Genomic DNA, 48,506 nt, shown 5'->3' on the forward strand with positions numbered 1-48,506 from the left:
CCCGTTCCCATACCGAACACGGAAGTTAAGCTCTCTAGCGCCGATGGTAGTTGGGACCTTGTCCCTGTGAGAGTAGGACGTCGCCAAGCAAGATAAAAACACAAGTCTTTTGACTTGTGTTTTTTTGTGTTGTTAAACAGTATGTGAAAGAAGTAAAGGTAATACAAACACGTTGCCCAAGAGTAAATCATATTATATAAGAGATTGATGTATATTTTTATGTAAATTGTTAAGGAATAGTAGTACAAAATATGTCCATTTAAATAAGGGAGGAGAAAGGATATGAAATTACAAAGTGAAATTTGCATTGTTTGTGAGACAAAAAGAAGAGAAGGTATATATGTTTATAATAATTTGATATGTCATGAATGTGAAAAGGATATGGTGAATACTGAGACAGATGATCCGAAATATATACATTACTTAAAACAACTTCGAAAATTAGAAGTATCATATTTTTAAATAGGCATATGCCTATTATTTTTTTTGTCTTAATATCTGTATAATAGATACAGAATGAATAATAAGGAAGAGATATATATGAATCAAAATCGTATGCCTTTATATGAGGCGTTAATAGAGTTTAAAGAAAGAGGACCACTATCCTTTCATGTTCCAGGTCATAAGAATGGCGTAAACTTCCCTCAGGAAGCCGCTAGGGAGTTTAAAGATATACTATCCATTGATGTAACCGAACTAACAGGATTAGACGATTTACATAGCCCGTTTGAATGTATAGATGAAGCACAAAAATTACTAGCTGATGTATATGGTGCAAAAAAAAGTTGGTTTTTAATTAATGGTTCAACAGTAGGGAATTTAGCGATGATATTGTCTTGCTGCGGGGAACATGATATTGTCCTTGTGCAAAGAAACTGTCATAAATCAATTATTAATGGTTTAAAACTAGCAGGAGCGAATCCAATCTTTTTAGACACATGGATTGATGAGGTGTATAACATACCAGTGGGGATTCGTGATGAAGTTATTAAGGAAGCAATTGAAAGATATCCCAATGCTAAAGCACTCATTTTAACGCATCCCAATTATTATGGTATGGGAATGGATTTGGAGGCAAGCATCGCTTATGCACATGCACATAAAATACCGGTTCTAGTAGATGAAGCACATGGGGCACACTTTTGTATAGGAGAGCCATTTCCAAAGTCAGCATTAGCATATGGTGCAGATATCGTAGTTCATTCTGCGCATAAAACATTGCCCGCGATGACAATGGGATCCTATTTACATATAAATAGTCGTTTAGTGAAAGAAGAAAAAGTTTCTATTTATTTGAGTATGCTACAATCTAGTAGTCCTTCATATCCAATTATGGCTTCTCTTGATATAGCTCGCTTTACACTAGCGAGTATAAAAGAAAAAGGTCATGATGAGATTGTCGAGTTTTTCCGGAGATTTAAAGAGGAGTTGTACTCTATTCCACAAATAGCTATTTTGCAATATCCATTGCAAGATGAGTTAAAGGTTACTGTACAAACTCGTTGTCAGTTATCGGGATATGAATTACAGTCTTTATTTGAAAAGGCCGGGATATATACAGAAATGGCAGATCCATATAATGTCCTATTTATTTTACCCATGCAAGCAAATGAGCAGTACATGAAAGCTATAGATATAATGCGAGTAGTGTTGCAACATTATGCGGTGAAAGACAAGAGTGAATCTATTCGTTATACTTATAAAGGGGGATTTTCTCCTTTACCGTATACGTATAAGCAACTAGAGGGATGCAAAACGAAGGTAGTACCTATAGAAGAAGCAGTTGGGATGATAGCGGCGGAAATGGTAATTCCATATCCACCTGGAATTCCATTAATTATATATGGGGAAAGAATTACTTCAGAACATAAAGAGCAAATTATGTATTTAGAGAAAATGGGAGCCCGTTTTCAAGGTAGCACGAAAGATATGAAAGTGTATGATATAGAAAGTAGGTTTTAGGATGAAGGGATTATTTGTAACAATTGAGGGGCCAGAAGGTTCGGGTAAAACAACGTTAATTAAAAAATTATTACCATACTTTGAGCAGAAAGAACAAAAGGTAATGGCGACGAGAGAACCAGGCGGTATTGCAATTTCTGAGGATATTAGAACGATTTTACATAAACAAGAATATACGATGATGGAAGCACGTACAGAGGCGCTTCTGTATGCTGCTGCACGTAGACAACATTTAGTGGAAAAAGTTATGCCGGCACTTGAGGAAAACTGTCTTGTACTATGTGATCGTTTTATAGATAGTTCTTTAGCGTATCAAGGATATGCAAGAGGCTTAGGTATGGATAAAGTATTTGAAATTAATCGTTTCGCAACGGAAGATTGTATGCCTAGTTTAACAATTTATTTAGACATTGAGCCAGAGGTTGGATTAGCGCGAATTGAAAAGGATGCAGGACGCGAAGTAAATCGACTAGATATGGAAGACATCTCTTTCCATAAACGCGTGCGTGAAGGGTATTTACAAGTTGTAGAGCGCTTCCCTAATCGCATTGTAGTAGTAAATGCTGATCAGCCAATGGAACAACTTATAGAAGAAGTTGTTCAGATTATAGAAGAGAAATTGTTATAATAGAAGGAAAGAATGAAATAAGTGAGGTATGCATTATGATAAAGACGTGGGAGCAGCTTTCTGCTATACAGCCCATCGGTGTCAAAATGTTGATGAATAGCATTGCAAAAGAGCGTATATCCCACGCTTACTTGTTAGAGGGAGGGAAAGGAACGGGGAAGTTTGCGACAGCAATTCAAATGGCAAAGAGCTTTCTCTGTTCTCAAAGGGATGGGGTAGAGCCTTGTCATGTATGTACAAATTGTAAGCGAATTGATTCAGGTAACCATCCTAACCTACATATTGTAAAACCAGACGGATTATCTATTAAGAAGCAGCAAATTCATGATTTACAAGAAGAGTTTTCAAAAACAGGATTAGAGGCAAATAAAAAAGTATATATTATTGAGCATGCAAATCGTATGACAGTAAATGCAGCGAATACACTTTTGAAATTTTTAGAAGAACCAAGTAGTGATACAACAGCCATTTTACTTACTGAACAAAGTCATCAAATTTTAAATACGATTTTATCTCGCTGTCAAGTTGTTACATTTAGATCGTTATCTACGGAATCTTTAATTAGAAGATTACAGGATGAAGGGATTACAACGTCTTTATCGACTCTTGCTGCGCAACTTACGAATAGTTTTGAAGAAGCTTTAGCTTTGTGTAATGATGAATGGTTTGCACAAGCACGAGCTTTAGTGATAAAATTATGTGAAGCGCTCGAAAAAGATAAAGCCTCTATTTTTTTTGTACAAGAAAAATGGGGAAAACACTTTGGAGAGAAAGAACAATTACAGCAAGGTTTAGATATGTTACTCCTTATTTATAAGGATTTATTATATGTTCAACTTGGAGAAGAAGATCGTCTTGTTTTTCATGAGCAGAAAGAGATGTTTGAATCTTTCTCATATGCTCAGAAGCGCATTGTATCAGCTCTCTTTAATATATTAGAGGCAAAAAATAGAATCAACGCTAATGTAAATGCGCAGCTTGTGTTCGAACAGTTAGTGTTGCGGTTGCAGGAGGGATGACCGTTTTGTATGATGTAGTAGGTGTTCGCTTTAAGAAGGCCGGAAAGGTATATTACTTTGATCCGAATCAGTTCGATATCTCTGAAAATGAGTTTGTAATTGTAGAAACGGTAAGAGGTATTGAATACGGAAAAGTAGTTATTACCAAAAAGCAAGTTGATGAAAACGACGTTGTATTACCGCTAAAAAAGGTTATTCGTATTGCAAATGAAAATGATCGTACCATTGTTGAAGAGAACAAACATGCTGCGAAAGAAGCATATCAAGTTTGTCAACAAAAGGTAGTAGAGCATAATCTTGATATGAAACTTGTAGATGTAGAGTATACGTTCGATCGTAATAAGATTATTTTCTATTTTACTGCGGATGGTCGGATTGATTTCCGCGAACTCGTGAAGGATTTAGCGGCAATTTTTAGGACAAGAATTGAACTAAGACAGATTGGTGTTCGTGATGAAGCAAAGATGCTTGGTGGTATTGGTCCATGTGGTCGTATGCTTTGTTGTTCTACTTTTTTAGGAGATTTTGAACCTGTGTCCATTAAAATGGCTAAGGATCAAAATTTATCATTAAATCCTGCAAAAATCTCTGGTTTATGTGGTCGCTTAATGTGTTGCTTAAAATATGAGAATGATGAATATGAGGCAGCAAAGGAACAACTCCCTGATTTAGATCAACGTATACAAACCCCGCATGGTACTGGCCGTGTTATCGGATTAAATATTTTAGAAAGATTAATTCAAGTGGAACTAGTAGACAAGGAACGGATAGTAGAATATACGTTAGATGAATTAGTGAATAAAGGGGTCGTTTCGAGTCAAACCACAGATTAATGAGGTGGGTGCTTGTGGAGAAAAAAGATATTTTTGCATCGGTTTCTAGTATGGAAGAGCAAATTGGACATTTATACAAACAGTTGGGAGAATTAAAACAACATCTTGCAGAGTTGTTAGAGGAAAACCAACATATAAAAATGGAAAATGAAAATTTGCGACACCGTTTTGAAGAAGTGAAGATTAAAGAAAAACAAAAAACTCAAAAGCGTAAAGAAGTGAAGCCGAAGACCGATATTGGTGAAGGCTACGATAATTTAGCAAGATTGTATCAAGAAGGGTTTCATATTTGTAATCTACATTATGGAAGTTTGCGTAAAGAGGGAGATTGTTTATTCTGTCTGTCATTTTTAAATAAAAAGTGAAATTACCTTTCCAATTATAATTGGAAAGGTAATTTTTTATACATGAGAGTAGAATGACATGGTTTTTATATTAGTAGAAGATCAAATAGGGTAGGTTAAGTGTAAGAAAAGGAGTAATATATGAATTTATATGAAGATGAACGTTTAGATTACTTATTAGCGCAAGAGATGAAGATTATACAAAGTCCATCAGTGTTTAATTTTTCTTTGGATGCTGTTTTACTTGCGGATTTTGCTTGGGTGCCAATTCAAAAAGGTAATTTACTTGATTTGTGTACGGGTAACGCAGTTGTACCCCTTCTATTAAGTACAAGAACAAAAGGGAATATTACAGGCGTGGAGATTCAAGAACGTTTATACGATATGGGAATAAGAAGTGTCCAGTACAATAAGTTAGAAGAAAGAATTCACTTAATACATGGAGATTTGAAAGATATGCCAGAGAAACTTGGACGCCATCAATATGATGTCGTCACGTGTAATCCTCCTTATTTTCAAACACCACAAACTTCTGAGAAAAATATGAATGAACATTTAGCAATAGCTCGTCATGAAATTATGTGTACACTAGAAGATGTTGTATATGCAAGTAGCCAGCTAGTGAAGCAGGGTGGGAAAGTAGCATTTGTGCATCGTCCAGGTCGGTTACTCGACATCGTTACATTAATGCGTAAATACAAAATCGAACCGAAACGTGTGCGATTTGTTTATCCTAAGGCTGGTAAAGAAGCAAACACATTATTAATTGAAGGAATTAAGGATGGAAATGCAGATTTAAAAATCTTGCCACCTCTTTTTGTGTATGAAGAAAATAACGAGTATACGAAGGAGATTCGTTCAATTTTATATGGAGAAGAATAAGCATTGTTTTTATGTGGTAGAGTGTTCTGATGGGAGTTATTATGCTGGCTATACGAATCATCTAGAAAAGAGGATTCAGACGCATAATAGCGGGAAAGGGGCTAGGTATACACGAGCTAGACTTCCTGTCGTTTTAAAATATGTAGAGTATCATGATGATAAACGAACGGCTATGCAAGCTGAGTATCACTTTAAGCAATTAATCAGGAAACAAAAAGAAGAATATATGCAAAAAGGAGAACGCTATGTGGCAGCAAAAAAGCTTTCAGCAAACTGAAAAAGGAATGTTATATCTAGTACCGACCCCAATTGGGAATTTAGAGGATATGACATTCCGTGCGATCCGAATTTTAAAAGAGGCAGATGTTATTGCAGCGGAAGATACAAGGCAAACGAAGAAGCTTTGTAATTATTTTGAAATTGAAACACCAGTTATGAGTTATCATGAGCATAATAAAGCAGTAAGTGGACGTAAAATTTTAGATAAGTTAGAAGAGGGTCAGACTGTAGCTATTGTAAGCGATGCTGGTATGCCGTGTATTTCCGATCCAGGCTATGATATTGTTGTCGAGGCAGTAGCTGAGCAATATCACGTAATTCCGCTTCCTGGGGCAAATGCAGCTCTTACAGCATTAATTGCCTCAGGCCTTGAAACAAAACAGTTTTATTTCTATGGGTTTTTACAAAGAAATAAAAAGGAAAGAAAACTGGAATTAGAAAAGCTTCGATATGTACAAACTACAATGATGTTTTATGAAGCACCTCACCGTCTAGATGATACTTTAATCTCGATGAAAGAAGTATTGGGCGATAGAGAAATTGTATTATGTCGAGAGTTAACGAAGAAGTTTGAAGAATTTATTAGAGGCACAATTGAGGAAGCAATTGAGTGGACAAAGCAAAATGAAGTCCGTGGCGAGTTTTGTATTTTAGTAGCTGGTTCAACGGAAGAACCTGCTCCAGAAGAACAATGGTGGGAATCTGTTTCAGTATATGATCATATTGAACATTATATAAATGAAAAAGGCATGAATTCAAAAGAAGCGATTAAAATAGTCGCTAAAGATCGAGATTTGTCGAAAAGAGATGTATATCAAATCTATCATGTCGATAAAAAATAAGCTTCTCATAATTGAGAAGCTTATTTTACTGTTTCGATATAATCTTGAAGCTCGTTTAAGATTTGCTCAGCGCCTTCTTTGCTTAAGATAATTTTACCTTCAGCTAAAGATAGGTTACCATCAGATACTTCACCAGTTACTTGGCAAGTCATGTTTGGTTTATATTTCTTTAAGATGATCTTTTCGTCATCAACGTAGATTTCAAGAGCATCCTTTTCTGCAATACCTAAAGTACGGCGTAATTCGATTGGAATTACCACACGACCTAATTCATCAACTTTACGAACGATACCAGTAGATTTCATAATTCTTTTCCTCCTAAATAAATAGTTTATAAGTTACGAGTCTATTTTTTGATTCGTCATTTTTCGACAAAATACCCTATGGACATATGATACCAATCATTTACATTTCCGTCAATTCTTAAATTCTATATTTTTTAAAAAGATTTATAGATTTCTTACTTCTTATATATAATAGAATGTAAGTAAATTCTACAATTATTTCACTTTAATTTCTGAAAAGTCTATGAATTATGGGTGAGGATTGTATATTTTTTTGAAATATGAGTAATAGATGGTAAAGATATATCGAGAATTAGCTCGTTTTTATCCAGCTATTTGCGAGTAGTAAGACTCGCACCTTAAAATTAGGCTGGAGCAAAGAAGTTAAGTGGGAGTCGGGTTATTAGTAAAAGCCTGTTTGGTGAAGGGAAATAATCAGCGGGAGATGAACAAAATCCTTGCTGATTAAAGTTTCACTTTATATATGAGTTTTTGATATACTGTTTATAAATACATATGAGGTTATTCGGGAGGTCCAAAACAATGACAGAGGAAAATAAGTCCTTTTATATCACTACCCCAATTTATTATCCAAGTGGAAAATTACACATTGGACATGCTTATACGACAGTAGCAGGAGATGCGATGGCGCGATATAAGCGTATGCAAGGATACAATGTTCATTATTTAACAGGAACTGATGAGCATGGACAGAAGATCCAAAAGAAAGCAGAAGAATTAAATGTTACGCCACAAGCGTATGTGGATAACATTGTTTCAGGAATTAAAGAACTTTGGGGGAAAATGGATATCTCTTATGATGATTTTATTCGCACAACTGAAGATCGTCATAAAGATGTTGTTGAAAAGATCTTCAAGCAACTAGTAGACCAAGGTGATATTTATCTTGATGAATATGAAGGTTGGTATTCTGTACAAGATGAAACATTCTATACGGCACATCAATTAGTAGATCCAATTATGGAAGGTGACAAAGTAGTTGGAGGAAAAAGCCCAGATAGTGGTCATGATGTAGAACTTGTTCGTGAAGAATCATATTTCTTTAGAATGGGTAAATATGTCGACAGACTATTAAAGTTCTATGAAGAGAATCCTCATTTCATTCAGCCAGAGTCTCGTAAAAATGAAATGATTAATAACTTCATTAAACCGGGATTAGAAGATTTAGCAGTTTCTCGTACTTCATTTGACTGGGGAGTTCGTGTTCCAGGCAACCCAAAACACGTTATTTACGTATGGGTTGATGCATTATCTAACTATATTACGGCATTAGGATACGGAACAGCAAATGAAGAAAAGTATAAGAAATTCTGGCCGGCAGATGTGCATTTAGTTGGAAAAGAAATTGTTCGTTTCCATACAATTTATTGGCCAATCATTTTAATGGCATTAGATTTACCTCTTCCGAAAAAAGTCTTTGCTCATGGTTGGATTTTAATGAAGGATGGAAAAATGAGTAAGTCAAAAGGGAACGTAGTAGATCCAGTTACATTAATTGATCGTTACGGATTAGATGCATTACGTTATTACTTACTTCGCGAAGTTCCATTCGGATCTGATGGCGTGTTCACACCAGAAGGATTTGTTGAACGTATTAACTTTGATTTAGCAAATGACTTAGGTAATTTATTAAATCGTACAGTAGCTATGATTGATAAGTACTTTAACGGAGAAATCCCTGCATATAAAGCAAATGTAACGGAGTTTGATGAAACGTTAGTAACGTTTGCAAAAGATACATTGAAAAAAGTAGAAGAAGCAATGGAGAATATGGAATTCTCTGTAGCGCTAAGCTCAATTTGGCAATTGGTTAGCCGTACGAATAAATATATTGATGAGACACAACCATGGGTACTAGCGAAAGATGAGAATGATCGTGAGAAATTAGCCTCTGTAATGGCTCATTTAGCAGAAGTTCTTCGTCAAACGGGTATTATGCTTATGCCGTTCTTAACAGTAGCACCAAGCAAAATGTTTGCTCAACTAGGCCTTACTGATGAAGCGCATAAATCTTGGGAAAGTCTATCTGCAATTGGCTGTATTCCAGCTGGAACAAAAGTAGAAAAAGGACAACCAATTTTCCCACGTTTAGAAATGGAAGTAGAAGTAGAGTATATTAAAGAACAAATGAAAGGTTCTGCTCCGAAAGTCGAGGAGAAAAAAGAAGAAGAACCGAAAGCAGAAGAAATTACAATTGATGATTTCTTCAAAGTAGAATTACGAGTAGCGGAAGTAATATCGGCTGAACCTGTGAAAAAAGCAGATAAGTTATTGAAAATTCAGCTTGATTTAGGTACAGAAAAGCGTCAAGTTGTTTCGGGGATTGCAAAATTCTATTCTCCAGAAGAACTAAAAGGTAAGAAGGTTATTTGTGTAACGAACCTAAAGCCTGTAAAGTTACGCGGTGAATTATCACAAGGTATGATTTTAGCGGGTGAAGAGAATGGCGTATTGTCATTAGCATCAATCGATCAAAATCTACCAAATGGTACGAAAATCAAGTAATTAAGACAAGAAAAGAGATGTTTCACGTGTAACATGTGTGAAGCGTCTTTTTTCTTTTTACACTCTCTATTTTTGCATTAAAATTGTAGTATTGTTATCGTTAAGTTATTAAAGGGCTTATTGTTGTAGAATAAATTTGATTTCAATATAAAAGGAGTTATTTATTATGTTGTTTGATACACATTCACATTTGAACGCAGAGCAATTTGAAGAAGATTTACAAGAAGTTATTGCACGAATGAAAGAAGTGGGAGTTACATATACAGTTGTTGTTGGATTTGATGAAGTGACGATAAAAAAAGCGATTGAATTAGCGGAAACTTATGATTTTATTTACGCTGCGGTTGGATGGCATCCTGTGGATGCCATCGACATGAAAGAAGAACATTTAGCTTGGTTAGAAGAATTAGCTTCCCATCCTAAAGTAGTTGCAATTGGAGAAATGGGACTAGATTATCACTGGGATAAGTCACCAAAAGAAATACAGAAGGAAGTATTCCGTAAACAAATTGCATTAGCTAAAAAGGTGAAATTACCGATTATTATACATAACCGCGATGCAACTCAAGATATTGTTGATATTCTAGAAGAAGAGAATGCAGCTGAAGTAGGAGGCATTATGCATTGCTTTAGCGGTAGTGTAGAAGTAGCACAGCGATGTGTCGATATGAACTTTTTAATTTCATTAGGCGGTCCAGTTACATTTAAAAATGCTAAGAAACCGAAAGAAGTTGCTGTGGAGATTCCGTTAGAGAAATTGTTAATAGAGACAGATTGTCCATATTTAACGCCACATCCATTTCGCGGGAAACGAAATGAACCGAGTTATGTAAAACTCGTAGCAGAAGAAATTGCGAATTTAAAAGGAATTTCTTATGAGGAAGTAGCAGAAATAACAACAAAAAATGCAAAAGCTTTATTTGGTGTTGAATAAAAGGAATGGGGAATCCCATTCTTTTTTGTTTTTTTGAGAAATGAAATAGTAGAAGTGACAGGAAAGTAATGGCGAATCAGGGAGGTGTTACAATAAGGAGGGTGAACAAAGATTTTATCCATCTACTTTTTAAAATGTAAGGATGGGGAAAATAATAATGGAAAAGTCGCCGTTTTTTTGTTTTACTAAGTAGAGACGAAACGAGTGTGGAGGCAAGCATGAAAATTAAAGAGATTATCGTTGTAGAAGGTAAAGATGATACAGTTGCAATTAAGCGTGCTGTTGATGCGGATACAATTGAAACGAACGGTTCAGCAATCGGTGATCATGTTATTGAACAAGTTAAATTAGCGCTGCAAAAACGAGGCGTTATTATTTTCACGGATCCGGATTATCCTGGAGAGCGTATTCGAAAAATTATTTCCGATAAAGTGCCTGGATGTAAACATGCTTTTTTACCGAAGGAAGAAGCACTTGCTAAAAGAAAAAAAGGTGTTGGAATTGAACACGCTTCTAATGAATCGATTCGCCGTGCTTTAGAGAATATACATGAAGAAATGGAAGCTTATACAAGTGAAATTAGTTGGAGCGATTTAGTCGATGCAGGCTTAGTGGGCGGAGAAATGGCAAAGAGTCGCAGAGAAAGAATGGGTAAGCTATTAAAGATTGGTTATACAAATGCAAAACAGTTACATAAACGTTTACAGATGTTTCAAGTTTCAAAAGAGACGTTTGCAGAAGCTTATAAACAAGTAATACAGGAGGAAAAGAAATGAAAGATATCGCAACGCCGAATCGTACGAAAGACATCGTTGAAAAGTATGGATTCTCATTCAAAAAAAGTTTAGGACAAAATTTCTTAATTGATACAAATGTATTGAATCGTATTGTTGATCACGCAGAAATCGGTTCAGAAAGTGGTGCAATTGAAATTGGACCAGGTATCGGTGCGTTAACAGAACAATTAGCTAAGCGTGCTAAAAAAGTGGTGGCTTTTGAAATTGATCAGAGATTATTACCAATTTTAGACGAGACGTTAGCTCCATATAGTAATGTTACCGTTATAAATAAAGATGTACTAAAGGCAGATGTACATGAAGTGTTTAGTGAGCAATTTGAAGAAGGGCAAGATGTAATGGTAGTAGCTAACTTACCATACTATATTACAACGCCAATTCTATTTAAATTGCTGGAAGAGAAATTACCGGTTCGTGGATTTGTTGTTATGATGCAAAAAGAAGTTGGAGATCGTTTAGCAGCTAAACCTGGAACGAAAGAGTATGGTTCTTTATCAATTGCTATTCAGTATTATACAGAAGTAGAAACAGTTATGACTGTACCGCGTACAGTGTTTGTACCACAACCAAATGTTGATTCTGCGATTATTCGTCTTCTAAAGCGCCCGAAACCAGTTGTAGAAGTGACAGATGAGACGTTCTTCTTTGAAGTAGTACGAGCAAGTTTCGCACAGCGTCGTAAAACTTTAATGAATAATTTATCAAATAATTTAAATGGTTTCCCAAAAGATAAAGAGCTGTTAGATCGAATTTTAACAGATGTAGGAATTGATCCAAAGCGCAGAGGCGAAACGCTATCTATCGAAGAGTTTGCAACATTAAGTAATGCATTAGTTCTTCATAAATTATCATAAGAATATAAAAGGGACAGCTCAAGTTGAGCTGTCCCTTTTGTCACCTTTATGCTCCTAAATTCATACTTTAAAAACAGGTAAGATGGCCTAATGAGTTTGGGGGTAGGAGAATGGCTTTACATGTTGGAGAATTAGTGGAACGATATTCTCATAATAGAGATATCCTTTTTCGTATTATAGAAATAAAAGGTGAAACAGCGATATTGTTTGGAGAAGAAATTAGACTTGTGGCGGATGCGCCACTTGAAGATTTGGTTAGTATAGATCAACGAGAACATAAAAATAGAGTGAAGCGTGAAAAAGAAACAATGGAGCGTACGTACCGTTTATTTCAGCAAGATTATGTATTGATGAAACAAAGGCATGAACACACTTCAACTGGTGGGTACACAAGTGAAGTGAATTATTTTCAAATGCCAGGGCGTGTATTGCATATAGATGGAGATCCGTTATACTTGCGCAAGTGCTTAGATTTATATAATAAAATTGGTGTTCCTGTACAAGGTATTCATTGTAAGGAAACAGAGATGCATGAAAAGGTAGTAGATTTAATAGATCATTTTCGTCCAGACATTTTAGTTATTACAGGACATGATGCATATACAAAATCCAAAGGGGTAAAAGGAGATTTAGCGGCATATAGGCATTCAAGACATTTTGTACAGGCTGTTCGAGAAGTACGAAAAAAATATCCATCATTGGATCAACTCGTTATTTTTGCTGGGGCATGCCAATCGCACTTTGAGGCATTAATTCGAGCAGGCGCTAATTTTGCTAGTTCACCTTCTAGAATTAACATTCACGCACTAGATCCTGTATATGTGGTTGGGAAAATTAGTTTTACCTCATTTATGGAGAGAGTCAATGTATGGGATGTTGTACGTAATACGATTACGGGCGAGAAGGGACTAGGCGGGATTGAAACGAGAGGGATTTTACGAACTGGATTACCCTTTCAACATTATGAAGAATAAGCAGGATACATACGTATCTTGCTTTTTTATATGGAAAGGATTTGAATGAACTGGGATAAAAAGAGACAAGAACGTACAGACTACGTAATGATACTTTTACAATATAGTATTTCTTCTATCTATTCAAACGCAGAATGCTTTTATAATGATATTAGCTGTGAATTGCGGTTAATCATTGGGATAGATATATCGTGTTTTAAGTGTTCAATCTAAATTACAGCGAGGTGTAGCAAGGGATATGTCAAAACGTTTAGATGATATTAAAAGCGAATTAGATCACCATCTTGGACAGCGACTTATGTTAAAGGCGAATAGTGGAAGAAGAAAAACTGTGGAGCAATCGGGTGTACTTGCAGAAACGTATCGTTCTGTTTTTGTTGTACAATTAGATCAGCAAGAAGACGCATTGCAACGTGTATCGTATAGTTATGCAGATGTTTTAACAGAGACAGTAGAGTTAACATTTTACGATGAACCCCAGAATGAAGCATTTTATAATTAATGTGTTATTTGTTACATATATTCCCATAAATGAAAAGATATATTATTTTGCATACTAATTATACCGTAGCAAAATAAGGAGGGACTCTGCATTGAGTAGACGAAGAGGAGTCATGTCAAATCAATTTAAAGAAGAGCTTGCAAAAGAGCTTGGCTTTTATGATGTTGTTCAGAAAGAAGGATGGGGCGGAATTCGTGCGAAAGATGCTGGTAATATGGTGAAACGTGCTATAGAAATTGCTGAACAGCAATTAATGAAACAAAACCAGTAGTTGTAAGATACTTTCTATGCTACGGTAGCCGAGGAGAGATTCCTCGGCTTTTTGCACGCTAAAAGGTGCCATCATTTGACATAAGTAGTTTCATTCTGAATGCTTTTCGTTATAATTAGGGAAGTGTCATCGTCTTACTATAAATTTATGGTAAAATAAACGATAAAAGATTGAGTACATAGAGTGGGTGAATAGATTGAAGCTACTAGTGAAAGCACCAGCAAAGATTAATCTGTCGTTAGATGTACTGGGAAAAAGACAAGACGGATATCATGAAGTGAAAATGATTATGACAACAATTGACTTAGCGGATCGTTTAGAGTTAATGGAATTAGCAGAAGACCGTATTGAAATTTTGTCCCATAATCGGTATGTCCCAGACGACCAACGCAATTTAGCTTATCAAGCGGCGAAATTATTAAAAGAGAAGTTTAATGTAAAAAAAGGTGTATCTATTACGATTGAAAAAACGATTCCAGTAGCAGCTGGATTAGCAGGTGGAAGTAGTGATGCAGCGGCGACATTACGTGGCCTTAATAAATTATGGGATTTAGGGCTTACAATTGACGAGTTAGCAGAGCTTGGTACAGAAATTGGATCAGATGTATCGTTCTGTGTATATGGCGGGACAGCACTTGCCACTGGAAGAGGAGAAAAAATTGAGCATATAAAGACTCCACCTTCTTGTTGGGTTATTTTAGCGAAGCCCCATATTGGTGTATCTACTGCTGATGTGTATGGAAACTTAAAATTAAATCGGGTTACACATCCAAATGTAGATAAAATGGTTGAAGTCATTAATGACGGGGACTATAGAGGGATTTGTGATACTGTTGGTAACGTTTTAGAAGATGTGACATTTGCGATGCATCCTGAAGTTGCACGTATTAAGGCGCAGATGAAACGATTCGGTGCGGATGCGGTATTAATGAGTGGGAGTGGCCCAACTGTATTTGGTCTTGTACACCATGATTCGCGAATGCATCGTATATATAACGGATTAAAGGGATTTTGCGAACAAGTATATGCAGTACGTTTATTAGGAGAGCGAGAAACGCTTGAATAAAGACGTATAATACGTTATGATTTGTTTAGAATATTCGTGATTTGAGGTGAGAGTATGAAAATTAGACGAAGTACAAGATTGGTCGATATGACTTATTACTTGCTACAAAATCCTCGTCAGCTAGTTTCTCTCACTTTTTTTGCTGAAAGGTATCAATCGGCTAAATCCTCCATTAGTGAAGATCTAGTTATTATTAAGCAAACGTTTGAACAACAAGGGGTCGGCACATTGCAAACGATACCAGGAGCAGCAGGAGGAGTGAAATATATTCCCTATATAAGTGAAGAAGAGGCAAATCTGATTATTAATGAGCTTTGTAGCTTATTTGAAAATCCAGATCGTATTTTGCCCGGCGGTTACTTATATATGACGGATCTTTTAAGTAATCCTCGCCAGATTAATGGTGCGGGTCGTTTATTTGCTTCTGTTTTTGCTAGGCAACCAATTGATGCGGTTATGACGGTGGCAACGAAGGGGATTCCGCTTGCTTATGCAGTGGCAAATTACTTAGATGTACCGGTAGTAATTGCGAGGAAAGATAATAAGGTAACAGAAGGCCCAACTGTTAGTATTAACTATGTATCAGGTTCCTCTAAGCGAATCCAAACGATGACTTTAGCAAAGCGTAGCCTTCCAGAAGGATCCAATGTTTTAATTATTGATGATTTTATGAAAGCTGGCGGAACCATTCAAGGTATGATGAGCATGCTAGAAGAGTTTAAAGCTAATGTTGTTGGAATTGGCGTATTAGTAGAATCTACGGATATCGAAGAAAGACTTATTAATAATTTTGTATCATTAATTCGTCTGTCAGAAGTTGATGTGAAAGAAAAAGCAATTCAAGTGGAAAAGGGAAATTATTCACTTGCACCATTTGATGAAGGGCTTGTAGAAGCTGAATAAAAAGGTAAAGCAGATAGCTTTATCTTTTTTTTATTCTATTTATAAATAATAAAATAGATGGACAAACTGCCTTTCGTACACTATTTTTAAAGAGTAAAAATAAATAATAAAAGGGTGAAAAGTATGAAAGTTGTTCAAACAAGTAATGCACCACAAGCAATTGGACCGTATTCACAAGGGATTATTGTAAATAACATGTTTTATAGTTCAGGACAAATTCCGTTAACTGCAAGTGGAGAGCTTGTAGCAGGAGACGTAACAGTACAAACAGAGCAAGTGTTTCAAAATTTACAAGCAGTATTAGAAGAAGCTGGTGCTTCATTTGATACAGTAGTAAAAACAACAGTATTCTTAAAAGATATGGATGATTTTAACGCTGTTAATGAAGTGTACGGCTCTTATTTTGCTACTCATAAACCAGCTCGTTCTTGTGTACAAGTGGCAAAATTACCGAAAGATGTTTCAGTTGAAATTGAAGTAATTGCCCTAGTTAAGTAACCTTTTGTAAGCGATAACCTCTACTAATCCTTATATTCAATTACTTTAAAAATTTTTATCTTAAAAATTTTTAAAAAATTAAAGGGAAAATAGAAATTTTGTGGAATTTATACAAATATATCGCTTATTTAGAAAAGGGTGGTGAACACAAGATGGAAGTGACTGACGTAAGATTACGCCGCGTAAACACAGAAGGCCGCATGAGAGCAATTGCCTCTATTACTCTAGACCATGAATTTGTTGTTCATGATATTCGTGTGATTGATGGTAATAATGGATTATTTGTAGCAATGCCAAGTAAACGTACTCCAGATGGAGAATTCCGTGACATTGCACATCCAATTAATTCTAATACACGCTCTAAAATCCAAGATGCGGTTTTAACAGAGTATCATCGTTTAGGCGAGTTAGAAGAGGTTGAGTTTGAAGAAGCGGGCGCTTCGTAAAATTCGAATGAAAAGGGCTTTTGAAAGAAAGCCTTATAATTTTGTAGCAAACTCCTGTAAATATTTACAGGGGTTTGTTTTTTTTGATTTTATATAATTTGTATCTGAAAAATTCAAAATGTATTAAAATAAAAGAGGAGAAACTTCTAATATTTTCAAAATTATTTTAAGTAGTATAGCTTATTTCTTAAAAAAGATACTAAAGAGTAAAACATCTTATAAGAATTATGGTAAAATTTAATAGTTAAAATGTGTTTCTTGAAATATATGATGATTTAGGATAATATCGTTAATGGATAAATAGGTTGCGATGGAGGGTCTATATGTCAAACAGATTTGCAGTGATTCTAGCTGCAGGTAAGGGCACACGTATGAAGTCTAAGCTCTACAAAGTGCTTCATCCTGTATGTGGAAAACCTATGGTAAAACATGTTGTCGACCAAGTATCTCAATTAGGATTGCAGAAACTTGTAACAGTCGTGGGACATGGTGCTGAAATGGTACAAGAACAGCTAGGAAACGTAAGTGAGTTTGCATTACAAGCAGAACAACTTGGTACAGCACATGCTGTAGATCAAGCTGCAAGTGTACTTGCAAATGAAGAAGGAACAACTTTAGTTATTTGTGGTGATACGCCGCTAATAACTGCTGAAACAATGGAAGCATTGCTTCAGCAACATAAAGAAGCAGGGGCAATGGCAACGGTGCTAACAGCTTACATAGAAGAACCTGCTGGATATGGTCGTATCGTTCGTAATGAGAATGGTCATGTTGAGAAGATTGTTGAGCATAAGGATGCAAATGAGAAAGAATTAGCTATTAAAGAAATCAATACAGGTACGTATTGTTTTGATAATAAAGCTTTATTCGCGTCACTTTCTAAAGTTTCAAATGATAACGTACAAGGTGAATATTACCTTCCAGATGTTATTGAAATTTTAAAAAATGAAGGTCATATCGTATCAGCTTATCAAACAGAGCACTTCGATGAAACGTTAGGTGTTAACGACAGAGTCGCTCTATCGCAAGCGGAAATTATTATGAAAAACCGTATCAACCGAAAGAACATGGTAAATGGGGTTACAATTATTGATCCAAGTAACACATACATTTCTGCCGACGCAATTATTGGTAGTGATACAGTTCTTCATCCAGGAACAATTATTGAGGGTAATACTGTAATTGGTTCTGATTGTGAAATTGGACCTCATACAGTAATTCGCGATAGTGAAATTGGAGATCGTACGGTAATTCGTCAATCTACTGTACATGACAGCAAACTTGGTACAGAAGTAGCGGTTGGTCCATTTGCACATATTCGCCCAGATTCAGTTATTGGAGATGAAGTACGCGTTGGAAACTTCGTAGAAATCAAAAAAACTGTTTTTGGTAATAGAAGTAAAGCTTCACACTTGAGTTATATCGGAGATGCACAAGTTGGAGAAGACGTGAATCTTGGTTGTGGTTCAATTACGGTGAATTACGACGGCAAGAATAAATTCAAAACTGTGATTGGTAACGGGGTATTCATTGGATGTAATTCAAATCTTGTTGCGCCAGTAACAGTTGAAGATGGTGCTTATGTGGCAGCAGGCTCTACAATTACAGAGAATGTTCCATCGAAAGCATTATCGGTAGCACGTGCACGTCAAATTAATAAAGAAGACTATGTTGATCAATTGCTGAATAAGAAAAAATCATAATGTGGAGGGTTAATCTAGATGTCGACTCAATATCTAAATTCTAATTTGAAAGTATTCTCTTTAAACTCTAATAAGGAACTTGCTGAGCAAATCGCAAAGCATATTGGAGTAGGACTAGGAAAATGTTCTGTTGATCGTTTTAGTGATGGAGAAGTTCAAATTAACATTGAAGAAAGTATCCGTGGTTGCGATGTATTCATTATTCAATCTACAAGCTTCCCAGTAAACGAACATATCATGGAATTACTTATTATGATTGATGCATTAAAGCGTGCATCTGCGAAAACAATTAATATTGTTATTCCTTACTATGGTTATGCGCGTCAAGACCGTAAAGCGCGTTCTCGTGAACCAATTACATCGAAACTTGTAGCAAACTTGCTTGAAACAGCAGGTGCAACTCGTGTAATCACTCTAGATTTACATGCTCCACAAATTCAAGGGTTCTTTGATATCCCAATCGACCACTTAATGGGTGTACCAATTCTTTCAGATTACTTTGAAACAAAAGGTCTTAAAGATATCGTAATCGTGTCTCCTGACCACGGTGGTGTAACTCGTGCTAGAAAAATGGCAGACCGTCTAAAAGCACCAATCGCTATTATTGATAAGCGTCGCCCTCGTCCGAACGTATCAGAGGTTATGAACATTATCGGTAATATCGAAGGTAAAACAGCAATTTTAATTGATGACATCATTGATACAGCTGGTACAATTACATTAGCAGCAAACGCTCTTGTAGAGAACGGTGCTTCTGAAGTATATGCTTGCTGTACACACCCAGTATTATCTGGTCCAGCAATTGAACGTATTCAAAATTCAAATATTAAAGAGTTAGTTGTAACAAACTCTATCGTATTACCAGAAGAGAAGAAAATCGACAAAGTACATGAGCTTTCAGTTGCTCCATTAATCGGAGAAGCAATCATTCGTGTATACGAAGAAGAATCTGTAAGTGTATTATTCAATTAATTGGATAGAATGAGACGTAACCAAGCTTGGTTACGTCTTTTCGTATCGAAAAAAGAAAGTAGTGGTACAAGAATGAAATTGATAGTAGGACTTGGGAACCCGGGTAGAGAATATGAATTAACAAGGCATAATATTGGATTTATGGCGATTGATGAACTTGCAAAGCGTTGGAACATTTCTTTAAATGAACAAAAATTTAAAGGAGCATTTGGTGCAGGATTTGTTAATGGAGAAAAAGTAATCTTATTAAAGCCACTTACATATATGAATTTATCTGGGGAAAGTATTCGACCACTCATGGATTACTATAAAATTGACGTTGAGGACTTCGTTGTTTTGTACGATGATTTAGACATCCCTGTAGGTAAATTACGCCTTCGTATGAAAGGTAGTGCTGGTGGACATAATGGTGTGAAATCGACAATTTCGCATTTAGGAACACAAGAATTTCAACGTATCCGTATGGGAATTGATCGTCCGAAAAATGGAATGAAGGTAGTAGATTACGTATTAGGACGCTTTACATCTGAAGAGATTCCGGATGTTAATCATTCTATCGAAAAAGCAGCGGATGCATGTGAAGAATGGTTAAATAAGCCTTTTCTCCAAATTATGAATACTTTCAATAGTTAAGTGTATAATCTGGAATATTTTGTTTTAGTTTAAGCCATACTAGTAGTAATTGTATATTTAGGAGGCTAGTATGGAAGGGTATTATTATTGCAGACATTGCGGGAGTAATGTAGGATCAGTTGCTGCAGAAAAAGTATATAGCGACGTTTTATTTCAACTAACAGAGCAAGAAGTAGTAGAGATGATTCATTTTCATGAAAATGGAAATATATACATAAAAACGATTTGTGAATCGTGTCAAGAAACGCTCACATCTTATCCTGAGTATTATGAATATGAAAAATTTCTGCAATAAAATGTTGTCGCTTTGGCATGTCCAAAGCATTTTTCTGTTTTCTTTTTCCAAAATATTTGCATAAAATATAGTAACTTGCTCTTTATGTTGAGAGGGGTTTTGATAATGATAGGTTTATTAGAGCAATTTTATAAAAATGAAGAGATACAATCGGTTATTAATGGGTTAGAAGATGGCCTAAAAGAACAACTTATATCAGGTATGGCAACATCTTCTCGTTCATTATTAATGGCAGCTTTATATAAAAAAACGAAAAAATCGCAACTTATTGTAACGCATAATCTATATCAAGCGCAAAAAGTACATGAAGATTTAGTGGCGTTACTTGGTGAAAAAGATGTATGGCTATATCCAGTAAACGAATTGATTGCATCAGAGATCGGTGTTGCAAGTCCGGAATTAAAAGCACAGCGCATTGAGGTGTTAAATCGTTTAGCGGCAGGAGAGAATGGGGTTATTGTAGCACCGGTCGCAGGTTTGCGTAGATTTTTACCGATAAAAGAATTATGGAAGCAAAAGCAAATTGAAATTAATCTAGGGCAAGAGATTGATTTAGAGGCGCTCTTGCATACGTTACATCATATTGGCTATGAACGTAAGTCGATGGTAGAAGCTCCAGGGGAGTTCAGTTTACGCGGGGGAATATTAGATATCTATCCATTAACTGAAGAATTACCATTTCGTATTGAATTCTTCGATACAGAAGTCGATTCTATTCGATTATTTGATGTGGATGAACAGCGCTCTCAAGATAAAAAGGAAAGTGTTAGGTTCGGTCCGGCAACAGAATTTTTATTTTCACAGGAAGAATTGAAATCGGGAATTAAGCATCTTGAAGAAGGTTTGACTAAGACGATGCAAAAGCTTTCCGATGATAAATTAAAGACTACAGTGCTTGAGACAGTAAGTCATGAAATTGAAATGTTGAAAAACGGGCAAAGTATAGAACAAATGTTTAAATATTTATCTATTTTCTATAAAGAACCTGCTAGTCTAATAGATTATTTACCAGATGATGGCGTTGTAATTTTAGATGAAATCTCTCGTATTCAAGAAACAGCATCACATCTTGAAACAGAAGAGGCCGAATGGTATATATCACTTCTTGGAGAAGGAACAATTATTCAGGATTTATCTTTCTCTCACTCATTTGAGGGATTTCTTCATCATAAGAAAAGAAGTTTTGTATATTTGACACTATTCTTACGTCATATTGCACACACACATCCGCAAAATATTGTGAATGTAACATGTAAAACAATGCAAGATTTTCATGGACAGATGAACTTGTTAAAAACAGAAATTGATAGATGGAATGAAGGACATTTTACGACTGTTGTACTCGGAACAGATGATGAGCGTGTCAAAAAACTACAACATATTTTAAGTGATTATGATATTGAAGCAGATATTGTAGAGGGCACAGATATTTTATTGCCTGGAAGGTTACAAATTGCTGTAGGTGATTTACATGCAGGGTTTGAAATGCCAATGCAAAAGTTCGTTGTTATTACTGAAAAGGAGCTTTTCCATAAGAAAGTTAAAAAATCACAACGCAAGCAAAAGTTATCTAACGCTGAACGTATTAAAAGTTATTCGGAATTAAAAGTCGGAGACTATGTAGTTCATGTAAATCATGGTATAGGTAAATTTTTAGGCATTGAGACATTAGAGATTAATGGTGTTCATAAAGATTATTTGAATATTAAATATCAAGGTAATGATAAGTTATACGTTCCGATTGAACAAATTGACCAAGTGCAGAAATATGTAGGATCTGAAGGCAAGGATCCGAAAGTTTATAAATTAGGCGGAAATGATTGGAAGAAAGTTAAGTCGAAAGTTGAAAAATCTGTACAAGACATAGCGGATGACCTAATTAAATTATATGCCGAGCGCGAGGCCTCAAAAGGTTATGCGTATACACCAGATACGGCAGAACAACAAGAATTTGAATCTTCTTTCCCGTATCAAGAGACAGAGGATCAATTACGTTCTATTGAAGAGATTAAGAAAGATATGGAACGAGGACGTCCTATGGATAGGCTTCTTTGTGGTGATGTAGGATATGGAAAGACAGAAGTAGCTATTCGTGCGGCATTTAAAGCAATTATGGACGAAAAACAAGTTGCAATTTTAGTGCCGACAACGATTCTTGCACAACAACACTATGAAACAATTCGAGAGCGTTTTCAAGATTATCCAATTAATATAGGGTTATTAAGTAGATTCCGTACGAGAAAACAGCAAAATGAAACAATTAAAGGTTTAAAAGATGGCACGGTAGATATTGTAATCGGAACGCATCGTATTTTATCTAAAGATGTTACTTATAAAGATTTAGGGCTTCTTATTATTGATGAAGAACAAAGATTTGGTGTGACGCATAAAGAAAAAATTAAACAATTGAAAGCAAATGTTGACGTATTAACATTAACGGCAACTCCGATTCCGCGTACACTCCATATGTCTATGCTTGGTGTGCGTGACTTATCTGTTATTGAGACACCGCCAGAAAATCGTTTCCCAGTTCAAACATACGTAGTAGAGTATAATCCGGCATTAATGCGAGAAGCAATAGAGCGAGAGCTTGCAAGAGGTGGTCAAATTTACTTCCTATATAACCGTGTGGAGGATATCGAAAGAAAAGCAGAAGAAATTTCGATGTTAGTTCCAGACGCTCGTGTAACATACGCACATGGGAAAATGAACGAAAGTGAATTAGAATCTGTTATGCTATCGTTTTTAGAGGGACAGCATGATGTTCTTGTAAGTACAACTATTATTGAGACAGGTGTAGATATTCCGAATGTAAATACATTAATTGTATTTGATGCAGATCGCATGGGGTTATCGCAGTTGTATCAGCTTCGTGGGCGCGTTGGACGTTCTAATCGCGTTGCATATGCATATTTTGCATACAAACGTGATAAGGTGTTATCAGAAGTTGCAGAGAGACGTCTACAAGCAATTAAGGAGTTCACAGAGCTTGGATCTGGTTTCAAAATTGCAATGAGAGATTTATCAATTCGTGGTGCAGGTAATTTGCTAGGGGCAGAACAACATGGATTTATTGATTCTGTAGGATTCGACTTATATTCTCAAATGTTAAAAGATGCAATTGAACAACGTAGAGGAACAGACGGAGTTGAAAATACAGTTAATGTTGAAATTGATTTAGAAGTAGATGCATATTTACCAGATGCTTATATCTCAGATAGTAAACAAAAAATTATGATGTATAAACAATTTAGAGGTGTTTCTACAATTGAGGATATTGAAGAGTTGCAGGAAGAAATGATCGATAGATTTGGGGATTATCCGCAAGAGGTTGGATATTTATTACAAATTGCAAATATTAAAGTGTTGGCAATGAAAGAACAAATTGAGTTAATTAAGCAAAATAAATTTGAAGTAACGTTCCTGTTTTCTGAACAAGCGAGCCAAAATATCGATGGTGGAAAATTATTCATGCTTGGAAATAGTTTTGGTCGTATGATTGGTCTTGGAATGGAAGGGTCACAATTGAAAATCGTCATGAAAACGAATGGTTTAGAGACATCGAAGTGGTTAACAATTGCTGAAAATTTATTAAAAGGCTTACCAAATGTAAAAAAAGAAGTAATAAATGCCTAATATAAGATAAAAAATACAATTCGACGTGCATAGAAGAACTAATGTGTAAAATACTATGTCTAACAGTTGGTGATTTTTACATGAACAGGTAAATTCACCACTTTGATCATCAGTAGAAAGTGAGGCAGCATTAGAATGAAAGCAACTGGAATCGTACGTCGAATTGATGATTTAGGCAGGGTAGTAATCCCGAAGGAAATTCGTAGAACTTTACGTATTCGAGAAGGAGACCCACTAGAAATATTTGTTGATCGCGATGGAGAAGTGATTTTGAAAAAATATTCACCGATTAGTGAACTAGGTGATTTTGCAAAAGAATATACGGAAGCTTTATACGATAGCTTAGGACATAATGTGCTTGTATGCGATCGTGATTCTATTATTGCAGTAGCAGGCATATCTAAAAAAGAATACTTAAATAAAAGTGTTGGCGATTTAATTGAAAAGACAATGGAAGAGCGCAAATCTGTAATTATGACAGATGAAAGCGAAATTTCAATTATTGATGGAGTAACAGAAAAAGTTAGTTCCTATACAATTGGCCCGATTGTTGCGAATGGGGATCCAATTGGAGCTGTTATTATCTTCTCTAAAGAGGCTATTATAAGTGAAGTAGAGCATAAGTCAGTAAATACAGCTGCAAGCTTTTTAGCGAAACAAATGGAGCAGTAAGATCATATCGAATTTTAGAAGTAGCAATCTTTCCTAATTATGATATTTCTTTTTTGAGAAATCAATTATTTGGAGATATATGTATATTGAATGAAGGTAGCACTTTGCTACCTTTTTTCGTTGAACATTTTTAATGTTGCACGAACTCATTATTACTCGTGGAGGTAAGGAAGTCTGTTCTTTTCTTTATGATATAATACGAGGGGTGAGAATAGAAAAAGGAGTTTTCTTGTATGGAAGCGAAGAAGTATCAAGCCTTTTGGCGTGGGGCTATTATATTAACAATCGCAAGTTTTGTTACGAAAGTATTAAGCGCTTTTTACCGTATTCCATATCAAAATATAGCGGGTGATATTGGTTTTTATATTTACCAACAAATTTATCCGTTTTATGGATTTTGTTTAATTTTAGCCACTTATGGATTCCCTGTTATAATTTCAAAAATTGTCGCAGAAAGATTAGAACGAGGAAAACAAGAGGAAGCAGAAGAAATAATCTGTGTATCTTTTTGGTTCTTATTAGGAATTGGTTTTATAGGCTTTTTCACATTATTTTTTGGCTCCGAAACAATTGCAATAGCTATGGGCGATATACACTTAGATAAGTTACTACGAGTTATTTCGTTTTCATTCATATTGATGCCGTTTTTATCTGTAGCAAGAGGATATTTTCAAGGATTTAATAATATGATGCCAACAGCTGTTTCGCAAGTAATGGAGCAAACGATTCGTGTTTCTATTATTGTATTTTTATCCCTATTCCTAATTGCTCACGGATTTGATTTATATACAGTTGGTGCAGGTGCTATGTTAGGTTCAATTGCAGGTGGACTTATTGGGATTATCGTACTTGTATTTTATATGCGTCGTGATTTTCGTTCTATATTCTTCAAAAGTTTGAAGAATATTAGGGGAAAAGGAAGGATAATTAAAATCCTTTTTTGGCAGGGATTAGCAATTTGTATTAGTAACTTAGTGCTTATTTTTATACAAATGGCTGATTCTATTTCCTTCTATTCTTTACTTATTGGTGCAGGAGAACAAGCTGAAAGTGCAAAGGTATTAAAAGGTGTTTATGATAGAAGTATCCCGCTTATGCAATTAGGTACTGTCGTGACAACTTCTTTCTCGTTGTCACTTATTCCAATTATTACAGCGGCGAAAGAAAGAGGAGATCTTTCCTTTATTCGAGAAAAGGTAAGGTTAGCAATGAAAATAACATTCGTTATTGGATTCGCGGCGGCTATTGGATTAACTTGTATTATTCAACCTACGAATATTATGTTGTTCGAAAATAGTGATGGATCAGATGTTTTATCTATTTTATCCTTATCTATTTTATTTAGTTCATTGTCAATTACAACCGCTTCTATCTTACAAGGGTTGGGACAAACGTTAAAACCAGCCATATTCGTTGTATTTGGAGGTTGTTTAAAGTTAGCTTTAAACTATATGCTAATGCCTTATTTTGGTGTAAAGGGAGCTGCAATTGCAACATTAGTTGCGCTAATTGTAATTTCGATGCTAAATAGTGTGTTGCTTATGCGAGCTGTATCGAAATCGCTTATTGATAAGCGGAATATGTTACGTATAGTTATTAGTGGCGTTGGTATGGGATTTGTATTAATAATGTTTATACGTGTGTTGCAAATGTCTGGATTAGTAATTGATACGGGGCATAGAGGAATCGCAACACTTGAAGCGTTGTTAGGCGTAGCTATCGGCGGATTAACATATGCGTTTTTCATTTTAAAATTACGTGTATTTACAAAAGAAGAACTGGGAACCGTTATGAAACAAGAGACAAAAGAAGGTTCATTGAAGAAGAGTGGATAGAGGTGACAGGTTGTGAGTGGAATCATTACTATTTTAGGATTGGGAGCTGGAGAATTAGATCAGTTAACAATGGGTGTGTATCGAAAAATAAAAGAAGCGGATCATATGTTTGTTAGAACGAAGGAACATCCCGTTATAGAAGAGTTGGAGAAAGAAGGTATACAGTATACAGCTTTTGACAATGTATATGAAGCACATGATACATTTGAAATTGTATATGAAACAATTTCAAATACATTGTTAGCACAAGCTGAAGGTACAGAAATCATCTACGCTGTTCCAGGGCATCCGCTTGTAGCAGAAAGAACAGTTCAGCTACTGTTGGAAAAAGGAGAAGCGGCAAATGTTGAAGTGCGAATTGAAGGTGGACAAAGTTTCCTTGATCCGATGTTCGCAAGTCTAAAAATTGATCCGATTGAAGGATTCCAATTAATTGACGCTACATCATTTGAAAGAGGGCAATTGGAATTACGTCAACATTTAATCTTTTGTCAAGTGTATGATGCGTTCGTTGCTTCAGATGTGAAATTAACATTAATGGAAATGTTGCCAGATGATTATGAAGTGTATATCGTAACGGCTGCAGGAACTTCGTTTGAACAAGTCAAAAAGGTGCCGTTGTACATGCTAGATCATGAAACAGAATTGAATAATTTAACGAGTGTATATGTACCGCCAGTTCAGGAACGTGCATCCTTGTATCAGCAGTTTGATGTACTTAGAGAAATTATTGCAGACCTTCGTGGACCGAATGGTTGTCCGTGGGATAAAAAGCAAACACATCAATCGTTAAAGAAATATTTAATTGAAGAAGCATATGAAGTGTTAGAAGCAATTGATGAAGAGGACGATGATCACTTAGTAGAAGAACTAGGCGATATATTATTACAAGTTATGCTTCATGCTCAAATTGGGGAGGATGAAGGTTGGTTCTCTATAGATGATATCATTCGAACTTTATCTGAGAAAATGGTTCGTCGCCATCCACATGTATTTGGGAATACGGATGTAAATAGTGCTGATGAAGTGATTGCCAATTGGGAAGAAATTAAAAAACAAGAAAAAGGATCCGTGAAAGAATCTGTTTTAACGGGTGTTCCAAAAAGTTTGCCGCAGTTACTACGCGCTTATGAAGTTCAGAAGAAAGCTGGCAAGGTTGGATTCGATTGGGCTGATGTGCAGCCGATGATAGAGAAAGCCGTAGAAGAATGGCAAGAATTTCAGCAAGAAGTTGCAAACATGGATGAGGAAAAGATGTTAGGTGAATTTGGCGATTTACTATTTGCGTTTGTTAATATAGCCCGTCATTATAAAATAGACCCAGAAGAGGCGTTGCGTTCAACTAATGAGAAGTTTATTAGTCGTTTTTTATACATGGAAGCAAAAGTAGCTGAAATGAATAAAGAGATGCAAGATTTATCATTAGAACAGTTAGATGTTTTATGGGAAGAGGCAAAACAAACAGAGCGTTAATAGGGGGATTTTATATGCGTCTAGATAAGTTTTTGAAAGTATCACGTTTAATTAAAAGAAGAACATTAGCGAAGGAAGTAGCTGACCAAGGGAGAATAGCAATTAATGGTCAAGTGGCAAAAGCGAGTTCAGATGTGAAAGTGGCTGATGAATTAACAATTCGTTTTGGTCAAAAAATAGTAACTGTAAAAATAAATGAATTAAAAGAAACGACTAAAAAAGAAGATGCAGCAAACATGTATAGCTTAGTTCGTGAGGAAAAAGTAAAAGCGGAAGAAGGCTTGTTCTAAAATAGGTTATCCCCTCATACATTACTATTAGCTAGTATAAATCTATGGGGGGATTTACGTGAATAATGGTTACTCACCTACGTCTTCTAATCAACAAAACGTTTCAATAGAGCATGATATTATTATGCGCGGCAGGCGTGTAATCGATATTACTGGTGTAAAGCAGGTAGAGAGTTTTGATAGCGAAGAGTTTTTGCTTGAGACCGTAATGGGTTTTTTAACAATTCGTGGTCAAAATTTACAAATGAAAAATTTAGATGTAGAAAAAGGCGTTGTATCGATTAAAGGCAAAGTTCATGAGATGCTGTATATTGATGAGAATCAAGGGGAGAAAACTAAAGGTTTCTTTAGTAAGTTGTTTAAATGAGCCTAACAATTCAGTTGTATACAATGCTTTCAATGATTGGAATGGGCGCTTGGATTGGAGCATCTTTAGATACATATCAACGTTTTTTAAAGCGTCAAGAACGTAAACGTTGGCTTGTATTTATACATGATATACTATTTTGGATTGTCCAAGCATTATTCGTTTTTTATGTATTACTGCTTGTGAATGAAGCAGAATTACGTATATATGTGTTTTTGGCATTATTATGTGGTTTTGCGGCATATCAAAGCTTGTTGAAAGCATTATACATGAAGCTGTTAAATTTTCTCATCTATATTTTTATGCAAACAACACATTTTTTTGTTCAAATTATAAAGCTACTCATGATAAAACCTGTTATTATTATAGCGCAGCTATTTATTGCATTTATATTATTCTTATTTCGTATACTGCTTTCAATTGGACATGTGTTATGGAAAATGGTGATTTGGATATTACTTTTCATATGGAAAGTTTTTTTCTGGCCTGTTCGATTTATTGTTTCGCTCATATGGAAACTTCTCCCTAATCGTGTTAAACTTTTTATAATGAAACATGTAGGTTTCCTGCAATATATAGTAAAATTGAAGGGACATATCTTCCAATTATGGGAGCGTATAAAAAAGAAGTTAGGGGGACCTCGGAAATGAGGGAACTGAGACAAAGAACAATCGAAAAACAGAGTCCAAATCCTGTTAAAGAGCATATAATACAAACGGATGAGAACAGGAAGCGACTTTATCGCCGTTTAGCGGTTTTTCTTGTCTTTGCTTTTACAATTATTGCGAGTATTAGTGTAACGTTTTATCAACAAAACAGTTCCATTAAAGCAAAAGAAGCAAAAGTTAAGGACATGAAAAAAGAATTGGATTCATTAACGAATAAAGAAAAAAGTCTAAAAGACGAAGTTCAAAAGTTAAATGATGAAGAGTACGTATTAAAGATTGCTAGAAGGGATTATTTCTTCTCTGGAAAAGGGGAGATAATTTTTCCTGTATCTAAGTAGAGTATGTCTTATTGACACTATATTTTAGGATTATATATAATAAAGTAAAATTTGACTTTTTAACCACTAAGGAGGAGCATTTTTTTTATGTCAATCGAGGTAGGCAGCAAGTTACAGGGTAAAGTAACAGGTATTACAAATTTTGGGGCTTTTGTGGAGCTGCCAGAAGGCTTAACGGGTCTTGTTCATATTAGTGAAGTTGCTGATAATTATGTGAAAGATATTAACGATCACTTAAAAGTGGGCGACCAAGTAGAAGTAAAAGTTATTAACGTTGAAAAAGATGGTAAGATTGGTTTATCTATTAAAAAAGCGAAAGAGCGTGAAAAAACAGAAGGAGATCGTCCACGTGGTGAATACCAACGCGGTGGCGGCGATCAACAACGTTCTGGACGTCCACAACGTAATAATAATCGTTCTTTCAACAGAGATAACCGCGGTGGCGGTAATGACCGAGCTCCAAAAGAAACATTTGAGCAAAAAATGGCACGCTTCTTAAAGGATAGTGAAGATCGTTTAACTTCTTTAAAGCGTAACACAGAATCTAAACGTGGTGGCCGTGGCGCACGTCGCGGATAATAAGACCGTTTAATTCTTAACATATAGAGAGGTACCCGGAGTAATTGCTCGGGGTGCTTTTTTATGTGAGAAAATATATTTTTTAAAAAAGTTTTCAAGATGTGTTGACTTTAAATTATATCTGATGTAAGATACTAATTGTCCGTTAAATAAGACGACATGGCGGTGTAGCTCAGCTGGCTAGAGCGTACGGTTCATACCCGTGAGGTCGGGGGTTCGATCCCCTCCGCCGCTATATTTATTTTAACGGCCCGTTGGTCAAGTGGTTAAGACACCGCCCTTTCACGGCGGTAACACGGGTTCGAATCCCGTACGGGTCATCTAAAAAGATCATGCAAATTTGCATGATCTTTTTTTGTTAAATAAATCAAGACATACAACACTTCTACAAAATCACCCTATATTTTCTGAATCTTCCATTAAATCATTGGGGATAAATTACATACTGTGTATATATGTAGATTTATTTCGAATAAAAAGTCGAACGATTATAAAAGTGAAAACTGTTGTTTTGACAAAAATCCCAATAATCATCTTTTATAATGATAGTAATTAAACTATGCAGGTGGTGTTAAAAATATGCCTAAAGCAGGAAGGAATACTATGAATACAAGTGCATTAGCAATGAATGAAGGTCAGCTTGGAACAATAAAGTGGACGAGTAAGTTGCGAATGAAGTTTGAGCAAGTTTTCTTTAGATGGGGATTTATTATTGTTGTTATTGGTTTTCTTTTGGGACGAGCATATATATTAACGAATATTTTACCGTTTGCACTGCCGTTTTTCGCTGCTGTTTATGTTATGAAGCGGGATAAAATGCCGCTCGCGTTCTTGGCTCTAATGGGGGGAGCACTTTCAGTTTCGATAGATAATCTATTTTTTACTTTTGCATCTATCTTTACCTTCTTCATTTATAATATCTTCTTTAGTCGGTTTACACGTAAAACTGTTGGACTTGTTCCATTCCAAGTATTTATCTCCGCATTAACCGCACATTTAGTTGTAGTCTATTTCGCACAACAAACTGTCACCATGTACGATTTACTCGTTAGTACGATTGAGGCAGGACTTAGCTTTGTATTAACTATGATATTTTTACAAAGTGTTCCGCTTTTAGTAGAAAGGAAAGGGAAACAGCAAGCATTAGAGACAGAAGAAATTGTTTGTTTAATTATATTACTAGCATCTGTATTAACAGGTACAACAGATTGGTTTGTATATGATGCTTCTATTCAACATATTTTTACTAGGTATTTGGTGCTAGTGTTTGCATTTATTGCAGGTGCTGCTACAGGGTCTACAGTAGGAGTCGTTACTGGATTGATATTAAGTTTAGCAAATGTGTCCAGTTTGTCTCAGCTCAGTTTGCTTGCCTTTTCTGGATTGCTTGGTGGGTTGTTAAAAGAAGGGAAGCGTCTAGGCGTTAGTTTGGGTTTATTAATTGGAACAAGCTTGATTACGCTATATGTAGACAAGCAAACAAACATTATAACAACTTTAATTGAATCTGGTGTGGCGATTGTGTTCTTTTTATTAACACCGAAACTTGTTATGGATCGCATTGCTAAATTTATGCCAGGTACACAGGAACATTCGCAAGATCAACAGCAATATTTAAGAAGAATGCGTGATGTTACAGCGACTAAAATCAATCAATTTGCAAATGTGTTTGCTGCTTTATCTAATAGCTTTTCTGTATATGGGTATGTGGAGGAGGAAGATAAAGAGACAGAAGCAGATTTGTTCTTAAGTACAATTACTGCAAAAACATGTCAAACGTGTTTTAAAAAGGACCAATGCTGGGTGGTTAATTTCGACAAAACGTACGACTATATGAAACAAATAATGAGTGAAACAGAAGAAGGGACATTGCAACATAATCGGAAGTTAGTTCGTGAATGGGACAAGCATTGTGTAAGAGGAAAAAAAGTGACGGATTTAGTAGCAGGTGAATTAGATCACTTTTATGAGGGACAGAAATTACGAAAACAAATGAAGGAAAATCGTAGAATAGTAGCAGAACAATTATTGGGTGTATCAAAAGTTATGGAGGATTTTGCTAAGGAAATACAAAAAGAGCGAGAAAATCATCAAGTACAGGAAGAACAGATTTTGCAAGCGTTTCGTGACTTTGGTGTCGAAGTAGAGCATGTTGATATTTATTGCTTAGATAGAGGAAGTATTGACATTGAAATGTTGATTCCAGCTGCATCTAATGAACATGGAGAGTGTGAGAAGTTGGTTGCTCCTATGCTTTCAGACATTTTAAAAGAAAATATTGTTGTTAAGCATGAAGAGAAATCCTCTTATCCAAATGGTCACAGTTTAATATCATTTGGTTCAGCGAAGACGTATTCCCTTGATACAGGATTGGCTACAGCTGCAAAAGGTGGTGGGTTTGTCTCAGGTGATTCTTATGCGATGATGGATTTAAGCGTTGGTAAATATGCGCTTGCGATTAGTGATGGTATGGGAAATGGACAAAGAGCTCATATGGAGAGTAAGGAAACGGTAAAATTATTACAAAAAATACTCCAATCAGGTATTGATGAGGAAATAGCGATTAAGTCTATCAATTCAATTCTTTCTTTAAGAACGACAGAAGAGATGTTTACGACGTTGGACTTAGCTATGGTGGATTTACGGGATGCGAGTGCAAAGTTTTTAAAGATCGGATCAACGCCGAGTTTTGTTAAACGCGCAAATAATATTTTGAAAATTGAAGCAAGTAACTTGCCGATGGGAATTATCGAAGATGTTGAAGTTGATGTGGTGGGTGAGCAGTTAAAAACGGGCGATATCCTTATTATGATGAGTGATGGGATCTTTGAGGGAGCGCAGCATGTGGAGAATCATGAACTATGGATGAAACGAAAAATTAAAGAATTGCAAACTGAAGACCCGCAAGAAATTGCTGATATCATTATGGAAGAAGTGATTCGCTCCTGTGATGGTTATATAAATGACGATATGACTATTGTTGTGGCGAAAGTGAAGAAAAATATGCCTAAGTGGGCTACGATTCCGATTGTAGGAATGCAGGCGCAATAAAGTGAACTTTTATTCAGTAGGTGGTTATCCGCTGTTGATTAATATAAGTATATTCCAAAAAAACCTAGGTAGATGCCTAGGTTTTTTTGTAGGAAAAGTTAATGCTATTATTTTTGTGAATATGCACGGAGGATGTAAGATAAAAATGTAATTTTTGTATATCTTTTTTTTGCACAATGTTTGTAAAAGTTGTACCATTATAGACAAGGCAATTAACGTTGCTGTTCTTGTTTAATGAAAGGTGATTACGAAGTTGAAAGATACATTTGTTGAGAAGGTAGATGACTTTGTAAAGCAGCATGATGTATTAAAGGAACGTTCAACAATTGTTGTAGGAGTTTCTGGTGGTCCTGACTCTTTAGCTCTTCTATATTATTTGTTAGAAAAAAGAGCAGAAAAACAATTGGGAATTGTAGTAGCGCATGTGGATCATATGTTTAGAGGCGATGAATCGCATGAGGATCTACAGTTTGTGCAGGATCTTTGTAGAGGACTTGGAGTTATTTGTGAAACGATAAGGGTTAACGTGTCGCAATATCAAAAACAATACGGGATGAATGCGCAGGTTGCTGCTAGAGAATGCAGATATGCATTTTTGGAAAGAATAATGAAGAAATATGATGCGAGATATGTAGCTCTTGGGCATCATGGAGATGATCAAGTAGAGACAATTTTAATGCGCCTTGTACGAGGGAGTACTCCGAAAGGGTATGCAGGAATTGCGGTGAAGCGTCCTTTTCATAATGGATATTTAATTAGGCCGTTACTTGGAGTAACAAAGGAAGAAATCATTGATTACTGTAATAAGCTAAATGTAATTCCCCGTATCGATCCGAGTAATAAAAAGGAAGTATATACAAGGAATCGATTACGTAAATATGTTCTTCCTCATTTGAAAGAAGAAAACCCACAAGTGCATGAGAAATTTCAAAAATTTAGCGTGCAGATGCAAGAGGATGAGGCTTATTTGCAGGAATTAGCTTTTGAGAAAATGAATAAAGTAATTACAAAAAAAAGTGATAAACAAATTAGCTTATCAATTCCTGCCTTCGAATCCATGTCTTTGCCTTTACAAAGGAGAGGGATTCAACTAATATTAAATTATCTTTATGAATATAAGATTCCGTCTTCTCTTTCTTCTATACATATTGACAAAGTGATTGAGTTTTTTAAACGGACACAACCTTCGGGTTCACTTGATTTCCCAGGTGATTTAAAAATTGTCCGCACATACGAGGAGTGTAGCTTTAGATTTAAACAAGAAATTGTTTCTCCTTTTTCGCAAGATTTATCAGTACCCGGGATAATTACATTATCAAACGGAGATAAACTTGTAACAGAGGTGAGCGAAGATATACCAAGTAACATGAATGAAACAGTATTTGTTGCTAAGTATAATGATATATCATATCCACTTCGTATTCGTTCTAGAGAAAATGGAGATCGCATGTCAATACAAGGTATGGATGGCACAAAAAAGATAAAAGCTATTTTTATCGAAGCGAAAGTACCAAAAGAAAAAAGGGAAGAATGGCCGGTCGTTTGTGATGCAAGTGGAAATATTATTTGGGTACCCTTGTTGAAGCGATCTGCATTTGCTATTTCGAAAGAAATAGCAAAGAAGGATAAATATATGATTATTCACTACAAAAGCAAGGAGTCTTCCGGGAGGATAATGAAATGATGAATCAAGATATCGAAAAAGTATTAATTTCTGAAGAACAAATACAAGAAAAGGTGCGCGAACTAGGTGCAATTATTGCAGAGGATTACAAAAACACAGTACCTCTTGCAATTGGTGTATTAAAGGGCGCAATGCCATTTATGGCAGATTTATTAAAGAGAACAGATACATATCTTGAAATGGATTTTATGGCTGTATCTAGCTACGGTCACTCTACAGTTTCAACAGGTGAAGTGAAAATTTTAAAAGACCTTGATACTTCTGTAGAAGGTCGCGATATTTTAATCGTTGAAGATATTATTGATAGCGGTCTTACACTAAGCTACTTAGTAGATCTATTCAAATATCGTAAAGCAAAATCTGTAAAAATTGTTACGTTATTAGATAAGCCAACAGGCCGTAAGGTTGATCTGAAAGCAGATTATGTTGGGTTTACTGTTCCGCATGAATTCGTTGTAGGATATGGATTAGATTATAAAGAACAGTACCGTAATCTTCCTTATGTGGGAGTATTAAAACCAAGTGTTTACTCAAATTAATTAAATACAGGCGTTACAATTGTATAGGAAAGTTTTTCTATGTTACGATTTACTATAGTGTTTATGCCGTGAGAGGAGGTTAGGAATGAATCGTATCTTCCGTAATACCATCTTTTATTTACTGATATTCTTAGTAGTAATTGGAATTGTGAGCTATTTTAATGGTTCGACGCAAAAAACGACACCAGTTAGCTACGATAAATTCATTACTAAACTAGAAAAGGGTGAAGTGCGCAATGTGCAACTTCAACCGAAAAATGGTGTATTTGAAGTAAAAGGACAATTCAATACTTCTAGTCAAGGAGAACAATTTGTTACTTATGCACCAAATACTGAGGAATTACAAAAGAAAATTAATGATAAAGCGCAAGGTGCTGAAGTTAAGTATCAACCAGCAGAAGAAACAAGTGCTTGGGTAACATTCTTTACTTCTATCATTCCGTTTGTCATTATCTTCATTTTATTCTTCTTCTTATTAAACCAAGCTCAGGGTGGCGGTAGCCGTGTTATGAACTTCGGGAAAAGTAAGGCGAAGCTATACAATGATGAAAAGAAAAAAATTCGTTTCAGAGATGTTGCTGGAGCGGATGAAGAGAAACAAGAACTTGTTGAGGTAGTTGAATTCTTGAAAGACCCTCGTAAGTTCGCTGAAGTTGGTGCCCGTATTCCAAAGGGTGTTCTATTAGTGGGACCTCCAGGTACAGGTAAAACTTTATTAGCACGTGCTGTTGCAGGTGAAGCAGGCGTTCCGTTCTTCTCTATTAGTGGTTCTGACTTCGTAGAGATGTTTGTCGGTGTCGGTGCATCCCGTGTACGTGACTTATTTGAAAATGCAAAGAAAAATGCTCCTTGTATCATTTTCATTGATGAAATTGATGCGGTAGGACGTCAACGTGGCGCGGGTCTTGGCGGTGGTCATGATGAGCGTGAACAAACGTTGAACCAATTGCTTGTTGAAATGGATGGATTCGGTGCAAACGAAGGTATTATTATCATCGCTGCGACAAACCGTCCTGATATTCTTGATCCAGCATTATTACGTCCAGGTCGTTTTGACCGTCAAATTACAGTAGATCGTCCAGATGTAAATGGTCGTGAAGCTGTACTGAAAGTACACGCTCGTAATAAACCGCTTGATGAGAATGTCAACTTAAGAGCAATTGCAACTCGTACACCAGGATTCTCTGGTGCCGATCTTGAAAACTTATTAAACGAAGCTGCTTTAGTAGCTGCGCGTCAAGATAAGAAGAAAATTGATATGAGTGACATCGATGAAGCAACGGATCGTGTTATTGCAGGTCCTGCTAAGAAAAGTCGTGTTATCTCTGAAAAAGAACGTAATATCGTTGCATTCCATGAAGCTGGCCATACTGTAATTGGTGTTGTCCTTGATGAGGCAGATATCGTTCATAAAGTAACCATTGTCCCTCGTGGTCAAGCTGGTGGATATGCGGTAATGCTTCCGAAAGAAGATCGTTACTTCATGACAAAACCAGAGTTACTTGATAAAATCACTGGTTTACTTGGTGGTCGAGTAGCTGAAGAGATTGTATTTGGTGAAGTAAGTACAGGTGCTCACAACGACTTCCAACGTGCGACTGGTATTGCTAGACGTATGGTTACGGAATTCGGTATGAGTGATAAGCTTGGACCAATGCAATTCGGTAGCTCACAAGGTGGTCAGGTATTCTTAGGAAGAGACTTCCACTCAGAGCAAAATTATAGCGATGCAATTGCACATGAAATTGATGTGGAAATGCAAACTATTATGAAAGACTGTTATGCTCGTGCAAAACAAATTCTTACTGAAAAACGTGATAAGCTAGATATTATTGCGAAAACGTTACTTGAAGTAGAAACATTAGATGCAGAGCAAATCAATCATTTATATGATTACGGCAGATTGCCAGAGCGTCCAACATCTTCAGATGATGTGAAAGTAAACATCAACATGAAGAAAGATGATGAAGACGCAGAAGATAAGTAAGAGATGAAGGAGTGACAGTGGTCACTCCTTTTTTATTTGTGGAATGAATTTAATGACAAAAGAATTTAAATAAAACTATTATTAAAAATTGAAATAGAGAGCAATCTTTTTGTACAATGATGAGTATAGAAAAACTGATTATATAAGTATGTGTGATATGATGTTTTTATAAGTTTTATACATACTGCACAGATATAGATTAAATAAGATAAGTGGTGAGAATATGATTTTTGTATTGGATGTAGGGAACACAAATGCGGTATTAGGTGTGTTTGAAGAGGGGAAACTTCGTCAGCATTGGCGCATGGAAACAGATCGTCATAAAACAGAAGATGAGTATGGGATGCTTGTAAAGCAGTTGCTTGAGCATGAGGGTCTTTCGTTTGAAGATGTGAAAGGTATTATTGTGTCTTCAGTCGTACCGCCAATTATGTTCGCTTTAGAGCGTATGTGTGAAAAGTATTTTAAAATTAAACCGCTTGTAGTAGGGCCTGGAATAAAAACTGGCTTGAATATTAAATATGAAAATCCACGTGAAGTAGGCGCGGACCGAATTGTAAATGCGGTAGCAGGAATTCACTTGTATGGAAGTCCGCTTATTATTGTTGATTTTGGTACGGCTACTACATATTGTTATATTAACGAAGAAAAGCATTATATGGGTGGCGTTATTACGCCAGGAATTATGATTTCAGCAGAGGCTTTATATAGTAGGGCGGCAAAACTTCCTCGTATTGAAATTACAAAACCAAGTAGTGTTGTTGGGAAGAATACAGTAAGTGCGATGCAATCAGGTATTCTTTATGGATACGTTGGACAAGTGGAAGGTATTGTTAAGCGTATGAAAGAAGAAGCTAAACAAGAACCGAAAGTTATTGCAACAGGTGGACTAGCGAAATTAATTTCAGAAGAATCAAATGTAATTGATATTGTAGATCCATTCTTAACGTTAAAAGGTTTGTATATGTTATATGAACGTAATGCAAATTTACAGCATGAGAAAGGTGAATAAACAGGTATGAAAGATTATTTAGTAAAAGCGTTAGCATTTGATGGAGAAGTACGTGCGTATAGTGTGCGTACAACAAACACGGTAAGTGAGGCGCAAAAACGTCATGATACATGGAGAACAGCTTCAGCAGCACTTGGTCGCTCGTTAACTGCCGGAACAATAATGGGAGCGATGTTAAAAGGTGACCAAAAGTTAACAATTAAGGTAGAAGGTAACGGTCCGATTGGCCCGATCTTAGTAGATGCTCATGCAAATGGAGATGTACGTGGTTATGTAACGAATCCACATGTTGATTTTGAAGGAACAGAACAAGGAAAATTACGTGTATATCAAGCGGTAGGTACAGAAGGATTTGTAACAGTAATTAAAGATATTGGTATGCGTGAGCCGTTTGTCGGCCAATCTCCAATCGTTTCGGGAGAATTAGGAGAAGACTTCACATATTATTTCGCAGTTTCTGAGCAGACACCTTCTTCTGTAGGTGTTGGTGTTCTTGTAAATGGAGATGACAGCATATTAGCAGCAGGTGGATTTATTCTTCAAATTATGCCAGGCGCACAGGAGGAAACAATCTCATTCATTGAAGATCGTTTGCAAAAAATCCCTCCTGTATCAACATTGATCGAACAGGGGCTTTCTCCAGAAGAGGTACTATATGCAGTCCTTGGGGAAGATAAAGTAAAAGTATTAGAAACGATGGATGTTCAATTTAATTGCACGTGCTCACGCGAACGTATTGAGAGCGTGTTAATTAGTTTAGGTAAAACAGAGTTAGAGCAAATTCGTGAAGAAGAAGAAGAGACAGAAGTTCATTGCCATTTCTGTAATGAACGACATAAGTTCTCTAAAGAAGATATTACAAATTTAATTGAGAATTTATAATAAAGGGATTAAGGAAAACGATCCTCTAAACAGATTGACAAACAGGGAATTTTCTGACAAAATCTAAATATAGATAAAACCAATAAAAATACTCGGTGTTAGGAGTGACAGGAATGCGAGTGGCACAATCAGTTTCAGAATTAATCGGGAAAACGCCGATCGTTAAGTTGAACCGCATCGTAGAATCAGGCAGCGCAGATATATACTTAAAATTAGAATTTATGAATCCGGGAAGCAGTGTTAAAGATCGTATTGCATTAGCTATGATTGAAGATGCTGAAAAAAAAGGATTATTAAAAGAAGGCGATACAATCATTGAGCCAACAAGTGGTAACACAGGAATTGGTTTAGCGATGGTAGCGGCTGCTAAAGGATATAAGGCAATTTTAGTAATGCCAGAAACAATGAGTGTTGAGCGTCGTAATTTATTACGCGCTTACGGTGCTGAATTAGTATTGACTCCAGGTCCTGAAGGAATGGGTGGAGCGATCCGTAAAGCGACTGAATTAGCAAAAGAGCATGGCTACTTTATCCCACAACAGTTCCAAAATCAATCGAATCCAGAAATTCATCGTTTAACAACGGGTCCGGAAATTGTTGAACAAATGGGTGATCAATTAGATGCGTTTATTGCGGGTATTGGTACAGGTGGGACAATTACCGGTGCTGGTGAAGTATTGAAGGAAGCGTATAAAGATATTAAAATTTATGCAGTAGAACCTGCGGATTCACCAGTATTATCTGGCGGGAAACCAGGACCACATAAAATCCAAGGAATTGGAGCAGGATTTGTTCCAGAAACATTGGATGTAGAAGTATATGATGAAATTATTCAAGTGAAAACAGAGCAAGCGTTTGAATATGCGAGAAGAGTAGCTAAAGAGGAAGGCATTTTAGTTGGTATTTCTTCAGGGGCAGTTGTTTATGCAGCAACAGAAGTTGCGAAAAAGTTAGGTAAAGGGAAAAAGGTACTTGTTATTATCCCAAGTAACGGTGAACGTTATTTAAGTACACCGCTTTATCAATTTGAATCGTAATTAAATATGATTGAAAAAGCATCCTTGAAAAAGGATGCTTTTTCTTTTTGGATTGGAAATAGGAAAAGAGTGAATGACTAGAAAACTTCATGTAAAATAAGAGGTAGTATAATTAATTTATTTTCACGAGCCTTCGAGTATAATCATTCTCTATATAAATAACTTATGTAGTTTGAGGTGGTTCATCTAAGAGGGTGGGATAAAAGAAGACGGGGTGTTGATATGCAACGAAGAAAATCTTTAGCGCTTTCTATTCCATATCAGTTAGATTTTTTTAAGCAGTATAAATTTCTTTCTCAGGATAAGCCGCAACATATTTTATTAGAAAGTGGCCGCGGTGGTCGTTATAACATTGTGGGGCTGGATCCAGTAGCGGTAATCCAAGGGAAGGGTGAGACGTTACATATAAGTGAAAGTGGTAAGGAAACAATAAAACGAGGAAACCCATTAGATTTAATGCAAGAATATATGGAGAAATGGAAAACAGACTATAATCCAGAGTACCCGCCTTTTCAAGGTGGTGCAATTGGTTACTTTAGTTATGATTGTATCCGTTATATCGAAAAACTTCCTTCTCTTGCAGAGGATGATTTGAATATACCTGATATATTCTTTTTATTATTTGATGACGTGTTTTTGTACGATCAAAAAGAACAAGTGTTATGGATTATTACACATTATGTAGACGAACATGAAGAGGCAGAAGAGCGATTGAATAAATGGAGAGATCTTTGGGTGAAAGAAGTGCCTGAAGTGACTATACCGTTTGAGCGTCCGGAAAACAACAATGAGGTAGTTGCGTTTACAGAAGAAGGTTTTATGAAAGCTGTTGAACGCATTCAAGAATATATTGGGAATGGTGATGTATTTCAAGTTAACTTGTCAACAAGACAAGAAAGAACGTTACAAACACATCCGCTAGAAATTTATACGAGTCTTCGTGAAATTAATCCATCTCCATATATGGGTTACTTGGAGCTAGGTGATTTTCAAATTGTTAGTGGATCGCCAGAATTACTAATTAAGAAACAAGGGAAAGAAGTAAGTACAAGGCCGATTGCTGGTACAAGATCCCGAGGAGCGAATGAGCAAGAGGATGAAGAATTGGCAAGAGAATTAATTGAGAATGAAAAAGAAAGAGCAGAGCATGTAATGCTTGTAGATTTAGAACGAAATGATTTAGGGCGCGTTTGTAAATATGGAACTGTAGAAGTAGATGAATTTATGGTGATTGAAAAATACTCACATGTTATGCATATTGTTTCTAATGTACGTGGTGAGGTGGAAGGAGATAAAGATGCTTTCGATTTAGTGAAGGCTGTATTTCCTGGTGGAACAATTACTGGTGCCCCGAAAATACGTACGATGGAAATTATTGAAGAATTAGAACCTGTCCGCCGAGGGATTTATACAGGTTCAATTGGTTGGATCGGTTATTCTGGAGATACGGAATTGAATATTGTCATTAGGACGCTTCTTGCGAAAGATGGACAAGTGCATGTACAGGCAGGAGCGGGAATTGTAATTGATTCAAATCCGAAGAATGAATATAAAGAGTCGTTAAAAAAAGCGATTGCTTTATGGCGTGCAAAAGAAAGTAGCGAAGAAACGGTTAGGTGAGAGAAATGATATTAATGATTGATAATTATGATTCTTTTACATTTAATTTAGTGCAGTTTCTTGGGGAACTTGGACAAGAGCTTGTTGTTAAGCGTAATGATGAAGTGACTATTTCAGATATTGAGAATATGAAACCGGACTTTTTAATGATTTCACCAGGTCCGTGTAGTCCGAATGAAGCGGGTATTAGTATGGAGGTTATTCAATACTTTGCAGGAAAGATTCCAATTTTTGGAGTTTGCCTTGGGCATCAATCCATTGCACAAGTGTTTGGTGGAGAAGTTGTTCGAGCAGAGCGATTAATGCATGGGAAAACTTCGCTTATGCATCATGACGGAAAGACGATTTTCGCGGACATTCCTAATCCATTTACTGCAACGCGTTATCATTCCCTTATTGTTAAGAAAGAGACGTTACCAGATTGCTTAGAGGTAACATCTTGGACAGAGGAAGGGGAGATTATGGCGCTTCGTCATAAAACGTTACCAATTGAAGGTGTACAGTTCCATCCGGAATCTATTATGACTTCTCATGGGAAAGAGTTACTACAGAATTTCATTCGTAAATATAGTCCAAGCGTGACATCATGTTAATCTACGTAAATGGTGAGTACGTAGAAGCGGGTGAAGCAAAAATTTCTCCTTATGACCATGGTTATTTATATGGGCTTGGAGTTTTTGAGACGTTTCGTATTTATAATGGTCATCCCTTCCTGTTGGATGATCATTATGCTCGTTTAATAGATGCGCTGGATACATTGCAAATTAAATGGACCATGACAAAAGATGACGTAATGCTTATTTTGAAAAATCTGCTCGTTAAGAATGAATTGGAGCATGCATATGTACGCTTTAATGTATCGGCGGGTGTAGATGAAATAGGATTGCAAACGGAAATGTATGAAGAGCCGTCGGTTATTGTTTTTATAAAACCTTTGGCAGCCCCAGGGGATATAGTGGAAAAAGAAGGGGTTATTTTAAAACAAGTGCGAAATACACCAGAGGGTGCATTTCGCTTGAAGTCCCATCATTATTTAAATAACATTTTAGGGAAACGCGAAATTGGAAATGGTGTGAATAAGGAAGGTATTTTCCTTACTAAAGCAGGTTATGTTGCAGAGGGTATTGTTTCGAATCTCTTTTTTGTTAAGGGAGATACTTTGTATACTCCTTCATTAGAAACAGGGATTTTAAACGGGATCACTCGTGCGTTTATTATAAAGGTTGCTGAAGAGCTGGGTATAGAAGTAAAGGAAGGTTTCTTTACAAAAGATGAGTTGCTTTCAGCGGATGAAGTGTTCGTAACGAACTCTATTCAAGAGATTGTCCCTCTTTATTGTATAGAGGGAGAAGATTTCCCGGGTAAAGCGGGAATGGTTACAAAAAGATTTATGGATCTTTATGAAATGCAGAGAGAGCAATTGTGGAGCAGAAATGAATTGCGAAGAGGAGATGTGTAGTTTGAAGTGGGATTATGATTTGCGCTGCGGCGAATATACATTGAATTTAAATGAAAAGACATTGATTATGGGGATTTTAAATGTAACACCAGATTCGTTTTCTGATGGCGGGAGTTACAACGAAGTAGATGCTGCGGTGCGCCATGCGAAAGAAATGAAAAATGAAGGTGCTCATATTATTGATATCGGCGGTGAATCTACTCGCCCGGGTTTCGCTAAAGTTTCAGTAGAAGAAGAAATCAAACGAGTTGTTCCGATGATTCAGGCGGTTTCAAAAGAAGTGAAATTGCCTATTTCTATTGATACGTATAAAGCTGAAGTTGCGAAACAAGCGATTGAAGCGGGTGCTCGCATTATTAATGATATTTGGGGGGCGAAGGCGGAACCGAAGATTGCTGAAGTTGCAGCTCATTATGATGTACCTATCATCTTAATGCATAATCGCGGTAATATGAATTATCGTAATTTAATGGCTGATATGATTGCTGATTTGCATGACAGTATAAAAATTGCTAAAGATGCTGGTGTACGAGATGAAAATATTATTTTAGACCCAGGCATTGGTTTTGCAAAAACACCTGAGCAAAATTTAGAAGCGATGCGTAATTTAGAGCAGTTAAATGTATTGGGTTACCCAGTTCTATTAGGTACTTCAAGAAAGTCCTTTATTGGGCATGTATTAGATTTACCGGTGGAGGAGCGTCTTGAAGGAACGGGTGCTACCGTTTGTCTTGGTATTGAAAAAGGCTGTGAGTTTGTTCGTGTTCATGATGTGAAAGAAATGGCGCGTATGGCTAAGATGATGGACGCGATGATTGGTAAGGGGGTAAAGTAATTGGATAAAATTTATGTCCATGATATGGAGTTTTACGGTTATCATGGTGTATTCCCAGAAGAAAATAAGTTAGGACAGAGATTTAAAGTGGACTTAACGGTGGAATTGGATTTGAAACGTGCAGGAGAAAGTGATGACTTGGAGCATTCTGTCAATTACGGGGAGCTTTTCGAACTATGTAGAAAAGTTGTTGAAGATAGAACGTATAAGCTTGTAGAGAGTATCGCTGAAAATATCGCTACAGATATATTGAAACAATATGAGAGTATTTCACGGTGTACGATTAAGGTAATTAAACCAGATCCGCCAATACCGGGGCATTATCGTGCTGTAGCAGTAGAAATTACGAGAGAACGACCATGAATAATATAGCGTACATTGCGTTAGGTTCGAATATTGGAGAGCGTTATACGTATTTAACTGAAGCGATTCAGTTTTTAAATAAAAACCCGTATATCCAAGTTGATGATATTTCGTCTGTATATGAAACTGATCCGGTTGGCTATACTGACCAAAATTGCTTTTTAAATTTGGTTATAAAAATTTCTACCAATTTATCACCGCAAGAATTATTGAAAGTAACACAAAAGGTAGAGAATGACCTAGGAAGAAAAAGGGAAATCAGGTGGGGTCCGAGGACCATCGACCTTGACATTTTACTATATAATCAAGAAAATATTGAAGCGGAGAATCTTATTGTTCCGCATCCGCGGATGTTCGAAAGAGCTTTCGTTATCGTTCCGTTGTTAGAGATTAATCAAGATATCAAACAAGACATTTCACGTTCACAAGTAGAAGAAATGAAAAGGCGAGAGGGAGTAACGGTATGGAAGCAGAAAAATGGGGAAGACGCATTCGTGCTTTTCGAAAGCTAAAAGGTTATACGCAAGAAGGATTTGCTAAAGAATTAGGGGTATCTGTATCTGTTTTAGGAGAGGTCGAGAGGGGAAATCGATCGCCTTCTCAAGACTTTGTAGTAGAAGTTGCGAAAGCATTAAAGGTTTCAGTAGATGAATTAATGCCGAAGTGACCGTAAAGGAAGGAGTAAGTCGGTTGTTAAAGATTGCAAATATTGAGATGAAAAATCCGGTTGTATTAGCACCGATGGCGGGAGTGTGTAACTCTGCATTCCGTTTGACGGTAAAAGAATTTGGTGCAGGTTTAGTTTGTGCTGAAATGGTAAGTGATAAGGCGATATTACTTAATAACAAAAGAACATTAGATATGTTATATATCGATGAGAGAGAAAAGCCATTAAGTTTACAAATTTTTGGTGGAGAGAAAGAAACTCTTGTAGATGCTGCGAAATACGTAGATAAATATACGACGGCAGACATTATTGATATTAATATGGGTTGCCCAGTACCGAAAATCACTAAGTGTGATGCGGGAGCGAAGTGGCTTTTAGATCCAAATAAAATATATGAAATGGTAGCAGCAGTTGTAGACGCTGTTGAAAAGCCAGTTACAGTTAAAATGCGTATCGGTTGGGATGAAGAACATATTTTCGCAATTGAGAATGCAAAAGCTGTTGAGCGTGCTGGTGGACAGGCGGTAGCAGTTCATGGGCGTACACGTGTGCAAATGTATGAAGGTAAAGCAGATTGGGATATTATTAAACAAGTAAAGCAAGCTGTAAATATTCCGGTTATCGGAAATGGTGATGTCGAAACACCACAAGATGCAAAGCGTATGCTTGATGAAGTTGGTGTAGATGGTGTTATGATTGGTCGTGCTGCTCTTGGTGATCCGTGGATGATTTATCGTACAGTGAAGTATTTGGAGACAGGTGAATTAATGCCGGAACCGACAGTGCGTGAGAAGATTGATGTATGTATGTTGCATCTAGATCGTCTTATCGATTTAAAGAATGAAAATGTCGCTGTAAGAGAGATGAGAAAGCATGCGGCTTGGTATTTAAAAGGTGTTCGTGGTAACGCGAGTGTACGTAATGGTATCAATACTTGTAACACACGTGAAGATCTTGCGAATGTATTAGGTGCATTTGTAGAAGAAGTAGAAGCGAAACAACAAACAATTTACGTCGGTTAATAAGGGGATATAGGAGATTGACATTCTTCTATACACTTCCTATAATTACGTGAAAGAAAGAAGAACTGCCAGTTAGATGCTGGCAGTTTTTCTAGTTGAGTAGAAAATGCTATACTGTATATATTATAAAAATTAATAGAGCTGGAGTGATATCAATATCATGGATAACATGAACCACGAAGAATTAAACGACCAATTGCTTGTTCGTCGTGAAAAGCTACATAACTTACGTGAACAGGGAATCGATCCGTTCGGTAAACGATTTGAACGCACAAATTCAACAAATGACTTATTAAGCTTATATGGAGAGTTCTCTAAAGAGGAATTAGAAGAGAAAGAAATCTCTGTTTCTATCGCTGGTCGTATTATGACAAAACGCGGTAAAGGAAAAGCGGGATTTGCACACATTCAAGATTTGCATGGGCAAGTTCAAATTTATGTTCGTAAAGATGCTGTTGGAGATGAAGAGTACGAATTGTTTAAAACAGCAGATCTAGGTGACTTAGTAGGTATTGAAGGTAAAGTGTTCAAAACGAATGTTGGAGAACTTTCAGTAAAAGCAACAGGATTTACACTATTAACGAAATCTCTTCGTCCATTACCGGATAAATACCATGGATTAAAAGATGTTGAACAACGCTACCGTCAACGTTACTTAGACTTAATTACAAGTATGGAAAGCCGTGAAACGTTCGTTACTCGTAGTAAAATTATTCGTGAGATGAGAAGATATTTAGATGACAATGGTTATCTTGAAGTGGAAACGCCTATGATGCATGCAATTGCAGGTGGAGCGTCTGCTCGTCCTTTCACTACACATCATAATGCGTTAGATATGGAATTATATATGCGTATTGCAATTGAACTTCATTTAAAACGCCTTATTGTGGGTGGATTAGAAAAAGTTTATGAAATAGGCCGAGTATTCCGTAATGAGGGTGTATCAACTCGTCATAATCCTGAGTTTACGATGATTGAATTATATGAAGCGTACGCTGATTATAATGATATTATGAAACTAACAGAAGATATGGTTGCTCATATCGCCAAAAAAGTATTGGGTACAACAACAATCCAATATGGTGAGTATGAAATTAATCTAGAACCAGAATGGACACGTCTTCATATGGTAGATGCAATTAAGCAATACTCTGGAGCAGATTTCTGGAATCCGATGAGTGTAGAAGAAGCGCGTGAACTTGCAAAAGAACATAATGTAGAAATTAAGAATACAATGGAAGTTGGTCATATTATTAATGAGTTCTTCGAGCAAAAAGTAGAAGATAAATTAATCCAACCAACATTTATTTACGGTCATCCGGTAGAAATTTCGCCACTTGCGAAAAAGAATGACGAAGATCCACGATTCACAGATCGTTTCGAGTTATTTATCGTTGCACGTGAACATGCAAATGCATTCACTGAGTTAAATGATCCAATCGATCAAAAAGAACGTTTTGAAGCTCAATTAAAAGAACGCGAGCAAGGTAATGATGAAGCTCATATGATGGATGATGATTATATCGAAGCTCTTGAGTACGGTATGCCACCTACGGGCGGATTAGGAATTGGTATTGATCGTCTTGTTATGTTATTAACAAATGCACCATCTATTCGTGACGTACTATTATTCCCTGCTATGCGTCATAAACAAGACTAAGCTTTGGAGATTTCTCCAAAGCTTTTTTTATTTTACTATGAGGAACTTGAAGACAGTGGATGATAGGTGTGGAAATTATATTTATATAGAAGAAATGTACTGTTTTTATACTTTTTTACTAAGTTAAAAATTTTATTAGAAAAACTATTGCATTTTAATAATCAAACTGGTATATTTATATTCGTTGCCACGGAAGGTAACGAAAGAAACAAACGAAAAACAACTTATTGAAAAAAGTTGTTGACGAAAATATAACGAAATGTTATATTAATAAAGTCGCTTCTGAGCGACAGACAAGTTCTTTGAAAACTGAACGAAACAAACAACGTGAAACGTCAATTTTTATTTTTAGATGCTAGACAAACTAACTTTATTGGAGAGTT

At 36.2% G+C, this 48,506-nt stretch carries 50 protein-coding genes, 2 tRNA genes and 1 rRNA gene; 52 read left to right on the forward strand and 1 reads right to left on the reverse strand.

The genetic code is table 11. From position 1 onward, the window contains the following. From rrf to rsmI, 10 genes are all read left to right on the forward strand, one after another. Positions 1-89 (forward strand): 5S ribosomal RNA (rrf, locus tag MR065_RS22235); the annotation flags it as partial. 193 nt (positions 90-282) lie between these two features. Next, positions 283-462, forward strand: a complete 180-nt coding sequence (locus MR065_RS22240) for a sigma factor G inhibitor Gin (RefSeq protein ID WP_242215099.1) — start codon at positions 283-285, stop codon at positions 460-462. A 78-nt stretch (positions 463-540) separates the two neighbouring features. Beyond that, on the forward strand, positions 541-1,962 hold the full coding sequence (locus MR065_RS22245) for an aminotransferase class I/II-fold pyridoxal phosphate-dependent enzyme (RefSeq protein ID WP_242215100.1): 1,422 nt from the start codon (positions 541-543) through the stop codon (positions 1,960-1,962). A 1-nt stretch (position 1,963) separates the two neighbouring features. After that, positions 1,964-2,590 carry a dTMP kinase gene (tmk, locus tag MR065_RS22250; protein ID WP_097905095.1) on the forward strand — a complete coding sequence of 209 codons (627 nt, stop codon included), beginning with the start codon at positions 1,964-1,966 and terminating at the stop codon, positions 2,588-2,590. Positions 2,591-2,625: 35 nt separating this feature from the next. Beyond that, complete coding sequence (gene holB, locus MR065_RS22255) at positions 2,626-3,609, forward strand: DNA polymerase III subunit delta' (RefSeq protein WP_242215101.1); 984 nt, start codon at positions 2,626-2,628, stop codon at positions 3,607-3,609. A 5-nt stretch (positions 3,610-3,614) separates the two neighbouring features. After that, positions 3,615-4,442 (forward strand): PSP1 domain-containing protein, encoded by an 828-nt coding sequence (locus tag MR065_RS22260; protein WP_000272429.1) that lies wholly within the window; start codon positions 3,615-3,617, stop codon positions 4,440-4,442. A gap of 14 nt (positions 4,443-4,456) precedes the next feature. Further along, entirely contained in the window at positions 4,457-4,807 is a 351-nt protein-coding gene (gene yabA, locus MR065_RS22265; protein WP_141436465.1) for a DNA replication initiation control protein YabA, read from the forward strand. A gap of 120 nt (positions 4,808-4,927) precedes the next feature. After that, entirely contained in the window at positions 4,928-5,668 is a 741-nt protein-coding gene (locus MR065_RS22270; protein WP_242215102.1) for a tRNA1(Val) (adenine(37)-N6)-methyltransferase, read from the forward strand. Continuing rightward, entirely contained in the window at positions 5,655-5,945 is a 291-nt protein-coding gene (locus MR065_RS22275) for a GIY-YIG nuclease family protein (RefSeq protein ID WP_098269526.1), read from the forward strand. The genes MR065_RS22270 and MR065_RS22275 overlap by 14 nt, the downstream gene beginning before the upstream one ends. Beyond that, positions 5,914-6,789, forward strand: coding sequence for a 16S rRNA (cytidine(1402)-2'-O)-methyltransferase (gene rsmI / locus MR065_RS22280; protein ID WP_098269527.1), 876 nt, complete (start codon positions 5,914-5,916; stop codon positions 6,787-6,789). Before MR065_RS22275 ends, rsmI begins: the two co-directional genes overlap by 32 nt. Before the next feature lie 20 nt (positions 6,790-6,809). Here rsmI and MR065_RS22285 read toward each other — a convergent pair whose 3' ends face one another. Continuing rightward, positions 6,810-7,094: an AbrB/MazE/SpoVT family DNA-binding domain-containing protein gene (locus tag MR065_RS22285; protein ID WP_242215103.1), complete on the reverse strand. Its 285-nt coding sequence runs from the start codon at positions 7,092-7,094 to the stop codon at positions 6,810-6,812. Positions 7,095-7,589: 495 nt separating this feature from the next. Here MR065_RS22285 and metG point away from each other — a divergent pair, with 495 nt between their 5' ends. The 42 genes from metG to lysS all read left to right on the forward strand — a co-directional run bounded on the left by metG (position 7,590) and on the right by lysS (position 48,123). Then, entirely contained in the window at positions 7,590-9,599 is a 2,010-nt protein-coding gene (gene metG, locus MR065_RS22290; RefSeq protein ID WP_097905089.1) for a methionine--tRNA ligase, read from the forward strand. A gap of 166 nt (positions 9,600-9,765) precedes the next feature. After that, positions 9,766-10,533: a TatD family hydrolase gene (locus MR065_RS22295; protein ID WP_097905088.1), complete on the forward strand. Its 768-nt coding sequence runs from the start codon at positions 9,766-9,768 to the stop codon at positions 10,531-10,533. A 218-nt stretch (positions 10,534-10,751) separates the two neighbouring features. Beyond that, on the forward strand, positions 10,752-11,309 hold the full coding sequence (gene rnmV / locus MR065_RS22300; protein ID WP_097905087.1) for a ribonuclease M5: 558 nt from the start codon (positions 10,752-10,754) through the stop codon (positions 11,307-11,309). Further along, entirely contained in the window at positions 11,306-12,184 is an 879-nt protein-coding gene (rsmA, locus tag MR065_RS22305) for a 16S rRNA (adenine(1518)-N(6)/adenine(1519)-N(6))-dimethyltransferase RsmA (protein ID WP_088233023.1), read from the forward strand. The genes rnmV and rsmA overlap by 4 nt, the downstream gene beginning before the upstream one ends. 110 nt (positions 12,185-12,294) lie before the next feature. Then, a complete protein-coding gene (gene yabG, locus MR065_RS22310) occupies positions 12,295-13,158 on the forward strand; it encodes a sporulation peptidase YabG (protein ID WP_088233024.1) in 864 nt (287 codons plus the stop codon). Positions 13,159-13,396: 238 nt separating this feature from the next. After that, a complete protein-coding gene (gene veg, locus MR065_RS22315) occupies positions 13,397-13,660 on the forward strand; it encodes a biofilm formation stimulator Veg (protein WP_098269530.1) in 264 nt (87 codons plus the stop codon). A gap of 91 nt (positions 13,661-13,751) precedes the next feature. After that, positions 13,752-13,931 (forward strand): acid-soluble spore protein SspF, encoded by a 180-nt coding sequence (gene sspF / locus MR065_RS22320; RefSeq protein ID WP_001985066.1) that lies wholly within the window; start codon positions 13,752-13,754, stop codon positions 13,929-13,931. Between the two features lie 196 nt (positions 13,932-14,127). Then, positions 14,128-14,997: a 4-(cytidine 5'-diphospho)-2-C-methyl-D-erythritol kinase gene (gene ispE, locus MR065_RS22325; protein WP_141436464.1), complete on the forward strand. Its 870-nt coding sequence runs from the start codon at positions 14,128-14,130 to the stop codon at positions 14,995-14,997. Positions 14,998-15,051: 54 nt separating this feature from the next. Then, positions 15,052-15,900, forward strand: coding sequence for a pur operon repressor (gene purR, locus MR065_RS22330; RefSeq protein WP_097905084.1), 849 nt, complete (start codon positions 15,052-15,054; stop codon positions 15,898-15,900). A gap of 123 nt (positions 15,901-16,023) precedes the next feature. Then, complete coding sequence (locus MR065_RS22335) at positions 16,024-16,398, forward strand: RidA family protein (RefSeq protein ID WP_242215104.1); 375 nt, start codon at positions 16,024-16,026, stop codon at positions 16,396-16,398. A 152-nt stretch (positions 16,399-16,550) separates the two neighbouring features. After that, entirely contained in the window at positions 16,551-16,844 is a 294-nt protein-coding gene (spoVG, locus tag MR065_RS22340) for a septation regulator SpoVG (protein ID WP_000454042.1), read from the forward strand. A gap of 323 nt (positions 16,845-17,167) precedes the next feature. Then, positions 17,168-18,547: a bifunctional UDP-N-acetylglucosamine diphosphorylase/glucosamine-1-phosphate N-acetyltransferase GlmU gene (glmU, locus tag MR065_RS22345; protein ID WP_097905082.1), complete on the forward strand. Its 1,380-nt coding sequence runs from the start codon at positions 17,168-17,170 to the stop codon at positions 18,545-18,547. Positions 18,548-18,565: 18 nt separating this feature from the next. After that, positions 18,566-19,519 (forward strand): ribose-phosphate diphosphokinase, encoded by a 954-nt coding sequence (locus tag MR065_RS22350; RefSeq protein WP_000107420.1) that lies wholly within the window; start codon positions 18,566-18,568, stop codon positions 19,517-19,519. A gap of 72 nt (positions 19,520-19,591) precedes the next feature. Next, a complete protein-coding gene (pth, locus tag MR065_RS22355; RefSeq protein ID WP_088326817.1) occupies positions 19,592-20,152 on the forward strand; it encodes an aminoacyl-tRNA hydrolase in 561 nt (186 codons plus the stop codon). 70 nt (positions 20,153-20,222) lie between these two features. Then, positions 20,223-20,447, forward strand: coding sequence for an anti-sigma-F factor Fin family protein (locus MR065_RS22360; RefSeq protein WP_097905081.1), 225 nt, complete (start codon positions 20,223-20,225; stop codon positions 20,445-20,447). 105 nt (positions 20,448-20,552) lie between these two features. Next, the gene (gene mfd / locus MR065_RS22365) at positions 20,553-24,083 is read left to right on the forward strand and encodes a transcription-repair coupling factor (protein ID WP_097905080.1); all 3,531 of its coding nucleotides are present in this window, start codon (positions 20,553-20,555) and stop codon (positions 24,081-24,083) included. Between the two features lie 135 nt (positions 24,084-24,218). Beyond that, on the forward strand, positions 24,219-24,755 hold the full coding sequence (gene spoVT, locus MR065_RS22370) for a stage V sporulation protein T (protein WP_000648310.1): 537 nt from the start codon (positions 24,219-24,221) through the stop codon (positions 24,753-24,755). 233 nt (positions 24,756-24,988) lie between these two features. After that, the gene (locus MR065_RS22375; protein ID WP_242215106.1) at positions 24,989-26,590 is read left to right on the forward strand and encodes a putative polysaccharide biosynthesis protein; all 1,602 of its coding nucleotides are present in this window, start codon (positions 24,989-24,991) and stop codon (positions 26,588-26,590) included. Positions 26,591-26,602: 12 nt separating this feature from the next. Then, a complete protein-coding gene (gene yabN, locus MR065_RS22380) occupies positions 26,603-28,063 on the forward strand; it encodes a bifunctional methyltransferase/pyrophosphohydrolase YabN (RefSeq protein WP_242215107.1) in 1,461 nt (486 codons plus the stop codon). Between the two features lie 14 nt (positions 28,064-28,077). Next, on the forward strand, positions 28,078-28,353 hold the full coding sequence (locus MR065_RS22385) for an RNA-binding S4 domain-containing protein (protein ID WP_001234875.1): 276 nt from the start codon (positions 28,078-28,080) through the stop codon (positions 28,351-28,353). 58 nt (positions 28,354-28,411) lie between these two features. Next, entirely contained in the window at positions 28,412-28,720 is a 309-nt protein-coding gene (gene yabP, locus MR065_RS22390) for a sporulation protein YabP (protein WP_098717902.1), read from the forward strand. Next, complete coding sequence (gene yabQ / locus MR065_RS22395; RefSeq protein WP_242215108.1) at positions 28,717-29,370, forward strand: spore cortex biosynthesis protein YabQ; 654 nt, start codon at positions 28,717-28,719, stop codon at positions 29,368-29,370. The genes yabP and yabQ overlap by 4 nt, the downstream gene beginning before the upstream one ends. Then, positions 29,367-29,726: a cell division protein DivIC gene (divIC, locus tag MR065_RS22400; protein WP_001208736.1), complete on the forward strand. Its 360-nt coding sequence runs from the start codon at positions 29,367-29,369 to the stop codon at positions 29,724-29,726. The genes yabQ and divIC overlap by 4 nt, the downstream gene beginning before the upstream one ends. 87 nt (positions 29,727-29,813) lie before the next feature. Further along, the gene (locus MR065_RS22405) at positions 29,814-30,305 is read left to right on the forward strand and encodes a S1 domain-containing RNA-binding protein (RefSeq protein ID WP_097905077.1); all 492 of its coding nucleotides are present in this window, start codon (positions 29,814-29,816) and stop codon (positions 30,303-30,305) included. 161 nt (positions 30,306-30,466) lie between these two features. Then, positions 30,467-30,540, forward strand: a tRNA-Met gene (locus MR065_RS22410). Between the two features lie 13 nt (positions 30,541-30,553). Then, positions 30,554-30,625: transfer RNA gene (locus MR065_RS22415), tRNA-Glu, on the forward strand. A 259-nt stretch (positions 30,626-30,884) separates the two neighbouring features. Further along, entirely contained in the window at positions 30,885-33,356 is a 2,472-nt protein-coding gene (spoIIE, locus tag MR065_RS22420; RefSeq protein WP_242215109.1) for a stage II sporulation protein E, read from the forward strand. A 253-nt stretch (positions 33,357-33,609) separates the two neighbouring features. After that, entirely contained in the window at positions 33,610-35,040 is a 1,431-nt protein-coding gene (tilS, locus tag MR065_RS22425; RefSeq protein WP_242215110.1) for a tRNA lysidine(34) synthetase TilS, read from the forward strand. Further along, positions 35,037-35,579: a hypoxanthine phosphoribosyltransferase gene (hpt, locus tag MR065_RS22430; RefSeq protein ID WP_000981842.1), complete on the forward strand. Its 543-nt coding sequence runs from the start codon at positions 35,037-35,039 to the stop codon at positions 35,577-35,579. The genes tilS and hpt overlap by 4 nt, the downstream gene beginning before the upstream one ends. Before the next feature lie 85 nt (positions 35,580-35,664). Continuing rightward, complete coding sequence (ftsH, locus tag MR065_RS22435) at positions 35,665-37,566, forward strand: ATP-dependent zinc metalloprotease FtsH (protein WP_242215111.1); 1,902 nt, start codon at positions 35,665-35,667, stop codon at positions 37,564-37,566. 223 nt (positions 37,567-37,789) lie between these two features. After that, positions 37,790-38,578, forward strand: a complete 789-nt coding sequence (locus tag MR065_RS22440; RefSeq protein WP_097905074.1) for a type III pantothenate kinase — start codon at positions 37,790-37,792, stop codon at positions 38,576-38,578. 6 nt (positions 38,579-38,584) lie between these two features. Beyond that, positions 38,585-39,460, forward strand: a complete 876-nt coding sequence (gene hslO / locus MR065_RS22445; protein WP_098269537.1) for a redox-regulated molecular chaperone HslO — start codon at positions 38,585-38,587, stop codon at positions 39,458-39,460. A 113-nt stretch (positions 39,461-39,573) separates the two neighbouring features. Continuing rightward, positions 39,574-40,497, forward strand: a complete 924-nt coding sequence (gene cysK, locus MR065_RS22450; RefSeq protein WP_097905072.1) for a cysteine synthase A — start codon at positions 39,574-39,576, stop codon at positions 40,495-40,497. A 222-nt stretch (positions 40,498-40,719) separates the two neighbouring features. Further along, positions 40,720-42,117, forward strand: a complete 1,398-nt coding sequence (gene pabB / locus MR065_RS22455; RefSeq protein WP_242215112.1) for an aminodeoxychorismate synthase, component I — start codon at positions 40,720-40,722, stop codon at positions 42,115-42,117. Positions 42,118-42,122: 5 nt separating this feature from the next. After that, positions 42,123-42,710, forward strand: a complete 588-nt coding sequence (gene pabA, locus MR065_RS22460; protein WP_097905070.1) for an aminodeoxychorismate/anthranilate synthase component II — start codon at positions 42,123-42,125, stop codon at positions 42,708-42,710. Then, positions 42,704-43,576, forward strand: coding sequence for an aminodeoxychorismate lyase (pabC, locus tag MR065_RS22465; RefSeq protein WP_242215113.1), 873 nt, complete (start codon positions 42,704-42,706; stop codon positions 43,574-43,576). Before pabA ends, pabC begins: the two co-directional genes overlap by 7 nt. Then, positions 43,551-44,411 carry a dihydropteroate synthase gene (folP, locus tag MR065_RS22470; protein WP_242215114.1) on the forward strand — a complete coding sequence of 287 codons (861 nt, stop codon included), beginning with the start codon at positions 43,551-43,553 and terminating at the stop codon, positions 44,409-44,411. Before pabC ends, folP begins: the two co-directional genes overlap by 26 nt. Then, positions 44,412-44,774, forward strand: a complete 363-nt coding sequence (gene folB / locus MR065_RS22475; RefSeq protein WP_097905067.1) for a dihydroneopterin aldolase — start codon at positions 44,412-44,414, stop codon at positions 44,772-44,774. Continuing rightward, on the forward strand, positions 44,771-45,286 hold the full coding sequence (gene folK / locus MR065_RS22480; protein WP_242215115.1) for a 2-amino-4-hydroxy-6-hydroxymethyldihydropteridine diphosphokinase: 516 nt from the start codon (positions 44,771-44,773) through the stop codon (positions 45,284-45,286). The genes folB and folK overlap by 4 nt, the downstream gene beginning before the upstream one ends. After that, positions 45,238-45,441: a helix-turn-helix domain-containing protein gene (locus MR065_RS22485; RefSeq protein WP_097905065.1), complete on the forward strand. Its 204-nt coding sequence runs from the start codon at positions 45,238-45,240 to the stop codon at positions 45,439-45,441. The genes folK and MR065_RS22485 overlap by 49 nt, the downstream gene beginning before the upstream one ends. A 23-nt stretch (positions 45,442-45,464) precedes the next feature. Further along, positions 45,465-46,463: a tRNA dihydrouridine synthase DusB gene (gene dusB, locus MR065_RS22490; protein ID WP_242215116.1), complete on the forward strand. Its 999-nt coding sequence runs from the start codon at positions 45,465-45,467 to the stop codon at positions 46,461-46,463. A 160-nt stretch (positions 46,464-46,623) separates the two neighbouring features. Further along, the gene (gene lysS / locus MR065_RS22495; RefSeq protein ID WP_242215117.1) at positions 46,624-48,123 is read left to right on the forward strand and encodes a lysine--tRNA ligase; all 1,500 of its coding nucleotides are present in this window, start codon (positions 46,624-46,626) and stop codon (positions 48,121-48,123) included. The last annotated feature ends 383 nt before the right edge of the window (positions 48,124-48,506 follow it).

It is taken from the genome of Bacillus cereus group sp. BfR-BA-01383, assembly GCF_022663495.1.
Lineage (GTDB): Bacteria > Bacillota > Bacilli > Bacillales > Bacillaceae_G > Bacillus_A > Bacillus_A cereus_AU.

Coding starts and splice junctions, on each gene's coding strand:
- yabG (WP_088233024.1), top strand. CDS start 12,295: ATGGCTTTACATGTTGGAGAATTAGTGGAACGATATTCTCATAATAGA.
- spoIIE (WP_242215109.1), top strand. CDS start 30,885: ATGCCTAAAGCAGGAAGGAATACTATGAATACAAGTGCATTAGCAATG.
- MR065_RS22440 (WP_097905074.1), top strand. CDS start 37,790: ATGATTTTTGTATTGGATGTAGGGAACACAAATGCGGTATTAGGTGTG.
- MR065_RS22360 (WP_097905081.1), top strand. CDS start 20,223: ATGGAAGGGTATTATTATTGCAGACATTGCGGGAGTAATGTAGGATCA.
- hpt (WP_000981842.1), top strand. CDS start 35,037: ATGATGAATCAAGATATCGAAAAAGTATTAATTTCTGAAGAACAAATA.
- folK (WP_242215115.1), top strand. CDS start 44,771: ATGAATAATATAGCGTACATTGCGTTAGGTTCGAATATTGGAGAGCGT.
- hslO (WP_098269537.1), top strand. CDS start 38,585: ATGAAAGATTATTTAGTAAAAGCGTTAGCATTTGATGGAGAAGTACGT.
- holB (WP_242215101.1), top strand. CDS start 2,626: ATGATAAAGACGTGGGAGCAGCTTTCTGCTATACAGCCCATCGGTGTC.
- pabB (WP_242215112.1), top strand. CDS start 40,720: ATGCAACGAAGAAAATCTTTAGCGCTTTCTATTCCATATCAGTTAGAT.
- MR065_RS22240 (WP_242215099.1), top strand. CDS start 283: ATGAAATTACAAAGTGAAATTTGCATTGTTTGTGAGACAAAAAGAAGA.
- lysS (WP_242215117.1), top strand. CDS start 46,624: ATGGATAACATGAACCACGAAGAATTAAACGACCAATTGCTTGTTCGT.
- pth (WP_088326817.1), top strand. CDS start 19,592: ATGAAATTGATAGTAGGACTTGGGAACCCGGGTAGAGAATATGAATTA.
- MR065_RS22385 (WP_001234875.1), top strand. CDS start 28,078: ATGCGTCTAGATAAGTTTTTGAAAGTATCACGTTTAATTAAAAGAAGA.
- MR065_RS22335 (WP_242215104.1), top strand. CDS start 16,024: ATGAAAGTTGTTCAAACAAGTAATGCACCACAAGCAATTGGACCGTAT.
- spoVT (WP_000648310.1), top strand. CDS start 24,219: ATGAAAGCAACTGGAATCGTACGTCGAATTGATGATTTAGGCAGGGTA.
- purR (WP_097905084.1), top strand. CDS start 15,052: ATGAAAATTAGACGAAGTACAAGATTGGTCGATATGACTTATTACTTG.
- divIC (WP_001208736.1), top strand. CDS start 29,367: ATGAGGGAACTGAGACAAAGAACAATCGAAAAACAGAGTCCAAATCCT.
- MR065_RS22405 (WP_097905077.1), top strand. CDS start 29,814: ATGTCAATCGAGGTAGGCAGCAAGTTACAGGGTAAAGTAACAGGTATT.
- spoVG (WP_000454042.1), top strand. CDS start 16,551: ATGGAAGTGACTGACGTAAGATTACGCCGCGTAAACACAGAAGGCCGC.
- MR065_RS22285 (WP_242215103.1), bottom strand. CDS start 7,094: ATGAAATCTACTGGTATCGTTCGTAAAGTTGATGAATTAGGTCGTGTG.
- tmk (WP_097905095.1), top strand. CDS start 1,964: ATGAAGGGATTATTTGTAACAATTGAGGGGCCAGAAGGTTCGGGTAAA.
- MR065_RS22245 (WP_242215100.1), top strand. CDS start 541: ATGAATCAAAATCGTATGCCTTTATATGAGGCGTTAATAGAGTTTAAA.
- rsmI (WP_098269527.1), top strand. CDS start 5,914: ATGTGGCAGCAAAAAAGCTTTCAGCAAACTGAAAAAGGAATGTTATAT.
- MR065_RS22270 (WP_242215102.1), top strand. CDS start 4,928: ATGAATTTATATGAAGATGAACGTTTAGATTACTTATTAGCGCAAGAG.
- MR065_RS22275 (WP_098269526.1), top strand. CDS start 5,655: ATGGAGAAGAATAAGCATTGTTTTTATGTGGTAGAGTGTTCTGATGGG.
- metG (WP_097905089.1), top strand. CDS start 7,590: ATGAGGTTATTCGGGAGGTCCAAAACAATGACAGAGGAAAATAAGTCC.
- MR065_RS22375 (WP_242215106.1), top strand. CDS start 24,989: ATGGAAGCGAAGAAGTATCAAGCCTTTTGGCGTGGGGCTATTATATTA.
- MR065_RS22485 (WP_097905065.1), top strand. CDS start 45,238: ATGGAAGCAGAAAAATGGGGAAGACGCATTCGTGCTTTTCGAAAGCTA.
- folP (WP_242215114.1), top strand. CDS start 43,551: ATGAATTGCGAAGAGGAGATGTGTAGTTTGAAGTGGGATTATGATTTG.
- pabA (WP_097905070.1), top strand. CDS start 42,123: ATGATATTAATGATTGATAATTATGATTCTTTTACATTTAATTTAGTG.
- rsmA (WP_088233023.1), top strand. CDS start 11,306: ATGAAAGATATCGCAACGCCGAATCGTACGAAAGACATCGTTGAAAAG.
- rnmV (WP_097905087.1), top strand. CDS start 10,752: ATGAAAATTAAAGAGATTATCGTTGTAGAAGGTAAAGATGATACAGTT.
- yabQ (WP_242215108.1), top strand. CDS start 28,717: ATGAGCCTAACAATTCAGTTGTATACAATGCTTTCAATGATTGGAATG.
- cysK (WP_097905072.1), top strand. CDS start 39,574: ATGCGAGTGGCACAATCAGTTTCAGAATTAATCGGGAAAACGCCGATC.
- MR065_RS22350 (WP_000107420.1), top strand. CDS start 18,566: ATGTCGACTCAATATCTAAATTCTAATTTGAAAGTATTCTCTTTAAAC.
- veg (WP_098269530.1), top strand. CDS start 13,397: ATGTCAAAACGTTTAGATGATATTAAAAGCGAATTAGATCACCATCTT.
- MR065_RS22295 (WP_097905088.1), top strand. CDS start 9,766: ATGTTGTTTGATACACATTCACATTTGAACGCAGAGCAATTTGAAGAA.
- pabC (WP_242215113.1), top strand. CDS start 42,704: ATGTTAATCTACGTAAATGGTGAGTACGTAGAAGCGGGTGAAGCAAAA.
- mfd (WP_097905080.1), top strand. CDS start 20,553: ATGATAGGTTTATTAGAGCAATTTTATAAAAATGAAGAGATACAATCG.
- glmU (WP_097905082.1), top strand. CDS start 17,168: ATGTCAAACAGATTTGCAGTGATTCTAGCTGCAGGTAAGGGCACACGT.
- ftsH (WP_242215111.1), top strand. CDS start 35,665: ATGAATCGTATCTTCCGTAATACCATCTTTTATTTACTGATATTCTTA.